Here is a 55,305-nt window from a genome sequence, read left to right on the forward strand (position 1 = left end):
ATTCCAAACTGGCATTCAAACAGGCAAAGGTGACAATTCCAAAAATGCAGCATAAAGTATATGAACTTGTGGATGGAATTAATTCAACCATAGAGATCGCAAATATACTGGGAGTTCCGATTCACACGATTTCGGGGAGATTCTCAGAGCTAAAAGCAAAGCAAAAGATATTTCAATCATCATCAAAAAAGATCGGCAGTAAATCATATGCCGTGTATACCAAAACAATTAATTAAAATGGAAAAACAATCTAAAACGCACTTCAGAAAAGTGTACAAGTCTGATCACCTTGGAGTGGCAGATCTTGAAGACTATCTGGAAGAGGGTAGGAGGCTTGTTTTCAAAATACGAGAAGTTAAACAGGAGTTAGGAGTAAGTGTAGCAGGGAAAAATGGAAACTTCAATATCGCATATTTTGAAGAAAAAATTAAGCCACTGGTATTGAATGCAACAAACGCTGCAGTATTGAAAGGGTTTTCTGGTTCGTCTTTCGTAGAAGACTGGAAAGGATTATTAATCGAATTATTTATTGATTCAACAGTAAAGATGAAAGGTGATGTTGTAGGAGGCGTTAGAATCGTAAAGAAACAGCCAATAATTGATAGTGATTTGACAAACGAAATTAACGCATGCAAAGAAGTTTCTGAGCTTGGTAAGTTATTCGGAAAAATGTCAAAAGAGCAACAACAGAGATACAAAGTATTAGTAACTGAACGTAAAAAAGAATTAGAGAATGTTAAGAGTGCATGATTTTTCAAATTACAAATTCCGTCCTCATGCTATTGGTAAAATAATGAAAGGACTTCCAAAGCCTTTGACTCAAAATCAACAGGAAACCCTAGCTGGATTGTTAGAAAAAAGAAGGCTGGGCACGATTACCGATAAGCAAACGGTAACGCTCGGAGATCTAATAAAAAAAAGAGATGCTAAGCCGGTTCTGTCTGATGGTGCAAAAACATACCTTACAACTATTTTCAAAGAGCATGTTTTTAACAGAACAAAAGAAATTCAGAGCAAATATTTATCAAAGGGAATTTCGGTTGAAGATGAAAACATCAATCAATACAACGAGGTTAAAGGAACTTTTTTTATCAAAAATGAAGTCAGATATGAAAATGATTGGTTCTCCGGAGAAATGGACATAGAAGAGGATGACGAAATAATTGATTTCAAAAGCTCATGGGACTACTCTACTTTTCCACTTTTTGAAGATGAAGTTCCAAACGAAGATTATGAAGATCAGCTTCAGTCCTATATGGATCTAAGGCCTCATATAAAAAAAGCCAAATTAGTTTATGGGCTTGTTGATACCCCTAATGATTTAATCATTGACGAAAAAAGAAGGATTGCCTGGAAACTCGGATTTCTTGACGGACTACCTGAAGAGCTCGATCAAGAGATAACAAAAAACATGACCTACGCTGATATTCCAAAAGAAGCGAGAATCAAAGAGTTTATTATTTACCGAGACGAAAAACGGATTCAACAAATTAAAGACATGATAATCCTGGCAAGGGAATACTTAAACTCACTTAACACAACATTAGCAACACACTTACAATTAATTTAAAAACAAATAAAAATGAGCAAAATAATCAATGTACGTCTTGAACTAGACAAAATCGACAAAACAAAAATCGTAGTAGGCGAAAAAGGTAAATATCTAAATATTATCGTAGCTGAAAGAAAAGAAACAGATCAATACGGAAATACTCACACTGTATATATCCAACAGACAAAAGAAGAAAGAGAAACCAGAGAAGAAAAGGTTTACATGGGTTCAGGAAAGGAGTTTGAGTTTGAAAACGATGTTAAAAACTTGGTTCCGGGTTCGGATGATGACGATTTACCATTCTAGCCATGAAAGAAAAAGCCGGATACTGGACTGGCCGTGACAGCAACGGCCTCTTCAAATGGAATGAAAAACGCTTAATCAGATTAGACAACGACAAAAAGAAAACCAATGAAGATAACAAAAAAAATAACAATAACAAACGAAGATAATATGGAGCTTATGGCTCGTTATCCTGACGGATATTTTGATCTTGCTATTGTTGATCCACCGTATGGTATTGGAATAGATGGGCAAAAAAAGTATGTAAGTAAAAACCCAAAACACAACAGAAAAAATCATGATAAAAAGAACTGGGATTCTTGTATTCCTTCAATAAATTACTTTAAAGAATTATTTAGGGTTTCTAGAAATCAGATCGTTTGGGGAGGTAATTACTTTACAGAATTTTTAAATCCTACTAAAGCATGGATATTTTGGTACAAAGGACAAAATGATTTGACTATGTCTGACGGAGAGATGGCATGGACATCATTTGATAAAGTTACACGACAGATTAACATAAATAGAGCAGAACTTATTAAACAAAAGACTTTCCATCCTACTGAAAAGCCAATAAAGTTATATAAGTGGCTATTAGATAAATATGCTAAACCAGGAGATAAAATTCTTGATACTCATCTAGGCTCTGGAAGCATTGCAATAGCATGTTACGATTATGGTTTTGAATTAACTGCATGCGAACTTGATACGGATTATTACAGAGCGTCAATTGAAAGGATTACTAGACATATAGCATTTAATCAAAGTTTATTTTCACCAGAACAGCTTAACCAACAAAATACTTTATTCCAATGAAAAACCCAAAAACAAACCCCGAAATTGAGGCAATTAAATCAAGCCTTTGTAAGGAATTAGGCTATCTGCCAGGAGATAAAATTCCAAATAGTAATGTTTCGATAGTATTAGGTAAAATTGATGCCACAGCAACATTAATATACGCTAAAAGCCAAAATCGTAAAGCCAGATTTGCAAGGCCCGGAGAATGCCAATACACTATTGAACTTGAAAAAGGAAGAGCTCCAAAAGTATCAAAACCTGAAGACGCTTTAATTTCAACAGCAGAAGCAGCCAAAATTCTTGAAGTTCATGCAAGCAACTTAAATGCAATCAGAGTCGCTGGTAAAATAGAAGCTGAAAAGATAGGAGGAAGATATTTCTTCAAGCCGGAAGAAGTTGAAAGATATAGAATACAAAGAGCTATTGATAAGCTTTAAATAAAACAACCATGCATTAGTGATGTTTTAGCATGGTTAAAACCGAATTGAATTAACGAAAATATTAATGAACGATATGTAAAATAATGAGTAAAGAAGCATATTATTTCAGCCATGATAGTAACGCAAGACAAGATGAAAAAATAGTAGCATTACGCATGAGACATGGATGGGAAGGATATGGCATTTATTGGGCAATTGTTGAGAAATTAAGAGAAAGCAGCGGTTTTATGAGTATCTGTGATTATAATATTATAGCCTATGATCTTCGTACTGATGCTGCAGTAATAAAATCCATTATTGAGAATTTCAGGTTATTCTCCTTTACCGAAGTTGAGAGCGTAGGTAAGTGTTTCTACTCTGAAAGTTTGAAAAATAGAATGGAAAAGAAAAGCTCAAAAGCCCGTGAAAACGCTAATAAACGATGGGAGAAGGCTAAATCTATGCAACCGCAATGCGACCGCAATGCAACCGCAATGCAAAAAGATGCTAATAAAGTAAAGTATAATAATAGTAATAATACTACTAACAGTATTAATAATCTATATAATTATTCTTTTGTGAAAATCGATGATTTCCCCGCACTCTATAAAAAATTTGAATTTGAGAAAAAGTATTTATTTCTGGCTTACAAATTTTGGGAGATGTGGAACAAGGAAAATCCAAATCAAAAAACTTTGACAGATGCCAAAATCTCAAAATGGTACGAAGCTATTAGGTTGATTGTAGAAGTCGATAAGCAAAAGCCAGATAAGCTAATAGGCATTTACTGCTACTTTCAGAAATGCGCAATTAAAGAATCAGGATTTGATGATTTCTGGTTCAAGACCGTAAAGTCGGTTTCAGCATTCCGAAAGAAGGACAAAGACGAAGTTTACTACCTGGATAAAATAATCAGCCATGTAAACAACAAAATCGGTAAAGATCAAGATTTTTCAAGACTCGTACAGGACACAATTAAAAAATTCAACAAATGAAAGCTATTAGACACCTTAAAAATCGATTTGAATACGCTTTGAATGGTTCAGGTTCAATTAAGGTAAATCAGAACGATATAGACGCATTAAATGCGTTGATAAAAGAAGAGAATACAAAATGCAGAAATACTGAACTAGAAGACTCGTTGATTTTATTCTACCTTTTGTCTGCTTACAAGGTACAAAATATTAAAAATAAAGCTTTTCTGGAAGAAAAAAAGGAAGATGAAATAAGATTTCCGTTAGGTATGCCGGAGGCAAGTGTAATACTAAACAACCTATCCAGCAGAATAAATCCAAAACAGCAGATAATTCAGATGATTGCTGATGAGCTTTGGATTTATCAGGAGTACGAAAGAATACCGAAAGATAGGGATTTGTACATGAAAGAAATGTATTCAGAACAGGAGTGGGAGCAAAAAGATCATCTGTCTACTCTGAAAGTAACTAAGCAGGAAATGATCCCAATCAAAAAAGAAGATCATATCACTTTTGAGCAGGTAGAAGATTTGATCAATAAGGCCATTGATTATGCAAAAGATAATTTTCCAATGTTTAAAAAGCTTGATCAAGGATTCTCAAAATTTATGAAAATTGAACCGTTAAGTAGCAGGTTATGATAGAGGAATTAAAACCGATTGGCCAGATTGAAAAGTCAGCGGAAATTATCAATTTGAATGATTACATGGTAAGTCCTGATGAAGATATTCCGGAACCAACACCGATACTGTCAATTAAAGAATTCGGTCGAAATATACCAATATTCACGGAAGATAATGTGTCAATGATATTTGGACCTGCTAAATCTAGAAAATCAGCATTGATCAGATCTATTTGTCAAACGGTTTTATCCGGAGAAAATGATAAAATGTTTTCAAATTATTACAGCAACAATATAGCTGTTTTTGATACCGAGCAATCAAGATTCCATTGCCTTAGATCTACAAGAATAATCTGGAATATGACACAACAAGCTATTAATTATTTCTGCATTTCGACTTTGAATAAAGAACAAAAAAAGAAAATTGTTGAAGACTTTTTGATTCAGAACCATGATTGCGGATTGGTAATACTTGACAACATCGTTCACTTCGTTGGAGATTTTAACAGTGCCCAGGAAAGTTCAGAAGTTACCGAATGGGTGTTGAATATGAAAAGTAAATACAAAACCCATATTCTGGTTGTTCTCCATGAAAACGCGTCATCAGGATTTATAAAACCAAGAGGCCATTTAGGAACTAACCTGATGAATCTTTGCGAAACAGCGATAAGAATACAGAAAGATCCGAATAATAAATTTCAAAGTATCGTTTCTGCAGCATTAACAAGGGGTAGGAGTTTTGAAGATTTTGCATTAACAATGGATGATCAAATGATTCCTTACTTAAGTGATTTAAGTCCGTATGAAAAAGAAAATTTCAAATTATGAGTGATATTGAAAATTTTAAAAAGAACTACCAGCGTCAAATTGAAAGCTTATCAAAGTCAAAAACAGAATGGATAAAGGATTTTATTGAATCCCAAAAGCCAAAGAAGCCTGTTAAGACTGTGGGTGAAATGTATAAGGAGATAAAGCGAGACGAATTTTTTATTTCAAACAAAAAATCAAAAATATTATGAGTTTACCTGATACTACAGAATATTGGTGGGGCGTTAAAAGTCGTCAGCCGTACTGCGGGGAAATATATATTCATATAGGCAAAATATGCAATCATTATAAGCCTGAAAGCGGTAATACTCTAACTTCAACATGGCTGAATGATATTAACTGTCACGCATGCAAAAAGCTAATTAAAAATAATGGTAACATATATGGTTTAAAAGAAGGTATTTCACCAACTCAACAATCAGAAATTGATAAAGAACGCAATAAGTTCAAGCACGGAAAATGTTCAAAATGTGGTCAACCTATGAAAATTCGCAAAAATAAATCTCAAAATAAAGATTTTAAAGGTTGTTCGTCATATCCTAAATGCAAACACACAGAAACGTTATGAAAAACAGTAAATACATTAAAGTATCCGTATTGGAGCGGCTACCGGAGAAAAAAGATTATTATCACACAGACAAGGGCCAATTAACTTTTCTACCCTTTGCCGGGTGGTATAGAGGGTGTATGAAAGTGTCAGATCCTTATTACTGGCTTCAGGAAGTCCCCGACTATGAGGATGAGGTGAAGCAGATGCTGGAAGACAATATTGAAAAAGCTAAACAAAACATAATTTTCTGCACGGAAAAGAATATGATGAGTACAGTTCATTCATGGGAAGGTAGATTGATGGCTTACAGAGAATGTTTAGAATTACTAACCAAAATAAAAGAATCATGAGATATTTAAAAACACATTATGATCCTTTCGCAAATCCATCAGATGAAGAAAGCTGGAGCGAAACCGGAATTTGTGGTACTTATCTTAACGATGGAAATTCCACCAACGATAAAGATTTAGTTTCCTGCAAAAAATGCATAAAAAGGTTTGATAAAGCTGATGCGGAAGTTTTAACTGCAAGACTACAGGAGCTTAAGGATATGCAGGGTTTCGTTGACTTTATGAACGAAACTAAAAATAAATAAACGGTCCTCCTTCTGTATTCTAAAGGGGAAAACAACAACAATTTAAAGTAAAGTCAAAGTTCGCAAAACATAGCGAACGCACTCGACCTATGTCAAATTTTAAAAAATAACGATGAAATATAAAATAATTTATGCTGATCCACCATGGATTCAAAAAGCTGGAAGAAAGCTAAAGTCCTACAAAGTTGTAGATGGAAAGCAGATCTGGAATAGCGACGAAGTTAAGACTACAGACTTGCCATATCAGACCATGACAGTAGACGAAATTGCAAATATTCCGGTGAAAAGTATAGTTGATAAAGATGCTTTTCTCTTTATCTGGGTTACAAATAAATATTTACTGCAGGTTGAAAAAGTCATAAAAGCGTGGGGATTTGAGTTCGTTGCTTGTATTACCTGGAAAAAGAAAAGAATGGGTGGCGGTTTAGGTGGTGTTGTGAGAATTTCCAGTGAGTATTTGATGTTCTGCCGTCGAGGGAATTTAAAAGCAATCGGAACTATTCCGGAGTCCGTTATAGAAGCAAAGCGACCATATGTTAACGGCTATCCTTGTCATTCTAAAAAACCGGAACTATTCGCAGAAATAATTGAATCTGTTTCACCACCTGGAAAACGATTAGAAATGTTTGCTAGAAATTCCCGTACTGGATGGGATGTTTTCGGAAACGAGGTTGAAAATTCAATTGAAATTAACCATCAAGAATAAAATTATGAGCCACTTAGAAAAAATAGAAATATTCAATGAATATGCAAAGAGTCAAGGATATGCAGACTGGGAGGCGATTATTTTTGAATATGAGATTCATTTAGCTAGTACGGACGAATTAAATCTTCACATTTTCGCTGCCTGTGATCTCGTACAGGAGGAACAGCAGAAGAGAATAGCGGATAATGCTTGCATTGAGCCAAAAGGTATGATGGCCAGAGTAGATAAATCATCAATAACCAACCCCGAAAACAAAATCAATTAATTATGAAACTACAGTCAATGACAGACTTCGTTCTGCAGCAGAATAAAGAATTCCCCAAAGGTAAACCACTATATGAGACCAATTGGGAGAATGAAGTTGAAAATTTCAGCAAACTAATGATAAGATATGCTGAATTCATCCGCCAACCTTTAACACTGGGAATGTTTGTTCCTATAGATGAGAATGGAGAATTATTAAATCCTCCAATTGAAAGACTTCAATATGGTGGTGGGTATTCAATGAGAGAAAACGAAGTTGAAGCCTATGAAAAAGCCAAAGAAAAAGTTCTGTTTGAAGGGTTTGAATTTAGCCACGACAATAATTATAACACTGTTTTAAAGTATAAAACAGAAAGTTCTATCAAAGTTGAATTACAGTTTAGGAAGACTGAAAATGACGTGAGATTAATTATCAATAGTGATTATATACATGAATGTAATGATATTGAAAGACTCACGGGATTGAAAACTAAACCTGAATTAACCCCCTCCGCATTAAAACAGATAGGATTATGACTATAGAATTATATAATCAGTTTGCTGAAGCGGCAATGTTAAACAGTTATAATTCTGAACAAAGTAGAAAAAATGAATTACATTTTGTTGAATGTGAAATAATTGATTGCCAAAGATCCGATTGGTGGTATGCTCCTTTTATTGGGGTTAGATTCATGGGAACGGTGATTTATGATTTGTATTTAATGCGGCTTTATAACGATGGTATTATTCGCATAAAAGAAGTAATTCCTATTGAAGTAACAAATAAGTCAAGTATAAAAACAGGTAGGTGGATACCTGCAAAAGATTTGCTATTACTATGAAAGCACTAGAAGAACTAACAGCCGATATACGGGAGAAGCTTCCGAGGCTTAAAGAATCAAATAAATATCAACGTTTAGGAGGATTAGACATTATAACTGTCAATAGTATTATGCTTAACGACGTCCTGGAATGGATGCGTGAAGAGACTGAGGATATGGCTAATATTAATAGTGAAGGTGTGATTTACTTTACCAACTATTGGAATAACGCATCTGATAAAGCTGAAACATGGAACTTGTCCAAGCCCTATTTAAAAGACCAATCCCCGGAACTAATTAACTTCCTTCACGGATTGATAAAAAAGTAACGTCTTCCCGATAGTAGGAAAACGATAATAAAATCCATTTCCCCCCGAATTCAGGGGAATTAACCAAGAAAAAACAAAACAATGCAGTACTTCAAATTAACATTTATTCCAGTTGAATATGGAGAAAAAGCATTAACAGTAATAGTGCCTTTTTCCTCAGAAATAGAAATGAAAAAGTTTTATAAAAGTGATTCAAATCAGATAATTGATTATGCCAGTAGTTCTGAAAAAGAATACAGTGAATGGTCAAAAACTGAGGCAAAAAAGAAAAAATATCAAAAATTAACAAAGCAACTTTAACCAATAAATAATAAAGCAATGGAAATAAAAATATTAGTACCAGAAAATAGACAGGAAGATTTGGAAAGATTCATTAATGTATGTAAAGAATATGGCTTTGAATTAGTTAATCAAGGAGGCGGAAGGATGCCATCATTCAGTGGGTATTATGCTACGCTTAAAGGTGATTCATGGGGTAATAGTCCTTATAAAGCCAAAGCAGATAAATGGGATAAATTAGACGAAAAAATAGCAACATTTTATCCTGATGGATATACTGATGATACTGAGGATAATGAATATGATGATGGCTTGATTGGAATTGGTGAAGCTGCAGCATCAGCATTTGGATATTTATAACCCCGTGCCATCTTAGGGTGGCACTTTAAAAGAAAGTTATGGAAGAAACAGAAATAAATGATATTCAGGAAAGAATAATGGTTCAAACCTCCCTTATTAATTACCTGGCAAACAGAATGGATAATCTGGCAAATTCACTTGATATGATGGTGCATAGAGGTAATGGGAACTTTGTTATGGAAGAGCAGGTTAAAGCCACAAGAGATTGGTTGAATGCTGTAGACATGCAGTTAACAAAGGTATGTAATGAAATGGTTGAATTTGCTGATGCATGGGATCAAATAGATGAAGATGAAAAATTTATTGAACCTCAAATTCAATTTATCAATTCTAAAAAGCACGAAGAGTTATGATAGCACCACAAGAACTCCGCTTAGGAAATTTGATTGGATATGATGGTAAAATATTCAAGGTAAAAGAGATTAGAAACTATATAATCGTTTGTGACCGAGGAAAAGGAAATGTAGATTTTACTTCCAAAGAAATTGAGCCCATAGAGCTAACAGAAGAGTGGTTATTAAAGTTTGGGTTTGAGAAAAAAGCTGAGCATAATTTAAAATTAGACGTATTAACAAGGAGCATAATTCATGCTTATACTCATGGGAAAGTAGAAATAGAACTAGGAAATAGGAGTGGTTATTCTTTCGGCTATCCGGAAGTACAATTCGTTCACCAACTCCAAAACTTATATTTCGCCCTTACTGGGGAAGAACTAACAATAAAAGAACAGCCATGAAAATAACTTTAACAATAGAACAGCTTCAAGATCTATTAAACCAACAAAAATCACAATGTAGGTTTGAGTTTGAAGGACTGTGGAAGAATTCCGAAATAAGAAAAGAATTAATGCAACTAGATCCTGAAGAGAAAATTCTTAATAAGATGCATGAAGTGCGAGATAAAATTGCGTTAGCTTCATTTCCGGAAGAATTTAGGGTATTACTGAAATACAATGTTCACGATTAAATGAAACAAACATGAAGCAGTTAGAGATAACAACAAATAAAAGACTCCTTATTGTGGAGTTTGAGGATGAAAGAGAAGCTGAAATAGACCTTCAAACCCATATAGCATTTCCTGAATCAGACAAGACGGCAATTTGTTTAGGTTCTGACTTTGATGAAGAAATAGCTAAAGAATATATCATAAACATTTTAGCTGAGCATAAGTTAGAAATGTATGAAATACATAATGCAACGGATGAAGATTTTAAAAATGACCATTGGGCAGGCGTTACCAGTAACGCATTGGAATCTTTCATCTCTTTCATAGAATCAAAAGGTTGGCATTGGGGTAGTAATCCAATAGAGAAACCACATAGTGTTTCTTATTATTATAGAGAAAACTATGGTAATAATGAATTTGAATTAAAATGGGATTACTTAAAATTCGAGAAAGATCAAAATGAATGGAAGGAGTCCGAATCCAGGACCTTCAACCCCTCAAAATGTATAATATTTGAAATACTTTAGTTATGAGTTTATTCGATAAAGATAAAATTAAACTTCAAGCTTTAAATTATGCTGAAAAAAATAAGATTGTAAATCAAAAAAGCATAGATGCTTATATAGCTGGTTTTTACATGAGGGATAATTCTGAATCTGAAATAAATCTAAAATCCGTTGAAGATATTTTTCAGAGAAATTACAATGATTGGGAAACCGATTGTGGGTATTCTGACTTAAGAAATCAAGACTATCAACAACGCAAATCGGAAGGTTATGAAGCATTGGAAATAGCAAAAGATATACGAAATATAATAGAAAAGATTAAGAAGTTCAATTCTAAAAATCAAAGAAAATACTGATTACGGAAACCCACAACACAAAATCAAACAACAAAACTAAATTAGTAACATGAAAGAATTTATTAAAGAATGTTTGCTTTTCCAGCATAAGGACATGCAGATTAAAGCAGCCGGAGCCACAATATGGCTGAGCATATTTGGACTGATATATTTATTTTACAGGATCTTCAATATGTAGTATCTTTACTCCATGGAAAACATGGAAGAAATAGAAGCAAAAATATTAGAAATTGTAAGGGCTCAGCATAAAAAAGACGGAGGAACAAACGGGGTTACTATGGACGCCTTTGATAACTTTTTAAATATGTCACTTGACAAGCGAAATGAGTTATTATATCGGATGGCTAAAGAGAAAAAGATCCACATTTTCCAGAGTCTGAATTCAAAACGTATTACCCTGCCAAAATAAAGCCCCTGCATTAACAGGGGTATTTTTTTTACATGAATTTTTCAGAATGGTTTTCTCTCAGCCATATGTTAAGTTTATTTTTTAACTTTATTAGAAAATACCGATCATCTTTAGGGTAGTAAATGTCTGTAAACTCCATTGAGTCAATACCGCTTTCTTTACAGGTTTGTTTATTGTACACCACGGCAATAATTACTTCTTCCTCTATTGCTCTTGCAGCTAATATAGATTCGTTATTCTCTATAATTTCAAAAATTGGTTCTATCGTTTGTTCTTTCATATTAAAATGTATTAAAGTTAATTTCCGCAAATAAACGGAAAACTTTCTTTGATACCGGAATTCAGCAATATGGATTCATGTTAGATTACTGAATTAAAAATGTTAGTAAAAACTTTAAAAAAAGTTAGATAACTATTGTTTCGTGTTATTTCTTTGAGTAAATTTACTGTAAAGCAGTTGGGAATGAAGGAGATAAAGCTTAAGGAGTGCGTAGTATGTGGGGAGGATTTTATGCCGTTTAAGACAACTGAAAAAGTTTGTTCTTTGACCTGCGCACTAGCTTATGCTAAATCAGATGTCGACAAAAAAAACGCTAAAGCTTGGCAGAAAGAGAAGAAGATCAGGAAGGAGAAGCTAAAGACTCATAAAGACTGGTTGCAAGACCTGCAAAAAGACTTCAATACATTTATTCGATTAAGAGATAGGGATGAGCCTTGTATAAGTTGTGGCACTATTAGAACGGATATTAAATATGACGCAGGGCATTTTTGGACTACAGGGGGATTTCCTAATGTGAGATTTGATGAAGATAATGTCCATAAGCAATGCAGTAACAATTGCAACTTTAAAAAGTCTGGAAATATTAATGAGTATCGTCCGAGGCTGATTAAAAAAATAGGTATAGAGAGATTTGAGGCTTTAGAGTTCAGAGCGAGAAATGTAGTTTTGAAGCTGTCCATACCTGAGATAAAAGAAAAGATTGAGTATTACCTCGGAAAGATTAAAGAAATGAAAAATGAAATTATTTATGATTAAAAGTGATACGGTTATTGGAGATATTATTGTTCTTGATCTAATAACAATTTGATTGATGTTGTTGAATTACCAAGCACAGATGATGAGTGCAGAAGGGGTGGATCGTTGGTTGATGAAGGAGGGTGCTTGGTGTTTTTTTAAAAAATGAAAAATATTAAATGAAGACAAACCAAATTTTAACTAGGCCTATGGGAGGCTTTAATGTAAGTCAAAGGACTGTTGATGGAATGTTTAATGCAACTGAACTATTGAAGCAATGGAATGATCACTCGTGTCAGAAAAGAGAAATTAAAAAGTTTTTTGAAAACGATTCTACAAAACAATTCTTAAATGCTTTAATAAAAGAGGAGAATTTAAAGGGGGAGAATTCTGCCTATTTAAAATCTAGAGGAAAATACTCTGGCGGAACATGGATGCATCCTTTGCTTTTTATTGACTTTGCAATGTGGTTAAATCCGGCATTTAAAGTTAAGGTTTTGAAGTTTGTATATGATCAACTTATTAAATACAGAAATGAAGCTGGAGATACTTACAAGGATTTATCTAATGCTGTTGCTAAATTAGTTCCAAAGGAGAAGATAGCGGTTTCAATGAAAGAAGTAGCGACGGGAATTAATTTCTGTGTGTTTGGAAGTCATGAAAGAAATATTCGCAATAAAAAAGCAGAGGAATCATTAATGATTGAATTAGTGGAAACTCAAAAGAAACTTACTATGCTTATTAATGAAGAATTTTTGAATAGTTACGAAGAAGTAATAAATTATCTGAGGAAAAGCCGGAAAAATAAAGCAAAAAGGCTTGTTCTTCAGAATTAATAAAAGTGTTGCCAGTATATATGATATACGACCTTAGCAATAGTTAAGAGTTACTGAGCGAAACAGGGGGCAACAGCAAAAGTTCTTTAGAATTGTGACTTTGTACTCGACTTGACAGCCTGGAAAGACAGGCAAACGGAAATCCGATAGAAGCGTAGTTTAAATTTAAGAGCGAGGTATGGTGTAGCCGTCTACGTTGAAGGTGCAAGTCCTTCGATTTCCACAATGAGGCATCTGTTATGCTGGCTGATAGGAAAGACTATCATTTTAGATTGATTTAATGCAGTAGGAATTTTTCATATTAATATTTTGTGATTTGGTGTCCCGCTGCTGTAATAGGTAGCGGGGTTTTTAATTATTAACGAAACGAATGGATAAAGTTTCAAGAAACCGAGGAAGACAATTAACTCTAGTTAGACAAATTAGAGTGTTGAGTAAAACTGAATTGAGTAAAAAAGTATCCGGATTAAAATCTAGTGATTTAACTCAGTTTGAAAATGGCTTTAAATATATTCCGGAAGAAAAGCAAAAAGAAATAATGAAAGTTCTTGACTGGCCTTTTGAGTTTTTAGATAAAAGACACTCAGTTGAGTTTTTAATTTAGGGAGTATGGAGAATAATTTATAATACATAATAATGATATTAACAATCTTATTAACAGCATGGATAACCTGCGGGATTATTTATTGCTCGAAAGAAATGGCTAGACCTTTCTATGGTGATTTTATAATATTGGATTTTATATTTTCTCCGTACTTAATCGCATCTGACATTATTCAATATTGGAAAGAATGCAAAGAGATAAGAGACAAGTATAAATACTAAACTAATTTTCTATGGCAGAGGGAGTGACAGGGAGTGCGGTGAATGAATAAAGAAAAAGAAATGGCAAAGAAGAAGAGTGAAGAGAATGAAGGAAGAAAGCCGGACGGAAAGTTTGCGGAGGGGAATACTATTTCTGTAGGTAACAATGGCGGTCGTCCTGCTTTGTTTACAAATCCTGAAGACTTCGAGCAAAAAACTTTGGAATACTTCGATTTTATAAAAGGAGAATATGAAATAAAGGAGGGATCAAGAACATTCGAAAGCGGACGAGGTGATGATTACAAAAAAACTACTGAAACGTATGAGTATAAGTTTTGGATCAGAGAACCTGAAACTCCAAGCGTTACAGGACTTGCTATCTACCTAGGTTTTGAAAGCCGACAGTCAATGTATGACTACTTAGCAAAACCGGAGTATTCTTACTTTATAAAAAAAGCTTTGTTACACGTTGAAAATACATATGAAAGGGGCTTATGGAATGATAAAGTTGTCGGACCTATTTTCGGACTAAAAAATATGGGTTGGACTGATAAATCAGAAACTAAACTTACTGGTGATCCGGATAACCCAATCGAAGTAAAAGAACAAACAAAAATCATTTTCACACGTGGTTTTGGAGATTCCAAATAAGTTTGAGCCATTGTTTGAATGGTTGCAATATAAAAGAGGTGGTAAAGATGAATCTAAACCGCCTTTTTCCGTAGCTATACTTACAGGTGGACGTAACTCATTTAAATCATTTACCGCATCTGTAATGCTTGCGGAAGCGGTGTCTTCATTTAGTCATAGAATCCTATATACTAGATACACTATGACATCAACCGAAGACTCTGTAATTCCAGAATTTAAAGAAAAGCTTGATCTTCTTAATTATGGTGATCGATTTAATATTAATAAAGACAGGATAATTTACAAAGAAGAAAAAGAAGAATCTGAGACTACTCCAAAGGTTGTTTTCAAAGGGATTAAGACATCAGCGGGGAATCAGACCGCAAACCTTAAATCTCTAAAAGGATTTTCAATTTTCGTACTGGAAGAAGCTGAGGAAATGCCATCATTTTCAGAATGGGATAAGATCCGTAAATCCATCAGAGCAAAAGACGTTTTTAATCTTTGTATTCTGATTCTAAACCCAACCACAAAAGAGCATTGGGTGCATAAAGAATTCTTTGAGGAACGAGGAATTCCGGATGGGTGGAATGGTATAAAAGATGGTGTTTGCTACATCCATACTACCTATAAAGATGGGCAAAGAGATTGGACAGCCGACCATATTATGGAGGATTTTGAGAAAACAGAAGAGGCCTATCATCAATACTTATCGACTCCAACCAAAGAAAGAGATTCTTTGCCAGAAAAAATAAAGAAATGGCATAATTACTTTGCGCACTCAGTACTTGGTGGTTGGCTTGACAAAGCAGAAGGTGTTGTTTTCACTGATTGGGTGATAGGTCCATATCAGGAAATAAATTCAACCCTCCATGGTCAGGATTTCGGCTTTTCCGTCGACCCTACTACGTTGGTTAGTGCTTCCATTGATAAGGCCTGTAAAAAGATTCACTTGAGGGAGGAATTATATAAAACACACCTTACAACAACGGATATTTACGAAGCAAACAAAAGAGTCGCTGGTACCCGGAAGGTTTACGCCGATTCTGAAGAACCAAGATTGATTGAAGAGCTTAGAAAACGAGGGAATAATATCGAAGCAGTTGAGAAAGGGCCGGGAAGCGTTTCCGCTGGTATTGCTTTAATGCAGGATTATCAGCTCGTGATTGATCCGGGAAGTATAAACCTTATCAAAGAACTGAATAATTACGTTTGGAGTGATAAGAAATCAGGTGTGCCGGTAGATGCTTATAACCACCTTATTGACGCTTGTAGGTATGCATGTTACAAAGAATTAAAAACAAGCAGAAATGTCGATCTGAAAAAGATCGGAAGAATGTTAGGATAACAAAAAATACTATATATGGATTTGAAAGGATTAGATGCAGAGGAAATAGTAAAGAAGTTTGATAAATTAAGACCGAACACGGATTATTTATCAAAAGCTGTTCTGCAGTATAACGTGGAAACCCACGAGATTTTCACTAATAAAACGAAATACCCGGATAAGCTGGTAGAAACCGAAGAGGGAACGACCTCTCAGCCTATCAACAGGATTGGTTTTGCGTTTCAACAGTTAATAGTTGATAAAATTGTAGCATTTGGCTTTGGCAAACCTGTTACATACATTCCGACTAATGACAGTTTCTCATTAGTCCAGGATGTTTTAAAACAAAACAAGATCATTTCTTTAACACGTGATGCAGCAAGGGAAGTTTACGGAACTACAAAAGTAGCAGAGGTCTGGTATTTGACACCCGAAGCTGATAGATTGCGTGTTAAATTATTGCAACCAACAGAAGGTGACGTTTTCTATCCTGTTTTTGAGAATGGAGACATGACTGCCTTTGTTCGTGAAATCACTTTAAAGGATGAAAACGATAAAGAAGTTGAATATCGCGAGATATACACCGCTGAAGAAAAGATTGTTCTAAAAAAGGAATCTCAATGGATTGAAGAAAGTAGAGAGCGAAATTTAATTGGGAAAATTCCGGTTGTTTATGGGTCACAAAAGAGAACCGAATGGGATATTGTGCAGGTTTTAATTGAAAGGATGGAAGAACTAGCTTCTGGACATGCTGAAACTAATGACTATCATGCGGATCCAAAAGTTAAGGCGAAAGGTGAGCTAACTGGTTTTGCTAGAAAGGGACAGAAAGGCGCTATTTTCCAAATGGAAAAAGATTCAGAGTTAGACTATCTTACATGGGATAATAATACAGAATCTCAAAAACTGGAATTTGACAATCTCAAAGAATTTGTATATAAACTCACCCAAACCCCCGATATTTCATTTGAAAAACTCAAATCAATGGGAGCTATTTCTGGTGTTGCTGCGCAATATTATTTCATGGATATCCACTTGAAAGTTGAAATGAAGCGGGAAATATGGGATGACTATTTGGCAAGACGTATTAACGTTATCAAAGCATTCCTAGCGAACGTATTAAGCACAAAAGATGCTAAAAAGCTGGAAGAATTGGAAGTTGATATTGTTTACAATCCATATATGATCAACGACATGAAAGAAAAGATTACTTATCTCATGGATGCAACAGGCGGACAGGCTATCATGTCAGTTGAAACAGCTATGCGTAATCTAGGCATTGATGATCCGGTGGAAGAAATGCAAAGGATTCGTGATGAAAACCAATATTCAACAGAAACCGAAAACTCTCAAACGTTTGGAGTATGAAAAGGAAGGTAGTTAAAATACCAATATACTTTGGCGACTTTATTATCATCTTGGATAACGAGCAATGGAAGAACGTAAACGGCATTTATCAACATCGTCTTCAATGGGATAGACCAGCCGATGAAAGAGACGTTGCGTTTGTTTTTGATGATTGTCACATGGGCTATTCGAGGTATGTTGTATGCTTTAAAGACCGGCCTAAAAACAGTGTAATAGCTCATGAGTGTGTTCACCTTGTTAATAAGCTATTCAAAGATCGTGGTCAAAGGTTAGATATTGAAAACGATGAAGCACAAGCTTACATGACTAGTTGGTTTTTTGAACAAATAGAAAAATTTTTCGATGGACTTCGATAAACAACATAGAAAAAGAGTAGAGCAGTACTTAAGACGGGTCGAAAAGCTTTTCAATGATCTTGTAGAAAGTATTGTTTTTTCATCCCTTCCAGCAACATTAAAGGAAGGACTTTTTCAGTTTAGGAAATATCCAAAGATTACAAAATATATTGAAGATGTTTTTAATCAGTTTAACTCGGATTTACGAGAACTAATCACGGTTTCCACGGCTTATTCGTGGAATGTTGGAGATTTAAAAAATGATGCTTTAAAACTTGCTACACTAAACAGCATTTCCGGTAAAATACCGGTAGACATACTAAATAAACTCAAAGAAGCACCCATGCCTCGGAATGCCGAAGCGTTAAAAGCGTTTCAAGAGCGTAAGATAGGCAAATTCACTATTTCAGATCGCGTATGGTCAATTACGCAGAATACAAGAAAAGAGCTTGAATTTGCGCTTGATTTGGGGTTGTCTGAAGGTAAAAGTGCTCAGCAATTAGCCAGGGAAATAAAAAAGTACCTGAGAGAACCGGACAGGCTATACAGAAGAGTACGAGATAAGCACGGAAACCTGACTTTGAGCAAGAATGCTAAAGCATATAAGCCAGGACAGGGTGTATATCGTAGTAGTATGGCTAATGCTGTTCGACTAACCAAAGAAGAAAATAATTTGGCTTACCGGGAATCTGATCAGTTACGCATAATGCAGAATAATGATATAGTAGGTTATCAAATTCAGCTTAGCAATGCTCATAAAATCGTTGACATCTGTGATGATCTCAAAGGCTTCTATCCTAAAAACTTTATTTGGAAGGGATGGCATATAGGATGCATGTGTCAACGGTTCACAGTTCGTAAAACTGATCAGGAAATTATTGATGAGATTAACAAAGGGCTTAATTTGCCACCGGAAAGATCTGAGAATTTTATTTCTGATGTTCCGGAACAGTTTAAAACGTACATGGAAGAAAACAAGGCAAAAATGGACGGATGGAAGACTCAGTCATCTTTTATAGTAGATAATAGGAAATATCTAAAATAAATGCTAAATTTGTAGTACCGTTGTGAATAGTTTCCTATTTGCTACAGTAAAAAATGAATTAAGTGATCGCATTAAGTTGTGATCACTTTTTTTTACTGTTTGATTTCCGTAAATTTACTGGATGATCTCGCGCCAAGAACAAAAACTATATGATAACTTAACGGAAGGCTGTAATTTTATGCCACTTCCGGACAAGCTTTTAACAATGGTTGAAAACTGCAACCTTACCGGAGAAATTCACCCGGAATTCCCATTTATATGCTATCATTTTCATTCTTACTCGTACACGAAAAGACAGTATGAAAGCCTATGTAATTTTCATGTAAAATTGTTGGAGCAAGTTCAGCAGCATAAAATGCTATCGGATAACGTAGCTAATACTCTTATTGTTCTTCGTGAGCCGTTAGCACATTCAGGACATCCGGAATACGAAGCTAAAAACATTGCTTACTGGAAAGAGATTGTAGAAAACACTCCCGAAATAAGATTCAGGAGTGAGTTTATAAAGTATACAAAATAAAACCTATTACCATGAGCCAAAAAAACATAGATAAGTTCAATAAATTAAAACTGAAATATTTAAAAAAAATATCAGACTTAGGGATTAATAAAGTAAAATTAGACAAAGATTTTATTGAATCTAAATTGAATAATGATGATGTAAATGGATTGAAAAACTTTATATGGAGAAAGCTGAATTCATTAGTTAAAATAAATGATAAAAACTTTAGTAAATTACAACTCATTTATTTTGAGATGGAACAATTTATTAAATCAGAGCAGAAAAGTAAAGATAGTACCTATGTGAGAACTTTATATTTTGAATCACTAATTAAATCATCAGAAGAATTATCAAAAGGAGTTTTGTTAGAAGTATTGATAATAGTACAAAATAGTCCGCATATATGTGATGCATGTAAAAAAGACAAAGGTAAAACATATAATTTCAACTACGCTTTAAACAATCATATTTTACCGCATAAGGATTGCACTTGTAAAAGTGGCTGTATATGTAATATGGGAGTTTCAGGTAAAAGAGATTCAAACGGTAGGCTTATTTATATAGATTAGATTTTTCATATTATTATAAAATAAAGCCTTCTCTTTGAGAGGGCTTTTTGTTATATTTGCGTCATAACTTATAATTATGGAGGACAAATTAGAATTGTTAAAGGCATCTGTCCCAATTGCAACAGTTATTGGAGTTGTTGTAGGAGCATTTTTAAATTCAAATTTAGCAAGGAAGGAAAAAATAAGAGATCACCTATTTAGTTACAAAGTAAAATCATACTCCACTATAGCAGAATCAATTATAGTAATAAAAAGAGATTTGTTAGCAATAAGGAATGATTTGTTATTAGAAAAAGTAATATCTGGTAAAAAACCTATAGAAATATGGGATTCATTTAATAAGGTAAGAGCAGAGCAGGCTTTGTTTATGAGCGATAAAACCAAGCATAATTTCTTTTTACTTGAAGGAAAAATATTTGAAATTGTCAAAGAAGATTTTTTTTGGGAATCAGATCCTTCAAAAGAATCCATTGATAAAATGATAATTATCTATGAAAATCTAGGAATGGAATGCGATAAATTCATAGAAAGAATCCAAAGGGAATTAGGAATTACTAAATTATGAAAACAGCCCCTTAGTTTGGGGCTTTGTTTTAATTTAGTATTTCGAACTGTTCAGAAGTAAACATGCCTTCCTTAAGCTCTTCACCTACGAACCAAGAACAAACCCAATAAACGCCTGCTAAACCCTTTACCGTCATTTTAGGGCCTCCTGATTTTAATTTTACGACATCTCCTTTTTTAATCATGTTTTTCGATTTATGGTTAATAAAAATTCCTCCAAATTTAAATCATTATCCTTATGGATGTTTACGGTTATCCGTAATGTAATGTTCTCCTTTTTCTGTAACCAAATATTTCAAAATTCCAGATTGATTGGGAAATTTTATTGTCCCTTTAAATTGTATCAGCCCTTTATCTTGTAAAACAGATAATAGAGAACCAACTTCAACAGGATCTTTCTCTTTAAAATCACTTTCTTTTGCGATATATTCGCATGCTGAATCGTAAAGATTTGTTTCATTACAATTGGCTGATTCGACGTCAATCTTTTTAAAGAATATTTCTGCGTGTTTTTCGTAGTCAATGTTTGTCATATATTAGTTTTTAATTAATTATTTATTTCAATTCAAATTTATAACATAATACAGGATAGTTAATTTGTCCAGTAGTTTAGTATTCTGGACTATAAAATAGTTTCCACATTTAATCGGCTGCATTGTTGTCTAATTCAATTGCTGTATTTATTTCTCTGAGTTTCTTTAAGATAAAACTACTATTAGATTCATATAGATTTTCATAGGTTATTTTAACTAAAAAATTGTAATAAAGGTCAGATTGTTGCTTGTCAACAAGTTTTTCAAGTTTCATCCTTTCCACCTCAATAGCCCACTCATTCCTAAATTCTACTGCAGAAAGTTTTTCAATACAATTTGACGATCCCACCTTATGCATATTCCAATTCAATATTAATTTTTACTAGTTCATAGTAGATATAGTACCCATTGTCTCCCAACTGAGCGTATGCTTCATTCTTTATTTTATCAAAAATTTCAGCAGCTATTTCTTCACCAGCTAACTTTATTAACTTTTGTTTTTGAACATCAATTCTATCAGCTTTTTTAATTTGCTCCAATAATCCTGGGCAATAACCCATAATTGGAGTCAAAGCAATCGATTTGCTAATTACGTTTCTCACCTTCTCATCCATTCCAAAACCTTTTGTGTGTCAAACAATAACTTCTTTTTACGTTTCCTACCTTCATAGCCTCCTATGATCAATTCATCAGGATAATATTGACATCGTAGAAGCGAATATACTTCTTTCTGTCCCTTTCCTGTTACCTCGCAAAACTCCGATAAATCCATTGTGATTTTTTGAACCATGGATAGTCTGTTAAATGCTACCAAAAGTTCGTTAAGTGTCATATCCGACGTTCTCATACTTCCCAAATCTCCCCTCATAAAAATAATACCGTGGTTATAATAGTAAAATTACGAAAATGAAAGTGTAAAAGCAACAAATGCTATTGAAAATAAACGTTTTACGCACGAAATTTACGGTAATTAATAATAAACCTTTTAATATGACAAGAGAAACTATAATTGAAAAGCTGAGAAACAAGTATGCAAACTTGGGTCTTGGTGACGATGTTTTAGGGTCTATAGCAGATTTAATTTTAACCGGAAACCCAACTGATGAAACTATTGATGGAGTAGTAGATGGTGTAGGGGGATCATTAAAATCTATTCAATCAAGCTTGGATAAGGCAAGACAAAAGCCTACTGACGAGAAGAAAAAGCCTGAAGAGAAAAAAGAAACCGAAGAAAAAAAGGATTCTACTCTTGAAGAAAAATTCGAAAAACTTCTTGGAACCGTACAGCAATTAGTAACCAAAACAGCTATCGACGACAAAAAGGGAAATCTTGTAAAAGCACTTTCTGCGAAAAACATTCCTGAAAAGTACTACAACAAGTTTCTGACAACTGTAGACTATGGGGAAGGTTATTCCGAAGATGATACAGTAAAACATATGGAGACTGAATTTGAGGATTTCAAACAAGCTTTTGCAACTGAAGGAGCTAAAGGGGGAAACCCGCCTATTGGAACCGGTGGGACTGAGCAAAAAGGACAAGCGTTGAAAGACATTGAAAGGTTAGCGTAAAAACAAAACAGACAAAAATGAGCAAATTAGGATTTAAGAGAACGGAAGTAGCAGGGGATAAGACAATCTATGCTCACGTTTTGGAAACGGCTTTAGGCGGTTTCGTATTAGATACTACCGGACTAACAAAAGGTGAAAAAATTGTAGCCGGTACAGCGTTTACTTTTGATGAAGCTACAAGATTGGCAAAGCCAGATCAAACAGCCCCAAAAGGATTACTGTATGAAGATGTTGTTATTGACGATAATACTTCTGTTGATATTGTTCTGAGAGGAACTGTGTATGCTAGAAGGATTCCGGCTATTACGGATGAACTTAAAGCAAAAATGCCTCAAATCATTTTCTCACAATCTAAATAATTAATGAAGTATGAGTAATGTAGCATCTATATTCGGTGAATACGCAACAAGCGAAGGCTTACAGCTTATTATCGACAAGAGAATGGATAAATTCAAAACAAGAGAATTTTCCAAATATTTATCCTGGGATACACCTCAGGTCGATTTGTCTTTCAAAGATGTAATCGGAAAAACACAACTTGATACAATTGCATCTGTAGTTGGGGAAGATTCAGTTTCTCCCGTAAGAAGCAGAAGAGGGCTAGCTTCATTTGAAGGATCAATTCCAACTATTTCACACAAATATCTCATGAAACAATCTGATGTAAGAGCTTACTACTCTTTACAGAACATGGGTAATATTGATGATGACACAAAGAAGAAGCAAATCATTGATTTAATTTTTAATGATGTCAAATTATCGGCTGATGGATGTACCGGTAGACTTGATGTTATGTTCTTACAAGGACTTTCTACAGGCATGATTGATCTTTCAGCAACAGGTAACCCGGATGGCGTTGCGTATGGTGAAATTCCAGTAGGACTTCCGACGGACAATGTTATTGAAGCTTCCAAGAAGTGGGATGATGCCGATGCGACACCGCTTCAAGACATTGAGAATGTAATTGACGCTGCGCAAGGAAAAGGCAATGACGGTTTTGAAAAAATGATCATGACCAGAGCTACTTTCAACAAGTTAAAAAACAGCGTTGAAATCCAAAAGATTTTCAAAGGAGTAGTTGGAAAAGCTCCGGCATTAGTAACACCTGACAACCTTAACGAATATCTGGTTTCTAACGGACTTCCGCCAATCGAATTGCAAACTTCATTATTTAACATTGAGGAGGACGGAGCTACAAGATCATTCAGAGCTTTTGCAGACGATGTGATTGTATTTGTTCCACAAGGAGAACTAGGAAAAGTTAAAAATGCACTAGTTACCGAAGGGGATTTAAAACAGGTTATGGGGCATTCATATGCGAATGTAGATAAAGTAAAGATTGCTAAATGGTCGATGAACGAGCCTTTCAACGAGTTCACAAGAGGGCAGTTATTGGCTATTCCTGCATTAACAGCAATTGACGCGATTTATCATTTAAAACTAAAACTCGCATAATAAATGAAAGTTAGGGATTATTTGTCAGCAAATCTTGAGTTATGGTCGGTTGAAGTGTCCGATGCGCTTATTGATGCAGAATTGATTAATGTAGGATTGAATGGCGACTCTGAATACGAACCCGAATTAGAAGTAAAATCTAATACGCTGTTTTACAATTTAATCCCTAAGCTTTTATTATCTCCGAAAAGAGTTTCAGAAGGACAGTTTACCATCGAATATGATAAAGATGCAATGCTTGCATATTACCGTATGATAGCTGACCAGTTAGGGCTTCCAAACAACATGGAAAGAAACAAAATTCGTGATCGTTCAAATCTTTGGTAAATGGCAGTTCAATATCCATATAAGTTAGAAGTATTTGTAAAAACAGATGCTGTAATGGACGAAAACGGAAACTGGATTCCCGGAACATCAGAATGGCAGGACTTCGGTATGTGTCGTGATGAAGATAGCCTTTCAAGTACCAAAACTATTTCTAATGATCAGATTAAGTATGAGTATACCTGGTTGATTCAATGCCCTAAAAAGCTTAAACCTATTGATGTAGGTTCAGGTATAAGGGTTATAGGATCAAAAGGCGAAACAAGGCTTGAAGGAGAGGTTTTAAGAGTAAAATACGATCAATTTCACAGCAGAATATGGGTGTAAGAGCGAATTTCAACATGCCGGGTCTAAACCAGTATATCAATGATGCTTTGGATGCAAAAATCCAGAATATCATTCGAGTTATGCGAGTGGTTGGTGAAGATGCTATAAACGAAGCCAGGTCCTATGCGAAAGATAAAGATTGGCAGGACGTCACTGGAAACCTTAGATCATCTATCGGATATGTTATCACTTTAAACGGTAACATAGTTAGTCAAGACTTTGAAAAAGTTCAGGGTCCGCAACCAACAACGAAGGATGGTAAAAAAATAGGTTATGATTTAGCGATTGATATTGCTAAAGCTCTTCCGGAGATAGCATTGGTAATTGTTGCTGGAATGAAATACGCGTCAACTGTTGAAAGTAGAGGGCGTAATGTACTAACCAGTGCGGAACTCAAAGCTAAATTAAAACTCAATCAATTTCTAAATAGTATACGGTGAGAAATTCAGTAATAGAAGCCAAACAGTGGATTTATAATGAGTTGAAAAATGGAGGTGTTGGTTCTATTATCACGGGTGATCTGTATAAAGACTTTAGACCAGCCGGCAGCACTAAAGAAGATGTTGTTGTAAATGCTATCACTATTAATAGTACTTTCTTTCAAACCGGTGCATTCAATGTCAATTGCTATGTGCCTTACTTGAAAGTAAAGATAAACGCTATAGATCAAAACGTTCCAAACGAAATACGATTAAAAGCTGTTTCCGACAAAGTAAAACCAATTCTGGAAAGAAAATTCACTGACAAATACAATGTTGATATAGAGTTTGAGCAAACCATTATGGATGGCAACGATTGCTATATCAATTTCAGACTAAAATTAAACGCATTTAATAATAATTAAAATTCAATAAAATGGCAGGACAGATTAACAATGGTGTAGCGAAAATTGAATTAGCACCAGTTGCATCAGACGGGGGAATGGGCACCGTCTTTAAAAAACTAGGGGAAACCATGCTTGGGACATTAAAAATCAATATGGAAGATGGTACGACTACCGATTTCAATGTTGAAGAATATGATGATCCCATTTTTACAAGGACTACTAAAGGAGCAATGTCTTTTGATTTTGATGTTGCCAATCCCGATGCCGACACCTTGGTTGAGGTTGGAGCTGGAACAAAAGATGCCGATGGAAACTACATTCCGCCTATCGGAAATGTTACAGTAGAAAGATCTTTAAAAATTACACCAGAAATCGGGTTTGGGTTTGATGTGGTAAGAACACTTATTACTTACAAATTCACCACTGATATGGGTAAAGACAACTTGCTGGGTGTTTCAGTAAATGCAAAGGTTCTCAGACCTACTAAAGAAAATACACCTTCGTTTGAATTGGTGAAATATCCGATTCCGACACCTTAATATTTTTCTTTTCAGCGCACTTGCCTAGGTGGGTGCGCTTTTTTTAACTACAAAATTTACAATTATGGAAGAAGAGAGAATATTAAGCGAGGAGGAAAAAATAATTGCAGAAGAAAAGGAGCTGAAGGTTTTAAACAGTGTTGGATTTACTGTTAAAACATCATTATGGGGAAAAGAGATCGATTGGAAAGTAAACAAAATACCTTTAAAAGTAATGTTTGCCCAAAGCTACCGGTTTTTTAAACTTAAAGTCAGCCAGGAGAAACAGGAAAATGATGATTTCCAAGAAATATTAAACTCGCAGTTTAATTCGGTTGCAGATAACGCGAAACTATGCGCTGAAATTATTGCTATTACAATTCTTGGAACTAAATGGAACAACTGGCTTTTTAGAAAGCTTTTAACTGAGCATTTGTTCAATAATATCAATTCAAGAGAACTTCTTGATTTCACACAGAATGTTCTTTCGCTGAACGATTACCAGTCTTTTACGATCTCTACCACATTACTAAGCGCAGTAAGAGTGACAAATCCGATGAAGGTAGAGAAAACGGCCTAAAAACAATTTATGGCCTATGTGGTCAACTATGTCACCACTTTGGATGGACACTCGATTATTTACTTGAAGAGGTGGATTACGCTTTCTTACAAAGAATGCTTATTGATGCACCTTCATATGATTACGACAAAGATGAAGATGTGAAAAAAGACACCAAAAAAGGAAAATCATTCGATTATTCTGAATTATCGCAGGAAAGTTTTTTATCACAATTGGAGCAATATAAATAATGAAGAATGAATAATGTAGGAGGAGCTTTAAATTTCAATGCAACGTTGAATTTGAACGAATGGAGGAGGAATGTTGATCAAATCCGCAGGGATATTCTAGGATTAAACAGGCAGACTCAGCAACAAACATCACAAATGGACACCGCTTTCCGGAATCTATCAATAGGGGTTGCAAGTTACTTTTCGGCTGGCTTACTTAAGGATTTTACCATGCAGCTGATTAATGTGCGTGGTGAATTCCAAAAAACAGAGGTAGCTTTTGCTACTATGCTAGGGGATGGTGATAAGGCCAAAGACTTAATGCAAGAAATGGTTGAACTGGCAGCAAGGACTCCATTTTCTTTACAGGATGTTTCGCAAGGCGCAAAGCAATTGCTTGCGTTCCAGGTTCCGGCAAATGAGGTACTGGACACCCTAACAAGGATGGGGAATATCGCATCCGGATTATCAGTTCCAATTTCTAGAATAAACCTTGTATTTGGACAAGTTAGGGCTAAAGGCAGACTTATGGGGGATGATCTTCGCCAATTTACTGAAGCGGGTATCCCTATGGTTGCTGAGCTGGCTAAAAAATTCAATAAAACTACTGCTGAAATATCCGATATGGTTACCGAAGGTAAAATTGGATTCAAAGACGTTAAGGACGTTCTATTCTCTTTGACGGATGAAGGAGGTATGTTCTTCAATTTGATGGAAAAGCAGTCAGCTACACTGTCAGGTAGAATTTCAAATTTAGGTGATGAGTTTAGCCAGATGCTTAATAAAATTGGGCAAAATCAGGAAGGTTTATTGTCTTCTGGAATTGATGGTGTAACGAACTTAATTGAGCATTATCAGGATATTTCAAATGTACTTATAGTATTAATTTCAACATATGGAGCTTATAGAGCTGCATTAATTGCAACTGTTGCAATACAGAGAGCTTCAATAATTGCGGGAAATGTACAGGCCTTTTTACAGCTTGCTTCGTCTATAAGAAGCGCGAGGGATGCTCAAATTTTATTCAATACAGTAACAAAAGCAAACCCTTATGTTATTGCCGCCACAGCAATAGCCGCTTTATCTGCAGCACTTTATGTTTATTACAATAGAGTTTCGGAAGCAGAAAGGGCTCAGCAAGAACTTAATGCGGAAATTTCCAAACAGCAAGCGCCAATAGCAGCTACTAAAACTAAAATTGATTCGCTTGTTTCTGCCATAAAGCAAGAGAATGTTTCAAATTCTCAACGTGCTGAATGGCTGAGACAGATCAAGGTTTTATCAAACGGACGACTAAATCAATTAACTGTTGAAGAGATTCGCACAAATAAAGCATCAAATGCTATCAATGCCTATATAAAGCAGTTACAGAAAGAAGCGGAAGCAAAGGCTTATCTAACAAGGATTACAGATTATACAGAGAAAAGAGAGCAATTACGAGCCAAACTAAAAACTAAACTTACCGCTGGGGATTTACTGGATGACCTTACTGATTTCAATACAGTTACCCATGATAAAACAGGTAAACTTCTAACAACGCTTGAAAGAAGAAATATCCGAACCATAAATGAGATAAATGCCCAAAGCGGAGAAATTCAAAAGGCGAAAGATAAGGTTGAGAGATTAACAAAAGAGTATACAAACACTTCTGGCGTTGATCCGGTAGCTGATACTACTAAAATAGAAGAAAGTGCAAAAAAAACTACCAGAGAGCTTGCAGAGATTTATTCATTAAATTCTATTGCAGATCTCGAACAGCGAATTGATTTGTGGAATGAAGCCTTGAAAAAAGCTTCAGGCGACACCGTTAATGTTTTGGATAAAAACAAATTTGGTGACGTTGTAAAAACCGGTAAAACAGTAAGTGTTTCAGAAGCAGTTGCCGAAGTTACAAAACTAGAAGAAGCAAGAGCAAAAAGAGAAAAAGAAATCCAAGTACAAAGCTTTCAGGAAAGAATCAGTGAAGCTGAAAGACAATGGAATAATTATTATAAAATGGCAGAATTCTATGGTAAAGAAACTGCCGATGCTCAATATAGTGCATTGTTCAACGGAGCTAAAAACTACCTTGATTACCTTGAAAAACAAGAGAAAGCGCTAGTAAAGCTATCTGATAAGAGTCTGTTGAGCAACCAACAGAAACAGGATCTAGTATTTATCCGTGAAAAAATCAATGGGCTTAAAGGTTTAGATACACCACTAGAAAACATAAAAAAAGGTATTGAGAATACCCTTAAATCTATTCCTTCTCTGGTTGATCAACTTGAATTCATTGAGAAATTAAAATCAGTTAATAAAATTGGAAAGGATAATAATCCAGAACAGTTCTTCGAAAAAGACAGATACTACAAGGGGCTATCTGATGGATTGTTGCAGCAACAACAGGACCTATATATCCAATTCCAAAGGGAACATGAAACATTTGAACAAAAAAAGACTGAAATCACTCAAAGATATGATGACATTAGGAAGAGAATTCAAGAATCTAATGCCTCCGACTTAGAAAAAACAAGGCAAACTGAAGAAGCTAATAAAGCGCAGGCAAAGGACATTTCATCAATGTCATTTGAACTTTTTCAAAAAACAGATGCTTACGTTAAAGCGTTCGGAGACCTTGAAAAAGTAGGACCTAGAACTCTTAAAAAACTTCGTGATCAATTTAAAGCTTTTATTGATTCAGATGGTGGAAGGGCTCTTGGTATTCAAGATACAAAGGCTTTATTGGAGGTCTATGAAAAATTAGATAATGCTGTAAAGAATAAAAACCCTTTTGATGCTATCGGTATTGCTATTGAGAAATATAAAAAGAAACGAGAAGAATTAAATAAAATTGAAAAAGAATCAGGAAAGGATAGCGAAGCATATCAACTAAAATTAGATGATACAAAAAGTTCATTTGAGGAAATAGTTGATGTATCTTATGATGCTACCAAAAAAATGATCGGATATTTTTCAGGTATTACCGAAGCAGTAGGGGGTATGTCGGATGAGCTGCGGTCTACAATCAACGATGTAGAACAATTAGTGGAAGGGGTCTATAATGTATTCAAGGGCTTTTATGGAAATAAGGGTCAAATGATAACAGGATTGATTCAGGTAGTAGGTGCATTATCAAAAATAATGAATGGCGACAATAAGAAAGAAGCGGAAATAAAAGGGTGGCAAAGAGACATAGAAAATCTTAAGTTTTTATACGAGCAACTTAACAAAGAAATAGAAAAAACAGCAGGAGAGGCGAGTTTAAAAAAATACCAAGAGTTAATTGCCAATTTAAAAAAGCAACAAGCGCTTCTTAACGATATGCGTACTAAAGAATCTGAGAAAAAGAATCCTGATGTTGACAAGGTAAATAGTTATGGAGATCAGATCCGGCAGATCAGTGTACAAATACAAGAACTGGTTGATACCTTTAAGAAGACAATAACAACTGTTGAATTTAAAGACCTATCAGATAAGTTAGCTGATGCTCTAACAAATGCTTTTGCAGAGGGTGAAGATGCTGCGCAATCATTTGAAAAGGTAGTTGATGAAGTTATGCGAAATGCAGTACAGAATGCACTAAAGATGAAGTTTCTTGATGATGCGGCTCAAAAGATGGTAGATCAATTATATTCATCAATGGGCTTTGGAAATTCCAGTACATCTGCTGTTCAAAATGAGATTTCAAAAGTTGAAGGTAACTTAAAAGAAATAGAAGAAAAGTTAAAAACAGTAGGACTTCAGGAAAAAATATTTCTTGAAAATGTTCAGAAAGAACAGTTAGAGAAATTGAAATTACTACAACAACAACTGTCTGAGATTTATGCAAATGGAAGTTTTGATGGATTAAGTGCAGAAGAAAGAGATAAAATAAAAGCAATGGGAGAGGAGGCCATGAAAAAATACATGGATGCTCTTAAGCAATATCAGGATCTTTTTGGCCAATCTGCAGATAACGCCCAAGGTTTAAAAGGAGACATCAAAGGAATTACCGAAAAGACTGCCGGAGCTTTGGAAGGCCAGATTAACGCCATGCGAATAATGCAAGCTGAAGCCTTAAAACGCTCAAAGGATAACCTTGAAGTGATGCGTAGTCAGTTGCTTGTTCAAAGTCAAATTGAAATGAATACGAGGCCTCTTAAGGGTATATATGATGAGATAAAGTCGATGAATTCTAAAATCAAAAACAGTTTAGCCGGAATACCATAATGAAAACAGATTATATTATTAAAGAAATGAAAGCTTTTAGCCCTTGTAAAGAGGGCTTTGAAAAAGCTTATAAAGATACTTCACTAAAGAGCCTTTGCGAGTTGTTTTTTGCAAATTCAGATTGGGCATTGAAGCAAAATTTCCCGTCAAAAGAAGTACTTGGAAAATACCGTGGTTATTATGAAAAATACGGGGTTTACTATAGGCAAAACACTATAAGTAAGGCTGTTAATTTGGCTATCTTTGATAGTGAATCTGAAATAGAATTCACTGGATTTGATGTTTCAGAGATTTTCATTCGCGGAAAGTCTAAAATTACAATAAAAGCTTCAGGATATTCTAAAATATTTGTAACGGTTTTAGACGATTCAGAGCTGAATATCGAAAGGATTGGAAATGCTGAGGTATTTATTTACCAATATGGAGGAGTAGTTAATGGAGATTGTGTGGTAAAGCAAAAAAGATGGGATTAAAGTGGTCAATTAATGGTAGATATTTTTCAGAATTCGGAATCAATGTTCAGGATTCTAAAGGTGTTCTTGATAAACTAAAACCACGAGAAAGAAATTCCTATTCATGGGCTGAGTACCACGGTAAGCAATTCGATTTATCTAAACCATTCTATGAAGCACGCGAAATTGAGCTACAGTGTTGGTTAAGGGCGTCTGATTCTAACAGGCTAACAGAAAATTTCAATTCTTTTATAAACTTATTCGATACAAGGTCTACAAAACGTTTTACTATTGAGCCATTCGGAAATAAGGAATACGCTTATGAAGTATTACTGAATGGGCCTGCAGAACTTACAAAAGAATTCAGAGACGGAATAATGTATGGTTCTTTTACACTAAAATTAATTGAACCCAATCCTATCAAAAAGATTCTAAAAACAGATCTTGATACCTTAAATCTATCCTACGAAATAGATTCTGAGACGGAAATATTCTTCGGAGATGGCACCAAGCAGACCGGCCGCGGAAACGTAAGTCTTACAAAAGACTATTCAGCACCTTCATATGAAAATTCCGGTTTGTCAATTGTGAGCGGTAGCGGTCTAAACTCTGCTTATTTTGAAGTTTACGCAATTCCGGATAAACCTAATGCTTATCAATTCTCTGTTGAGGTGACTTTACAATCTCCCAAGAATATAAAACTGTATGTAATCGGTAGAAAGCTGGATAACACATATGAAGCAGTAGCCGTGAGTACAATATATGAGGGCTTAATTGGTAAAAACACAATAGCCGTAATTGATGAGGTAAACATGCCGGACTATGGGAAATTTATATATAAAGTTTTGGACTCTGATGGCAATGAGATTCCGGGAATAGTTTACAGTAATCCACGTATTGAAACCGCTGAGGTTATTGGAGAGTGGCAAAACATGTTAGGAAAAGAAAAGATAATAATTATTGCGGGAAATATTGAGGATTTGAAAAACCTTCAAACTCCTGCAGAAACAATTTGGGAAAAAATATAATAAACAATGGAAGATCAAGTAAATGTTGTAGTCACAGATATGATACCACCGGAGAACGTAGCCACTATTGATAAAAATAGCTTAGTGGGCAATGCTATATCCAAAGAACAGTTCGCTCAAGGTCAAGAAGAGCAAGACGATGCATTCAATAAAAAAATAGCTGAGATAAAGCAGCAGGTAGATTCAGATTTCAAAGGCATTATTTCACCAACAGATCCGACACCAACAGAAGACGGAAGCTACAAGCCTGCAATTTCTTCAGCAGATCCAGGCACGAATTATCCTAATGCTGGAAATCTAAAGGCTATTAAAGGTTTTTCCACCATGTTTTACAAAAAGGGCACTGTGTGGACTAAATCACAGGAGGAAATGGCCCAAGCATCACAAAACATTACTGCGTTTGAGTCTTTACAGTTTCCTGCCGTTGCTGGCACGCAAACCGTATATAATAACAGTATGTGGTCCGTTAAAACAGGACAGCAAGCAACAGTAACGGATATTCCTTCGATAACTTCAACAATATGGCAGCCTATCGTAGGGAGTTATATCGTAGAGACAATCTATGATGAAAAATACAATTCAACTACAGCTCTTACAGGATATTATAACGCATCAGGTGTTTTCACTTCACATGTAGACTTTAGATGTACACCAAAGATGCCGGCAACAGGCGGAGACGTATGGAGATACCGAGGAAAGTCTTACTCTTCATTAAGCATTAGGGGAGTTTATGGATTTAGAGCAAACGGAACCGTTGTTATTCTAGTTGATGTTGTCAATGCAACAAACTTTGTTGAGTTTACGATACCTGCGGATGTTGTGGAAGTTGCGGCAAATTTCTACAATGTGAATGCTGTCAATATGAATATTCAAAAGAAGACAGTTACATATACTGCAGCTTCTATCATTAAGGATGCATTGGGTAACGTTTCATCAATTAATAATGGTGATTTAACAAAGATTTTCACAAATCTTAAAATAGGTTCAGCAGGAGATAGTATTACTGCAAATGGCGTTGGAGGTTCGTTAAAAGGCTATCAGCTTTACATACAAGATAAAATTGGTTTTGCTACTTACACAACGTACGGATACTCTGGAAGACCTTTATCAACTTTTGTAACACCTGATGGAACAAGTATAATAGAGCAATTTATAAACAATGCTGCATCACATGATATTTTCACTCTTTTAGCAGGAACGAATGACTTCAAGTTAAATATGCGTAGTGGTGATATTGGGACTCTAAACGATTATAAAAACCTAACGTCATACGGAAGTGTAGGAGCCGTTGTTTCAATGAATTTTTACCAGGCTTTAAAAGCGTTTGTACTTCGCTGCTACGAACTGAATCCTAAGGCTAAAATTATTTTCTGTACACCACTTCAAAGAGACAATGGCGGATATACATCATGGAGCACCAATAGTGTAGGTCGTACTCTTTCAGATTTTGTTAATGCAATTAGAGAAGTGGCTGCCTATGAAAGTATTCCTGTTGTAGACTTTTTCAAAGAAGGAGTAATAAACATGAGAAATCTAACGCAATATACATCTGACGGTCTTCACCCTGTAAATGAAGGTTATAAAGTAATGTCAACTCAGATGATTCCAGTGATCAAAAGATTCATATAAATGAACAATATAACATTATACAGAAACGGATCACCCTTGTTCAATTTAATTGAGCGGGGGAAGCGTTCTGTAGAATCAGCAACACTTAACCGCGTTATGCTTTCGGATGATTCGGTTTCGATCAAACTGAATTCCCGGGAAAAGTTGGATATTCTGATCAATGATTATTTTGTGTTGTTTGACTCTGTATATCGTATTAATACTCTTCCTTCATTAGTAAAGAATAGCAATGCTTCATACGAGTATAATATTACCGCTCAGGGTTTAATGTTCGACATGCAACGTTGCAAGTATTTCAACGCTGATGCAACTGGATTCGGTCCTGATCTGGAATTTCCTTTGATCGGCACCATTGAAGTTTTCTTGCTGGCTTTAAAAAACAATATGAAACGTTTTGCTGGAAATTGGGAGCTGGGGAATTTTACCAACGGAGAAACGAAAACAATCACTTTCGGAGATGATACATGTCTTTCAGCAATGCAAAAGATCTGTAACGAATTTAAAACAGACTTCTGGATTAAATACGAAAACGGGAAATATGTTATTCATACCGGAGACTATGGAAAGAAAGTTCCAATTAAATTCGATTATGGAAAAGGTAAAGGGCTTTATTCTCTTTCTCGAAATAACGTTGATGATAACGATATAGTAAACCGCCTTTATGTATTTGGGGGAACAAATAACATTCCGAATGAATACAGGAATTTCAGCAAAAGATTAAAGTTACCAGGTGCCGACTATTTGGAGGATCAAAGCTCTATTGCTGGTTTTGGATTAAAAGAGGGTTCAATAACATTTGATGATATTTATCCACATCGAACTGGAAAGATTACTTCTTTAGGCGATACGAAATTTAAGTTCTCAGATTCCGCGATGGATTTTGATCTCAACGAGAAAGAAGCCGACGGAGTGACGACAAAATATCTTGTTGCAGGAACATCTGCCAAAGTACATTTCAATACCGGCAACCTGGCAGGATATGAGTTTGAGATCAAAAAAGGCGGCTATAACCATTCGACAAAAACATTTGAAATTATTCCTTTCAAAAACGATCAGGGACAAAGCTTTCCGGATGAAAATTCTACTGCTTTTCAATTTGCTGTCGGTGATGAATACGTGATTTTGGATATAGTTATGCCGAAAACATATATCGACAATGCAGAGAATGAATTGCTACAGAAAGGACTGGAGCAGTTTGAGCTAAACAAAAACGCTAAGGTTTCATACGATCTGAATGTTGATCCGGCTTACATGGAAAAAATTGGAGTGGGGAAATTTGATATTGGCGATTACATACAGGTATATGATCCGGTTTTGGGAATCGATAAGGTTCTTCGTGTAAATCAGACTACAATTGATTTCATCCAAAGTGGAGACTATAATCCTTACCGTACTAAAATAGTAATAGCAGATTCCTACGAGATAAACTATGCATCACAGATTGTGTTAGATATAAAGCAGATCAAAAATGTAATGTCTATTACGAATCTGGGACAGATCAATTATTCAAAGCTGGGGCTTAAGACCACCGAAGAATTAAAGAATCTTGTTTTTGATACTGATGATTACTTTGATCCGGAGAACATTCGTCCGAACTCGATTGAAACAAACATGATTTCAGTCGGTGCCAGATCTCAACAGATTAGCTGCAGCGTTGTTTTTTACGTAATGTTTGAGAACGATAAGAATAAAGTAAAGGTAAATCCTGGAATCATCTATTCCCAGACTTTTGACAAAGAATGGAATATTCCAGAGAATACAGAAACTATCCCTGATGATCAATTTAGATACGTTTATGGCAAATGTTCTAAGACCGACCAGACCGGTGCAATTGTTTTTAGTCAGGAGCAATACAAATTCGATGCAGATGCTAATGATTATTACTTTTTAATAGGCATTCTTCATTCAGTAGTAGAAGGAGTGAGGGTATTATCCATTACTGTTGGGACAACTACCATAAACGGGGGGCTGATCAGAACCGGTATTATTTCTTCACTGGACGGGCAGATGACAATCAACCTGGACACGCAGGAAATCATAGGGAAAATTAAGTTTACTGATGGCTCAGACGGGTTTACGTCCATTGATAACGGACTGCTTATGACACAGGTTATAGAAGTCGGAAATGAAACCGAAAGAAATGCTTTTATATCGTCTGTCACAGATGCCGGTGGTGATAGTATCAGATTTGGAGCCGGCGCTGATTACGCTCATAAAAATGATGCAGTATTTCAGGTTTTACAGAATGGGAAAATGATCTCAAAAAATGCAGAAATAAAAGGGAATATTGATGCGAATACCGGAACAATAGGCGGGGTTAATGGATGGTATATTACGACTTCAACTCTTACAAGTACGACAGGAAAGATACTTTTCGGAACCGTAAATACAAATGGAGACCTCACAGATGGATTGATGATTTCAAATGATGTTCATCCGAATAGCCAGTATATTGGAAACTTCATGATAAATTCTTCTAAAGATGCAGGCAATGTTATCAACACCGGAGCTTCAATAACCGCTACCGGCAACAATCTGGGAAATACAGCCTTGGAACTTTCGGCATCTGGTCCACAAGGCAATAACAATGCTATAACCGTTAATGATGGATTTATCTTTTTAAATAACATTGGAGGTAATGGATTCAAAGGGTTTAAAGTATATGTGCCTGCTTTAGGTGGTACGTTAGCAGAAGGTTATACGGGGCAAGTGACAATTGGAGGTACAATATGTTATTTCCAGAATGGACTTTTCATAGGGTAAATAAACAAAAACAATCATTATAACTATGATATTAGAATTTTTAAAAGAGGATTACAGCGCAATTATCATGAAATTAATTGTTGTTGGTATTTTGTGGAGTGCTGTTTTAATAGCCATGATAATTGACTTTTATTTTGGCATTAGAAAAGCTAAACAGATAGGTGAAATGCGAACTTCTGAAGGATATAAAAGAAGTGTTGCAAAATTTAACCATTATTTCGGGATGCTACTTTATGCATTCATTTTTGATGCGATAGTTCCAATAACTTATTTTTTTGAGTTTCCAATATCTGCTGTTCCAATTGTGTCTCTTCTCGCAGCCGTTGTGCTTGTTTTTACTGAAGCAAAATCGGTTCAGGAAAAAGCTGAAAATAAACTAAGGAGAAAAACCAATGCTTCAATGGTTCAAGTTCTTGAACTTCTTGAAAAGAGAGAAGATGTACTTCATGATTTATTATCGAATTACAAAAAACAAAACGAAAATGAGAACAGCAATACTGATAACAATATTAATAATTCTGACGGGGTGTAGGACAAAAAAAGTAATCACATCAAAAAGCGCAGAAATTGAGCAAATTCAACAAACATCATCGGCAAAAGTAGAAAGTAAAGTTGAAAAAGCAGAGGATAAGCAACAATCAAAACAGTCTGAGATCCTGGAACAAAAAAAAGATAATGTAACTGATTTTGAGGTTAAAGGAAAAGCTGAGACAGGAAAGCCGATTGAAATCTACAATATTGAAAACGGTGATACCTTGCAAGCCATTAGAGTTAATGGTAATGCAGATGTTCACATAAGGACAAAATCATCTCAACTGGACCATGTAAAAAAAGAATATAATTCAGAATCCTTCATAGGAAGATTCAAAGAATTCTCTGAAAATATTGTTGAAGAAAATAATATTAAAAAAAGAGTTCAGGAAGTAAAACAGAAAACCAAGGAAATAAAAGCTACAGGCTTTCAGGCTGGATTTTGGGTTATTATGGCAATATTGGGAGTAGTGGCAATAGTAATATTTGGAATCTATAAATATTTTAAGAAATGAAAAACATTCAACTATATAACGAAGATAACCTGGAATTAATGAAAAGACTTCCAGATGAAAGTATAGATGTGATTTGTATTGATCCTCCGTACTTGTATTTGAAAAATCAGAAGCTTGAGCGCCCGTTCGATGAACATAAGTTTTTCTCAGAGTGTGCAAGGTTATTAACTAAAAATGGATTCATTGTTATGTTTGGCCGTGGAGAAAGTTTTTACCGATGGAATACTTTACTTGAGAATATTAGAAAGTATAAAAACGAATATGTTATTGTTGATAAAAAAATTACGGCTGTCAATAATGCATATATTGATATAGTTTTAAGCTACAATGGTATTGATGTTACGAATGATAAATCATTCAAAAAGGTTTTTAATTTCAAAGAAGAAATTGTTTGGGATAAAAGTCAAAACTCGATACCAGCCGCTCCAATTTTGAGAATACATGAATTGGTCAATATTTATACGAAAGGATCTGGCAAATTAAATAATGTTAAAATCCCATATCTAGAAGCAAAAAAACATAATATTGACGGGGTAATTCAAGACGTTAAAAGGATTAAATCAGCTATAAATTCAAAAGAATTTGAAGATATAGAACATTTCCTTAACACTGGCGAGATTATATATACTGAGAAAAAATCTAAAAATCATATGAAAAATGCTTTTCATGATAGAAGTAGAGGACTTGCCACATTAAGGACAATTCAAAACGGAATGAAGGAAAAAACAATAATTAGAGAATTACGAGACCATTATAACACAATACATCCTACACAAAAACCAGTAAGTCTTTTAGTGCGTCTTTTAGCCCTTGTTATTCCAGAATCAAAGCCACATAATGAAATTGTAATTGCTGACTTTTTCGGAGGTTCCATGAGTTGTATGGAAGCTGTACACAATATGGGAATGAAAGGAATCGCTTGTGAGATTGATCAGGAGTATTTTGAATTAGGAAAAGCGAGAATTGAAAATTTGATTCCGGTTCAAGAAGAGTTGTTTAAAAGAGAGGTTGTTTAATTTAAAATAGAATAAAATGAAAACATCACAAAAAGGAATTAATCTGATTGTATCATTTGAAGGCTTCAGTGCTAAGCCTTATCTGGATTCTGCCGGAATTCCGACAATAGGATATGGCAGCACTTACTATCCGGGAGGAAAGAAAGTAACCATGAAAGATCCTGCAATCACAAAAGAAAAAGGAATTGAGCTGTTCGCTGTAGTTCTGCCAACTTATGAAAAGATTGTCAATTCAAAAGTAAAAGTTCCACTTACCCAGAATCAGTTTGATGCCCTCGTTTCGCACACTTACAATACCGGAGGTTCCGATGGATTATTTTCTTTGATTAATAAAAAAGCTGCAGATTCGGAAATACGAAAATGGTTCACTACGAAATATATTACAGCCGGAGGAAAAACTTTAAACGGTTTGATCCGTAGAAGAAAAGCGGAAGCAGATTTGTTCTTTGCGAAATAAGCAGAAGTATTACAAGACCGTTTTTAAATAAGGGTATTAATAAATTACTATATTTACGTTATGACATTATCACAGGACCAAATTAATATGTTACGAACTTTCGGTTTTAAATCTAGAGGGAATAAATCATTTTCTTTCACTAGCTTTTATCTCCAAACTATTAGTATTAATGTTTTGGAAGATTCTTTGCAGCTAGTTATTGATGGAAATAGGATATATGGTACTGATTTGTCATTTGATGATGTATTAAAAATAGTAACCATATTATACCCAGATGAAAGCAGGAAAAGAATACGAGCTTTTAATAGCGAATATGTATCAAAGTCTAGAGCCCAATGCATTAGTGACACATGATGATCATATTTTTGATGATCGAGGAAAAATAATGAGACAAATAGATGTTTCTATAAAATATAAATTTGCTGGTGCTGATCACCTTATAATTGTTCAAGCGAAAGATCACAAGCATAAAGCAGATATTGCTATTGTAGACCAATTTAGGCAAGTCATAACAGATACAAAAGCAAATAAAGGTATACTAGTATGTTCTAACGGCTTTACGAAAGCAGCTATTACGAAAGCAGAAAGTTATGGTATTGAATGTTTAACTGTCCATTCAGCAATAAATAAGAAATGGGAAACATTGTTAAAAATTCCTGTTCGTAAGGTTATTAATGAGTTTGGATTAAATATGAATTTTACTTTGGCAATTCCGGTCAATAAAATGGAAGGTTTTAATATGCCTGCAGATACATTTTCGTACGATAAAAAGAATGTTGTTGTAATCTGCGATATTATTAATGATCATATATTTGGAAAGCTGGGATGGGAATATATAAAGAAACAAAAAAATATCAGAATAGATCTAAGTAAAATTGAACTATATCATTACGCTAACTCCGAAATGGTTCCAGTTACAGGAGGATTTATTGAAATAAATTATATAAAAAGCTCAACTAAACAATTTTATATAACACCCAAAAATTACATTTATTCTAAAGATCATATTAAAGATAAAGGAACGCTGCATAACATGACAATTACGCAAGATATTTTAGATAATATCGTAACGGGCGACAATGAAAATGACAAAGATGTTAAAGAAGACCCTATAATTACTTTAACAACTTTTGGGTTCAATAATATGGAAACTTTTTTCAGTAACTTTTCTTTCAATGTAAAGGGGGAAATAGAAGGAGATTTTTTCACGAAAGAAAATATCTTAATGAAGAATGACGAAAGAGGAAGGGAAGTTGTTCAAATAGAACGCATTTTAAAGAGAGGTAAATAAGAAATCCCCACTGTTAGGTGGGGATTGTTTTTATTTGATCACAACGTATCCTGAAAATTTGCCTGATGAATGCACTGTGACTATATGTGTAATAATTGTGGGATAGGCATTTAATACCGCAACATCTGTATCCATATATTGATAAACTTGAACTATAGGCTTATCTTGTTTGTCTTCTAAGTTAATTTCAAATTCTAACTTATAGCCTCCTTTAATTTCTTCCCAATCTTCTGAGGTAAATTCGTGTGTCATAATTATTCATTTTTCGTTAAGCAGCCAATATACAAACAATTCAAACTAATGCGTTACGGTTTCCCGTAGAGTTATACCTACATACTATCCGTATATTTACGGAGTTTTTTTAAGAGACAAGAACAAGTCAGTTTTTTTAAGTGTCCTTCCTTCGGGAAGGATTTTTTTTGTAGAAATAAAAACTCTCCTTATTAGGGGAGAGCCGATTGTACTGTAAGATTGTACAACATTTATTATTAGAAAGTAAATGTATGCGTGAATGAATTTTATTTATATGCTTGCGATCATACGTTTCTATTTTTTATTGTCGTATATGTATAATAAATAAAATATACCACAAAAATAAAGATTTCATTAATAGGTGATTAATTTGGCATATTGGTTGATGTGATTATGAAAGCTTATTTAACACCAAATCTTATCTCATAATTCATTTTACACTTTTGACCTCCTAATGCCTGGGAGGTTTTTGATTTAAAATATTATATTTGATTTCTCATTTTCTATGAAATGAGTTAGTAATTAATATATCCTCGATTTAGGTCGGGGATTTTTGTTTTAGTAACTTTAGGTAAAAATATTACCATGGAAATAGAAGGGATTGTTGTAAAAGTAAAGAAGCGATACACTAGAATCCGCCTCGATGATGGTTCCACTTTAGACCTTATGTATCGTAAGAGTGACAACTACATAGTTTCTGACTTAAAAAAAGGAGATTGGCTGAAAGCAACTGTAACAGTTAAGAAATATAGACTGTGGCGAATGAGGGTTGTAGGGTATTATCTGGATAAAGTGAAAGTATGATTATTTCTGCAAAAATTAAGATTGTTACTAAATGTAACATTAATTATTTTGTAATTGTTACATATTGTAGCAATTTTGAAACATGGAAATTCGTGGCACAATTAAATCTAAACACATTAATCATGTGCGACTTATCACTTCAGATAAGAAGCAGGAAATTGACGTTTTCTACACGGAAAGCAAGAAGTTTGATATTGAAGAGCTTGTTGAGAATGAGGTTGTTGTTTTCGATGTCACGTCTGAGTCAGTAGATTATTACGGTCTTAAATTGGCAAAGTTCTGGCTTTTAAGTATCATTTCTCCTAAAAATAAATTTGTCTATCAGGGAAAGAAGAGAAAAGGCGATAGCGAGAACAATGATCAAGGCTGGGCATATAGGCATCTGAAATAATTGCATAATATTTGTATTTTAGGTTAAAAATATTAATCATGTGCAACCGAGTAGATAATGCTGGACTTTCAATTGAGGAAGTTTCAGCAAACCTGGCAGCGGAAATCGTTGAGGGTAATTACATTCTTAAGCCGGAGGTTAATGCCTTCGATGTCCCGGCAATGCCAATAGTTTTAGATCACCACGGCCGGAAGATCACCCACGGAACCTGGCGACTTTATAAAGAAGCCGATAAATCAAAGCCTGGGAAAGGTATAAATTTGACCGCGGAAAAAACTCACACATTTTACAGAAAGTTTGAGCACAACAGGGCGGTGGTTCCGGTTACCGGCTTCTATGATTGGATGCATGTTCAGAATCCAGGTAGAAAAACTCCAATCACAGTAAAGCACCGTGTTAACTGGAAGGATCAGGATCATTTTTATATTGCTGCATTTTATGACGTCTGGGATAATGGAGAAATAGGTTTTGGACTCGTTACTACCGTTGCAAATGAATTAATGAGCGTAGTTCATAATTCAAAACTTCGAATGCCGATTTGTATGGATGTTGGAACGGCAAATAGATTTCTAAATGATGATCCAATTGAAAGCTTCGAGTTCCCAGCCTATGATCCTGCGCTCGTTGCTGTCAACCTGGAACCGCAAAAAATGCCCAAACAAGATCCACCAACCCAAACCTCACTTTTTGGATAATGGAAGATCATAAACACATATTTCAGCTTCTGGCAAACTATATAGAAGAAGACCCAAATGATATGGTAAACTTTTACGATGATGCTATGAACTTAATCCGTGGAGCCGCAGCGGATAAAAATATAGAATTTGATGGTTACTTTCGGGAACGCTGGGAAATCTCAGCAGATACAATTTTCGAGTTTGACGAAGATTATTTTGAGGACGAAGACCGCCGGGATCTTTACGTTTTTCTATCGGCTTTAGTTGATGAAGATATTTTCAATTATCTCCATTACGTATGGCACCATGTGTTTCACCAAGAACTTACCGAGGATATTTTAGAAAGACGAATTCTTGAACTAAAAGAAAAAGGCGTAACTTTTTAGTTTCGCCTTTTATTTGTTATTCAAATTTTGGCATCAGACTTCTTGCTTTTTCAAATTCTTTTTCCTGATGTTTTGTTGCGTAAATTTCTGTTATTTTTTCAGATGAATGCCCGAAAACTTCCTTTATGGTTTTTAGGTTCATGCCATTTTCTTCCTTGTCATTTGCTCCCTTGTGTTTAAACCAATACATTTTTTTATTAATTTTAAGTATGTCGTGAGCGTTTTGTGTCCACATTCTTTGCATTGAACTTTTAGAAATTGGATATGGTGCTGGAATGAATTTTTTATCTATGTTTTTACTATGAGGAGCAGCAACCCCAAAAAGGTAATTTTCAGGAATGCTCAAATCAAATTGCATTAATTCATGCTTTAAATCGTTAGAAATAGGAACTCTACGGCCTTTTGTTTTACTCGCTTCTCTGGGAAGAGTAATAATTTTTTTATCAAGATTAATCATTGAACATTGTACTCTTCTTATCTCGGCAGGTCTAATTCCCGACTCATAAATCATTCGTAGAAATACATTGAAATTTGGGCATACTTTATTATAATGCTCAATAATCAATTTTTGTTCTTCGTCAGTAATAAGATCGATCTCTCTAGACTCTTCATTTTCTAAATACGATATGCCTCTTGCGGGGTTTAATTTTACAATGAACTCTTTTTTCAATACTGTAAAAATAGAGCGTAAAACATTGGAAACCTTATTATATCTTAAGTTTGACCATTCGTATTTATCAACTGCTGCATCTAGTAAGAGTTTTATGTGATATGAATCAAACTCTTTTATATCGTGGTCATTCCAGTCAAGCTTCTGTATAACGGGTTTAAGGAGTCTGTAAACTAATTCGTAATCCTGGTATGTGACTTTTGCCAGCTTACCCTTAAGGATGGTAAATGCATAATCAAAAGCTTCAATGATATTGTAATTATGATCCTCGGGCTGAGGAAGTGTTTTCTTTTTAATCGGAACCCATCCTCTTTTTAATCGATCCTCAACCACTGAAGCTAAGGCCAAACCATAAACTTCCCTTTCTTTTACATCTTCTATTTTGTTAATATCTTCCCTCACCTTTGTCGGGTGACCTCCGTTAAATCTAAACCAAACATACCAATCTTTACCCGATGATTTTAGCTTTGGTTTTGTCCATGTGTTTTTCATAAGTTACTATTTTAATTTGTGCCGTTTTGTGCCAAACGCGTATAGTAAATTTACGAAAATACTTCTATAAAAGGGCTGTAGATTAAAAGAATCTGCCCTTTAGGGGCAGATTCAGTAGATAAATACATCTCATTTTTTTAATTAGACAACAATAAAAAGCACAGCCGACAATGCTGTGCTTAAATTTTTATTTCAAATTTAATTGCAATTTCAATAGTAGTAAGAAAAGCAAATAAAGTTTCCACTTCGATTTTTATTACATAGTAAATGTAGTAATAATTTTAATACGAAATATGAATTTAATGTTAAAATTCACAAGTTATCCACAATTTGTTGTGGATAAGTCTAGACTAGGGGTAAAATCCTCTTTTTTATTTAACAGAATAAAAGAATGACCTTAGTTCATCTGCAAACATATGAGGTAATTCCAGTGCGGCAAAATGACCGCCTTCATTCATCTTTTTAAAGCTGGTTACATTCACGAAACGTTCTGCCCACTGTTTAGGAAACTGAGCTTCACGGGGAAATACAAGCACTCCGGCCGGAACATTGCTTTTTTGATGAATGTGTGTTCCGCTCCATAGAGATGCTGCGTCTTCTTTGTACATTCTGGCAGAAGAACCTATTGTTTGAGTCACCCAGTAAATCATAATATTGGTGAGTATCTCATCTCTTCCTCCGAAGGCAGTTTCTATTAATTCCGGTGGCGATCCGGCATTTATAAAACTTATGATCCAGCCTGCAAGTCCTATAGGAGAGTCGTTTAGTCCGTAAGCAAGAGACTGGGGTTTGGTAGACTGTACCATTGCATAAGCTCCTTCGCTATACCACCAGTGCTGGACAAACTGTGCGAATTGTTTTTCATCTTCACTCATTGTTGTCGGATTTTCCTGACCGGTTGGGTATCCTACGTCTGTAAGATGAACCGCTTCCATTACATCAGGGTATTTTGAAGTCAGTGCTTTTACTACTCCCATTCCTATATCTCCTCCGGCAGCACAGAATTTTTCATATCCAAGGACTTCAGTCATTAGTTTTTTCCAAAGATCTGCGACTTTCTCACTGTTGACTGTTGTTTTATCAGAAAAGCCAAATCCCGGAATAGAAGGGATAACCAGATCAAAACTCTGTTCGCCTTCGGTAAGCAAGGGGATAATTTTATGAAAACGGTAATAACTGTCTGGCCAGCCATGAGTAAGAATCAAAGGTTTGGGGTTGGGACCTTTACCTCTGATGTATTGAAAATGAATCAGAATTCCGTCTATGCGGGTTGTGTACTGCGGATGTTGATTTAACTGCTGTTCATGCATTTTCCAGTTGTAATCATTTACCCAGTAGTTGGTAAGCTCTTTCAGATAAGTTTCGTTCGTACCATAGTTCCAGCCGGAGCCTTCGGGTTCTTCGGGCCATCTGGTGTTTTGGATACGGTTTTTAAGGTCGGTTATCACCGATTCGGGGATGTTAACAGTAAATGGTTCCATATTTATATATTATATTGGTGTAAAATGGCGGTTTTGAAAAGTGTTGATAATAAGAATGTTATCAAAGTTATAAACTTTCTCTTTTAATAAGTGTTGTCAAAATCATAATTTTTTTGATTTTTTAATGGTGAAAAAAATGTAACTTTAATTCATTAAAATCTCGTAATACATATTACTGATTCAGGGATCATTCTGAAACCTGAAAATCTTAGGTTCAATTTCTGAACCCAATATCTTTATTATATCAAAACTAAAGCAAAGACAAAACGTCATTTGTACTGTCAATGGTCAATAGCATTTAAAAAGTTGTTGATTATTGATGTTTAACATAGAAGTTGTTTAAACTTTACAAAACCACAAAAGTCACAAAAGCTTTCATTTTAAAACACTTTAGCTCACTTAAGCAAGTTGAATATAATTCTACAAAAAAGCTCACATAAGATGAAAGTCAAAGATTTTCACAAAACTTAAGTGTACTTACTATGCATAAAGTTTAACTCTAAAAAGACTTAAGTGTTCAAAACTTTTGTGCCTTTTGTGGTTAAAAATCATCAATATAAATGTTTAAACAACTTCATTAAAAAAAATCAATATGAATACATATAAAATTGCCATAATCGGCGGAACAGGAAAATCCGGAAAATATCTGGTACAAAACCTTCTTGAGAAAGGGCATTTCCTTAAACTTTTAGTAAGACATCCTGAAAATTTTACTATTCAAAATCCATTAATTGAAGTGGTAAAAGGAGATGCAAGAGAGGAAGCAGCTGTCCGTTCATTGATTGAAGGGACGGATATTGTAATGAGTACTTTAGGGCAACCAAAAGGAGAGAAGTCTATATTCAGTGATGCGGCGAAAAATATCATCAGAGCGATGAATCATCATGGCATCAGCCGGTATATTGTGACCACAGGTTTGAGTGTGAATACATTATCTGATCAAAAAAATGAAAAGGTAAAAATGGCTACAGACTGGATGTATAAGAACTATCCTGAGACAACTGCTGATAAACAAAAGGAGTACGAACTTCTTATGGAGAGTAATCTGGATTGGACTTTGGTAAGACTGCCCTTGATTCACCTTACAGAAGAAAATTTCGTAACTGAAACAAATCTTATCGACTGTCGGGGGGAAAATATCAGTGCATCAGATCTGGCAGCATTTTTAGTTTCTCAAATTGATACTCCTGAATATATAAGGAAGAGTCCGTTTTTGTATAATCTAAAAGAGTAACTATTTTATTAATAAAAAGAAGTAGTTGTCAAATAGTTTGAGCTTTGTCATTCTGACGAAGGAAGAATCTCATTGATAACCAATATATGAGATTCTTCACTACATTTCATTTCGTTCAGAATGACATTTCTGAGACAACTGATTCTGTTTAAATATCTCTATTTCTTACGACCATACATCAAAATACGCTTAAATGCATAGATGGCTGGATATTTTGTAAATCTTTGTGCTATTCGTGATTTAAATTCGGTAATGAAATTTTCTTTCTGATCATCTTCCAGACGTTCCAGATAAGGTAATAAAGCTGTTCCTGAAATAAATTCATATAAAGCCTCATGATCATCTGCAATGATAGGATACACTTTCTGGAAAATTTCTATATCCTGAATTCTGTTATCAAACAGAATCTGAGCATAATCATCCATTGAAAGCACCGGTGAATCACGGTTGAAATGATTTAGTTGTGATGCATAAGGTTCTTCATCTGCCATTTCTGTCAGAATCTGATTGAGAATATTTTCTTTCTGAACAGGCATCTGTATGGCCAACTGGCCTGAAGGAGATAACAGTTCAATGATTTTTGGAAATAAAGTTTCATGATCATCTGCCCATTGCAGAGCCGCATTACTGAAAACAAGATCCCACTTTTGATCAGACTGTGCCGTTTCTTCAATGCTCTGAAGTTTAAAATGTAAGTTTTCATTTTCAAATTTTTTCGATTTTTCAAGCATTTCTGCCGATGAATCGATTCCTAAAAATGTAGAACCTGTCAGTTTTTCAGTTAAAATGGAAGTCTGTTCTCCGGTACCACAGCCTAAGTCAATGGCTTTTATATTGTTTTCAGGCTTGATCAATGCTGCTAAATCATAAAAAGGCTTGTAGCGTACATCCTTGTACTGATCGTATAATTCGGGATTCCAGGGCATAAAAATAATTTTGAATTGATATTATAAAGGTAAAGAATCTATCTTAAAACAGGGTTCAAAATGCTACAGTTATTATTTTAAATTGACATAAAAAAGCGACTGTTTCTAAAACAGTCGCTTTTTATTTTATTGTTCAAGCTTTTCCTTGATGTATTTTGCGGTATAAGACTTTTTATTTTTTGTCAGGTCTTCAGGAGTTCCGGTAAAAACAACTTCGCCACCATGTTTTCCTGCTTCTGGACCAATGTCAATAATATAATCTGCGCATTTGATGATATCAGGCTGATGCTCAATAACAATTACCGAATGTCCAAGGTCAATAAGTGCCTGCAGGGATTTCAATAATTTCTGAATATCATGGAAATGTAGTCCTGTGGAAGGTTCATCAAAGATAAATAATGTCTTATCGGTTGTTACTCCTTTTACAAGGAATGAAGCCAGTTTCACACGCTGTGCCTCACCACCGGAAAGAGTAGAAGAACTTTGTCCAAGCTGCAGATACCCTAAACCAACTTCCTGAAGAGGTTTCAGCTTTGTTACAATTTTCTCTTCATTATTATCTTTAAAGAATGCCAACGCTTCGTCTACGGTCATGTGAAGGATATCCGAGATGTTTTTTTCATCAAATTTCACTTCAAGAATCTCGTTTTTGAATCGTGTTCCTTTACAAACCTCACATTCAAGCTCGATGTCTGCCATAAACTGCATAGAAACATTGATAACGCCTTCTCCTTTACATTCATCACATCTTCCTCCATCTACGTTAAAAGAGAAGTGTTTAGGTTTGTAACCCATCATTTTGGCTACTTTCTGCTTGGCAAAAAGATCACGGATGTCATCATATGCTTTCAGATAGGTCACCGGGTTTGAACGGGATGATTTTCCAATAGGGTTCTGATCAATAAGCTCAATGTTTTTGATCAGCTTTTTCGGGAATTCTACCGAATCATAGTCACCTTTTTTACCACCCATTCCAAGCTGAATCTGAATGTCATTCGTAAGAATTTCTTTCATCAAAGTAGATTTTCCACTTCCTGAAACTCCGGAAATTACAACGAGGCTTTCCAGTGGAACATCTACATCTATATTCTTAAGGTTGTTCTGACGGGCTCCTTTAATGTGAATCCATTCTTTTCCTTTTCTTCTTTTCTTCGGAACTTCAATTTCCAGTCTTCCGGTAAGGTATTCCGAGGTAAGAGTGTTTGCTTTTTTCAGATCTTTATAATCTCCTGCAAATACCAGTTCACCACCAAGATAACCTGCTTCCGGACCAATATCAATAATATAATCTGCGGCTCTCATTACATCTTCATCGTGTTCTACCACAATAACGGTGTTTCCAAGGTCACGAAGATTTTTCAATACTTCAATCAGGTTTTCTGTGTCTTTAGAATGAAGCCCGATAGAAGGCTCATCCAGGATATAAATAGAACCTACCAAAGAACTTCCTAAGCTTGTTGCTAAGTTGATTCTCTGACTTTCTCCTCCTGATAACGTATTGGAAGTTCTGTTTAATGTTAAATATCCTAATCCTACCTTTAGTAAAAATTCCAGACGGGTTGTGATTTCATAGATCAGTCTTTTGGCTACTTCTTTGTCATGATCTGAAAGCTTTAGCCCATTGATTAACGGGGCCAGCTCATCCAAAGGAAGTTCTATCATCGACTGGATATTATGTCCATCTACTTTTACCCAGCTTGTTTCTTCACGCAGTCTCAATCCTTCACACGTAGGACAAAGGGTTTTTCCTCTGTAGCGTGAAAGCATTACTCTGTACTGGATTTTATATAAGTTTTCTTCAAGCATTTTGAAGAAATTATTGATGGATGGGAAACTGCTTTTTCCGTCACCTTTCCAAAGGAAGTTTTTCTGTTCTTTTGTTAATTGGTGATAAGGTTTATGAATAGGGAAGTCACCTGCTTTTTTGATGAAGTCTTTTTTCCATTCACTCATGGTTTCACCTCTCCAGCTGACAACGGCATCTTCGTAGATGGATAATGTTTTATTGGGAACTACAAGATCTTCGTCTATTCCAATTACTTTTCCGTATCCTTCACATGCAGGACATGCTCCGTATGGATTATTAAAGCTGAAAAAATGAACATTCGGTTCAAGAAATTCCATTCCGTCCAGCTCGAACTTATTGGAGAATTCTTTTACTTTTTCAGTATCTGTATTTTTTAATGAACAATAGCCGCGTCCTTCATAAAATGCCATCTGAATAGAATCCGCAAGTCTTTGCAAAAAGCTTTCGTCTTCTTCATAAGAAAAACGGTCAATAACAAGATTGATCGTCATTCCTTTTTCAGGCGCAAATCCAAAGCTTTCCAGATCTTCGATTCCTGCTAAGTTTCCGTTAATTTCAAGTCTTGTGAAACCTGCCAGCTTTAAAATATTCAGTGTTTCTTTGAAATTGTCAGCATCATATTCCAAAGGAGCTGTCAATAAGAAAGAAGTGTCTTTCTTGGATGCTTTGATAAAATCTATCACATCAGAAACCGAATCTTTTTTCACTTCTTCTCCCGAAACAGGTGAAAAAGTTTTCCCGATTCTTGCAAAAAGAAGCTTCATATAATCGTAGATCTCCGTAGACGTTCCTACAGTAGAACGCGGATTGGAAGAAATTACTTTCTGTTGGATTGCAATAGACGGTGCAAGTCCCTTGATGTCATCTACTTTTGGTTTTTCTAATTTCCCTAAAAACTGACGTGCATAAGAACTTAAACTTTCAACATATCTTCTCTGCCCTTCGGCATAAATGGTATCAAAGGCCAAAGATGACTTACCGCTTCCTGAAACTCCTGTAATAACAATCAGTTTATTTTTCGGGATCAGGACATCTATATGTTTCAGATTGTTAAGATGTGCATTCTTAACAAAAATCTGTTTTTTTATGTCTATTTCTGTTGTATTAGCCATATTTTGTTTATTCATAAAAGTGACTGTACAGTATTAAGGCTGCCAGTATAATGGTGTTTTGCCACAGAATATTCCAAGGCCTGTCATCAATTGAACTTTATTCTATTCCTGAATCAACAATGACCTTTGTAACACCAATTTTTTAAAATCCCATTAAAAAAATACAGTTGAAAAGGAATAGTTTCATCGTAAAATTAAGACCCACAAAATTACGAATTTTTAGTGAAAATTTTATGTATATCTTATTGTTAAAAATTATTATTATAAATGGTAAATCAGGGGAATAAAATTGAATTATAATTATCAGAAAACGGTAAAATGAAGCAGGTTTTGTGATTTATTTTTGTTTTACTGTTTATTTAATGGTATTTTATATGGTTTTAGAAATTATGTTGTATTTTTTTTGTTAAACTATTGTTTTGTGTTTAAAAATTATTTAAAATTGTACCCTTAAATATGTAATATAGAATGAGAAAATTATTCAGAGATCTGGTTACACATTTAATGAAGAAAAGATAGAATTACTCCCTCACACAGATGCAGCATTCCGCTGCATCTTTTTTTATGACAACTATCATTTGCTTGTCTTGGTGAACTCCCTTACTTTTGGGATCTGTTATATAAGAAAAACTACGGAAACGATTATGATCAAAAAGATAGGAAGTGCTTTTTTTCTGGGATCTTTACTTTGGGTAAATGCGCAGGAGAAGACAACAGATATTGAAAGCATTGAATTTCAGGGAAAATTTATCTCTACACCTTATAAAAGTGCCAACCAGAATATCAGCGTTATCAGCAGAGAAGATATTGTAAATTCTCCGGCTAAAAGTATAGATGAAATTCTTCAGCAGGTACCAGGAATGGATATCAGAAGGAGAGGAGCCAATGGGGTGCAGAGTGATATCGGTTTTCGGGGAAGTTCTTTTGAGCAGGTTCTTCTGCTTTTGAACGGGATCAGAATGAATGATTCCCAAACCGGACATAACAATATGAATATTCCGGTTGATCTGGATGACGTAGAAAGAATAGAAATCATCAAAGGACCGGCTGCCAGACGTTTTGGACAGAATGCTTATGCCGGTGTTATTAATATTATCACTAAAACTGTTCCCGGAAAAAAAGTGAAGATCAGTGCGGATGGAGGAGACTTCAGTACTTACGGACTTGGATTCAATGCGCAGATAGGAAATGAAAAGTTTACGAACTCCCTTCAGGCTAATTCTGCTTCTTCAGAAGGGTATATGTTTAATACTGATTATGAGATAAGAAATGTATTTTATCAGGGGAAATTGAATATCAAGAACGGAGATGTAAGAGTACAGGCTGGCTTTTCGGAAAAGAAATTCGGGGCTAACGGTTTTTATGCTTCCAGCGCTGCAACAAAACAATATGAAGAAACACAGGCTTCTATTGTAAGTGTTGCCCATCAGCAGACTTTTGGGAAACTGAAACTGAATTCCAATGTATACTGGAGAAGGGGACAGGATATGTATCTTTATGACAGATGGAATCCTGATTTTTACAGAAATATGCATATTGGAAATAATGTAGGTGGTGAAGTGAATTCCAGCTACCAATGGGGATTGGGAACAACCGGAATTGGAGTAGAGCTTAGAAAGGAATTTTTGGTGAGCAGTAATCTGGGTGACAGAAACCGTTTTGTATCTCAGGTTTTCTTTGAACACCATTTTTCATTACTGGATAAAAAACTGAATATCAGTCCGGGAATTTCATGGGCTAATTATTCTAAAGAAGGAAATTTCTTTTATCCTGGTCTGGATGTCGGCTATAACTTTAATCCCAATAGTAAAATTTACGGAAATATTGCAAAAGTACATCGTATACCAACCTTTACCGAACTTTTTTATGTCAGCGGAACGGAAAAAGGAAATCCGAATTTACAGCCTGAAAATGCGCTTTCATCCGAGGTAGGATATCAATATCAGAATAACAAAATTTTAGCTAAAATAAGTGGGTTTTTAAGGAACTCCAGCAATTCTATCGACTGGGTTAAAAATGACCTTAAAGACAAAGTATGGTTCGCCGAAAATGTAGGAGATATCAAAACTAAAGGAATTGAAGCAGAGTGGAGCCATAGACCGCTAGACTGGCTGAAGTACACAATTGGGTATACGTATATTGACAGCAAATATGAAGAGAAAAACGGATTGGTTTCAAGATATATTCTGGACAATCTGAAACACCAGCTGGTTTCCAAATTAGAGGTGAAATTCCTGAAAAACTTTACCAACGAGCTTGTTTACCGTTATAATGAAAGAGTGAATCTGGGAACTTATAATCTTGTTGATGAAAAGCTGAGTTTTGCTAAAAAAGACTACTCAGTCTATGTATTGATTAACAATATTACCAATACAAATTACACGGAAGCATTTGGAGTGGCAATGCCGCAAAGGTGGTTCCACATTGGGTTTTCTTACACAATTAATATTAAGTAGGTGTTAATGTAATATTAATGAAAGTTAATATTAACAAATTGTTAAAAAATATACATTTGCAAAAATTTTTTATGAAACGTCTTATAGGCCTAGGTTTACTACTTGGAATTTCTTTTTTTAAAGCACAGGAACATATTTCCAGCTTCAATGCAGTGACTCTGACCTATAAGTTTCATCCGAAATTTTTCCTTTATGCAGAAGGGCAGATGCGTGGTAATGAAGATTATACCTACCCTGATTATTATGAGATAAAAGGGGGATTAGGGTATAATCTTACTAAAAACCACAAACCTTTCGTAGGATTGGGAAGATATGTCAACTATAAAGATCACAGTTTAAGCAGAGAGGAGTTCAGAGTATGGCTTCAGGATGTCATTGATCTTAAAAAAGGTATCGTAAAGTTTGAAAACCGTTTTCGTGTTGAAAAAAGCTGGTTCTATGAGCCTAAAACAGATCTTACTTCCCAGAGAATGCGTTACAGATACCGTCTGAACGTAAGTGTTCCTTTGAATGCCAAGACCATCAAGAAAGGAACTGTTTTCGCCAATGCATATGACGAAGTTTTCTTTGTATCACCAATGAAGCCTACTTTTGCCAGAAACAGAGTCTATGGCGGTTTCGGCTATCAGATTGATGATTACTTTGGAATTGTGAGCGGATATCTTTGGCAGCGTGAATTTGAAGCAAAGGGTAACAAAAATTTACATTTTATTTACCTTGCGTTAAACATCAATATCGATGGGACGGATCATCACACGAAGACTTACGATTTCCCGGGTGCAGATTAATTTTTACTTAAACCTGACTGAAAATTTAATAAATCCAGCTTAGAATTAAGGTAATGATCATTGAGTAATGCCCGGTATTTTTCAATCAGCAAAGATACAGCGCTTATCTCATGCTCAAGATATTTGTCCTTGTTGAAGTAGATATATTCAGAATCTACAAATTCCTGTAAAAGATTTTTATCTTCATCAGTTAAGGCTTCCTTATAAGCTGAATGTTCAAGAAGTTCTCTGGTTTTTTGTTTAAATGGTTCTTCTGCTTTTAACAACGTGGCTCTGTGTTTACGGATTTCTTCAAAAGGTAAAGTAACCGCCATAAACTGCAGGTATACCGTAAACTCATTAAGACTTTTCTGGAAATCGTTAAATTCTCTATCTATGACTGCCAGTTTTTTATACTTGGTAAGCAGGTCTTTTTTCAGATCCTCATTAGAAATATGATAATAATGCTGAAAAATAGCTTTGTCATTTTCAAGAAGTTCTTCCTGTACTTTTTTCAGCTCATTTTCAAGATCAGGGATAAGTCTTCCGGCATCTTTTGCTTTGTACAGGCTGTTATTAAATCTAAAGGTTTTTATTTCTTTCGGATAGGAAACCAGGTATTGCAGTGTCTGTATATCACTCTCTATTGCGAATTTTTCGTAGATTAAAGATACTTTTTTGTCACTGAAAAGATCGGAAGCATGATGAGGTAATGAATCTGAAATTACGGATTCAATATTTTCTACAATAGGATTGTGTCTTTCGTAATATCCGTTAAAATCTGAACTGAAAGTCTGGTAAGTACTGTTTTCCAGATAGAGTTTTATAAAACTTTCATCATCTATCACTTCTCCTACATTTTTTACACTGCGTAAAGTAAGGAATTTTGCGGTCATGATTTCACAGATATTGTCAAAACCACTGATGATCTCTCTTGCATATCTGTGGTCTGCAGCTATATTTCTGGTTTCGTTTATTTTGATCCTTTCAATTCTTTTCAGGATATCCGGGTGTGAAGTCCATTGGTCTTCAATTTCTATTCTGGATTTATTATATCGGGTAAGGTCTTC

At 34.9% G+C, this 55,305-nt stretch carries 77 protein-coding genes (2 of these 77 cut by a window edge); 65 read left to right on the forward strand and 12 right to left on the reverse strand.

What is annotated here, in order from left to right; all coding sequences use genetic code 11:
• The 27 genes from FW780_RS02015 to FW780_RS02140 form a co-directional block, all read left to right on the forward strand.
• Positions 1-236, forward strand: the 3' portion of a protein-coding gene (locus tag FW780_RS02015; protein ID WP_149831964.1) for a hypothetical protein. 40 nt of this gene lie to the left of the window's left edge; 236 of the gene's 276 nt are visible here — the last part of the coding sequence; its start codon lies beyond the left edge, outside the window; it ends in the stop codon at positions 234-236.
• Position 237: 1 nt separating this feature from the next.
• Positions 238-750: a hypothetical protein gene (locus FW780_RS02020; protein ID WP_149831965.1), complete on the forward strand. Its 513-nt coding sequence runs from the start codon at positions 238-240 to the stop codon at positions 748-750.
• Between the two features lie 43 nt (positions 751-793).
• A complete protein-coding gene (locus FW780_RS02025) occupies positions 794-1,570 on the forward strand; it encodes a hypothetical protein (RefSeq protein ID WP_149831966.1) in 777 nt (258 codons plus the stop codon).
• Positions 1,571-1,582: 12 nt separating this feature from the next.
• A complete protein-coding gene (locus FW780_RS02030; RefSeq protein ID WP_149831967.1) occupies positions 1,583-1,858 on the forward strand; it encodes a hypothetical protein in 276 nt (91 codons plus the stop codon).
• 2 nt (positions 1,859-1,860) lie between these two features.
• Positions 1,861-2,004, forward strand: coding sequence for a hypothetical protein (locus FW780_RS22295; RefSeq protein ID WP_167510636.1), 144 nt, complete (start codon positions 1,861-1,863; stop codon positions 2,002-2,004).
• Entirely contained in the window at positions 1,964-2,650 is a 687-nt protein-coding gene (locus FW780_RS02035) for a DNA methyltransferase (protein WP_149831968.1), read from the forward strand. Before FW780_RS22295 ends, FW780_RS02035 begins: the two co-directional genes overlap by 41 nt.
• Positions 2,647-3,069 (forward strand): helix-turn-helix domain-containing protein, encoded by a 423-nt coding sequence (locus FW780_RS02040; protein ID WP_149831969.1) that lies wholly within the window; start codon positions 2,647-2,649, stop codon positions 3,067-3,069. The genes FW780_RS02035 and FW780_RS02040 overlap by 4 nt, the downstream gene beginning before the upstream one ends.
• Before the next feature lie 86 nt (positions 3,070-3,155).
• Complete coding sequence (locus FW780_RS02045) at positions 3,156-4,046, forward strand: Lin1244/Lin1753 domain-containing protein (RefSeq protein ID WP_149831970.1); 891 nt, start codon at positions 3,156-3,158, stop codon at positions 4,044-4,046.
• Complete coding sequence (locus FW780_RS02050; protein WP_149831971.1) at positions 4,043-4,666, forward strand: hypothetical protein; 624 nt, start codon at positions 4,043-4,045, stop codon at positions 4,664-4,666. Before FW780_RS02045 ends, FW780_RS02050 begins: the two co-directional genes overlap by 4 nt.
• Positions 4,663-5,475, forward strand: a complete 813-nt coding sequence (locus FW780_RS02055) for a P-loop NTPase family protein (RefSeq protein WP_149831972.1) — start codon at positions 4,663-4,665, stop codon at positions 5,473-5,475. Before FW780_RS02050 ends, FW780_RS02055 begins: the two co-directional genes overlap by 4 nt.
• A complete protein-coding gene (locus FW780_RS02060) occupies positions 5,472-5,666 on the forward strand; it encodes a hypothetical protein (RefSeq protein ID WP_149831973.1) in 195 nt (64 codons plus the stop codon). The genes FW780_RS02055 and FW780_RS02060 overlap by 4 nt, the downstream gene beginning before the upstream one ends.
• The gene (locus FW780_RS02065; RefSeq protein WP_149831974.1) at positions 5,663-6,043 is read left to right on the forward strand and encodes a topoisomerase DNA-binding C4 zinc finger domain-containing protein; all 381 of its coding nucleotides are present in this window, start codon (positions 5,663-5,665) and stop codon (positions 6,041-6,043) included. The genes FW780_RS02060 and FW780_RS02065 overlap by 4 nt, the downstream gene beginning before the upstream one ends.
• Positions 6,040-6,375 (forward strand): hypothetical protein, encoded by a 336-nt coding sequence (locus FW780_RS02070; RefSeq protein WP_149831975.1) that lies wholly within the window; start codon positions 6,040-6,042, stop codon positions 6,373-6,375. Before FW780_RS02065 ends, FW780_RS02070 begins: the two co-directional genes overlap by 4 nt.
• Entirely contained in the window at positions 6,372-6,620 is a 249-nt protein-coding gene (locus FW780_RS02075; protein ID WP_149831976.1) for a hypothetical protein, read from the forward strand. The genes FW780_RS02070 and FW780_RS02075 overlap by 4 nt, the downstream gene beginning before the upstream one ends.
• A 112-nt stretch (positions 6,621-6,732) precedes the next feature.
• Positions 6,733-7,326, forward strand: a complete 594-nt coding sequence (locus FW780_RS02080) for an MT-A70 family methyltransferase (protein WP_149831977.1) — start codon at positions 6,733-6,735, stop codon at positions 7,324-7,326.
• A 4-nt stretch (positions 7,327-7,330) separates the two neighbouring features.
• On the forward strand, positions 7,331-7,591 hold the full coding sequence (locus tag FW780_RS02085) for a hypothetical protein (protein ID WP_149831978.1): 261 nt from the start codon (positions 7,331-7,333) through the stop codon (positions 7,589-7,591).
• Positions 7,592-7,593: 2 nt separating this feature from the next.
• Positions 7,594-8,106, forward strand: a complete 513-nt coding sequence (locus tag FW780_RS02090) for a hypothetical protein (RefSeq protein WP_149831979.1) — start codon at positions 7,594-7,596, stop codon at positions 8,104-8,106.
• Positions 8,103-8,411, forward strand: coding sequence for a hypothetical protein (locus FW780_RS02095; RefSeq protein WP_149831980.1), 309 nt, complete (start codon positions 8,103-8,105; stop codon positions 8,409-8,411). Before FW780_RS02090 ends, FW780_RS02095 begins: the two co-directional genes overlap by 4 nt.
• Entirely contained in the window at positions 8,408-8,719 is a 312-nt protein-coding gene (locus FW780_RS02100) for a hypothetical protein (protein ID WP_149831981.1), read from the forward strand. The genes FW780_RS02095 and FW780_RS02100 overlap by 4 nt, the downstream gene beginning before the upstream one ends.
• An 81-nt stretch (positions 8,720-8,800) precedes the next feature.
• A complete protein-coding gene (locus tag FW780_RS02105) occupies positions 8,801-9,019 on the forward strand; it encodes a hypothetical protein (RefSeq protein ID WP_149831982.1) in 219 nt (72 codons plus the stop codon).
• Positions 9,020-9,037: 18 nt separating this feature from the next.
• Complete coding sequence (locus FW780_RS02110) at positions 9,038-9,358, forward strand: hypothetical protein (RefSeq protein WP_149831983.1); 321 nt, start codon at positions 9,038-9,040, stop codon at positions 9,356-9,358.
• Positions 9,359-9,396: 38 nt separating this feature from the next.
• Positions 9,397-9,711 carry a hypothetical protein gene (locus tag FW780_RS02115; protein WP_149831984.1) on the forward strand — a complete coding sequence of 105 codons (315 nt, stop codon included), beginning with the start codon at positions 9,397-9,399 and terminating at the stop codon, positions 9,709-9,711.
• Positions 9,708-10,094 (forward strand): hypothetical protein, encoded by a 387-nt coding sequence (locus tag FW780_RS02120; RefSeq protein ID WP_149831985.1) that lies wholly within the window; start codon positions 9,708-9,710, stop codon positions 10,092-10,094. Before FW780_RS02115 ends, FW780_RS02120 begins: the two co-directional genes overlap by 4 nt.
• The gene (locus tag FW780_RS02125) at positions 10,091-10,324 is read left to right on the forward strand and encodes a hypothetical protein (protein ID WP_149831986.1); all 234 of its coding nucleotides are present in this window, start codon (positions 10,091-10,093) and stop codon (positions 10,322-10,324) included. The genes FW780_RS02120 and FW780_RS02125 overlap by 4 nt, the downstream gene beginning before the upstream one ends.
• Positions 10,325-10,335: 11 nt before the next feature.
• Positions 10,336-10,830 carry a hypothetical protein gene (locus FW780_RS02130; RefSeq protein ID WP_149831987.1) on the forward strand — a complete coding sequence of 165 codons (495 nt, stop codon included), beginning with the start codon at positions 10,336-10,338 and terminating at the stop codon, positions 10,828-10,830.
• A gap of 2 nt (positions 10,831-10,832) precedes the next feature.
• The gene (locus tag FW780_RS02135; protein WP_149831988.1) at positions 10,833-11,165 is read left to right on the forward strand and encodes a hypothetical protein; all 333 of its coding nucleotides are present in this window, start codon (positions 10,833-10,835) and stop codon (positions 11,163-11,165) included.
• Between the two features lie 199 nt (positions 11,166-11,364).
• Positions 11,365-11,574 carry a hypothetical protein gene (locus tag FW780_RS02140; RefSeq protein ID WP_149831989.1) on the forward strand — a complete coding sequence of 70 codons (210 nt, stop codon included), beginning with the start codon at positions 11,365-11,367 and terminating at the stop codon, positions 11,572-11,574.
• Between the two features lie 28 nt (positions 11,575-11,602).
• Here FW780_RS02140 and FW780_RS02145 read toward each other — a convergent pair whose 3' ends face one another.
• Positions 11,603-11,854, reverse strand: coding sequence for a hypothetical protein (locus FW780_RS02145; RefSeq protein WP_149831990.1), 252 nt, complete (start codon positions 11,852-11,854; stop codon positions 11,603-11,605).
• 183 nt (positions 11,855-12,037) lie between these two features.
• On the opposite strand from FW780_RS02145, the gene FW780_RS02150 reads away from it, so the two are divergent.
• The 11 genes from FW780_RS02150 (at position 12,038) to FW780_RS02200 (ending at position 20,570) form a co-directional block, all read left to right on the forward strand.
• Complete coding sequence (locus FW780_RS02150; protein WP_149831991.1) at positions 12,038-12,610, forward strand: recombination protein NinG; 573 nt, start codon at positions 12,038-12,040, stop codon at positions 12,608-12,610.
• Positions 12,611-12,768: 158 nt separating this feature from the next.
• The gene (locus FW780_RS02155; protein WP_149831992.1) at positions 12,769-13,425 is read left to right on the forward strand and encodes a KilA-N domain-containing protein; all 657 of its coding nucleotides are present in this window, start codon (positions 12,769-12,771) and stop codon (positions 13,423-13,425) included.
• A 370-nt stretch (positions 13,426-13,795) separates the two neighbouring features.
• Positions 13,796-14,029 (forward strand): helix-turn-helix domain-containing protein, encoded by a 234-nt coding sequence (locus FW780_RS02160; RefSeq protein ID WP_149831993.1) that lies wholly within the window; start codon positions 13,796-13,798, stop codon positions 14,027-14,029.
• Positions 14,030-14,310: 281 nt separating this feature from the next.
• Positions 14,311-14,880, forward strand: a complete 570-nt coding sequence (locus tag FW780_RS02165) for a terminase small subunit (protein WP_167510637.1) — start codon at positions 14,311-14,313, stop codon at positions 14,878-14,880.
• Positions 14,858-16,207: a PBSX family phage terminase large subunit gene (locus FW780_RS02170; protein WP_149831995.1), complete on the forward strand. Its 1,350-nt coding sequence runs from the start codon at positions 14,858-14,860 to the stop codon at positions 16,205-16,207. The genes FW780_RS02165 and FW780_RS02170 overlap by 23 nt, the downstream gene beginning before the upstream one ends.
• Positions 16,208-16,222: 15 nt before the next feature.
• Positions 16,223-17,554, forward strand: a complete 1,332-nt coding sequence (locus tag FW780_RS02175) for a phage portal protein (protein WP_149831996.1) — start codon at positions 16,223-16,225, stop codon at positions 17,552-17,554.
• Positions 17,551-17,910 (forward strand): hypothetical protein, encoded by a 360-nt coding sequence (locus FW780_RS02180; RefSeq protein ID WP_149831997.1) that lies wholly within the window; start codon positions 17,551-17,553, stop codon positions 17,908-17,910. The genes FW780_RS02175 and FW780_RS02180 overlap by 4 nt, the downstream gene beginning before the upstream one ends.
• A complete protein-coding gene (locus FW780_RS02185; protein ID WP_149831998.1) occupies positions 17,897-18,934 on the forward strand; it encodes a hypothetical protein in 1,038 nt (345 codons plus the stop codon). The genes FW780_RS02180 and FW780_RS02185 overlap by 14 nt, the downstream gene beginning before the upstream one ends.
• A gap of 121 nt (positions 18,935-19,055) precedes the next feature.
• Positions 19,056-19,454 carry a hypothetical protein gene (locus tag FW780_RS02190; RefSeq protein WP_149831999.1) on the forward strand — a complete coding sequence of 133 codons (399 nt, stop codon included), beginning with the start codon at positions 19,056-19,058 and terminating at the stop codon, positions 19,452-19,454.
• Between the two features lie 11 nt (positions 19,455-19,465).
• Positions 19,466-20,005, forward strand: coding sequence for a hypothetical protein (locus tag FW780_RS02195; RefSeq protein ID WP_149832000.1), 540 nt, complete (start codon positions 19,466-19,468; stop codon positions 20,003-20,005).
• A 76-nt stretch (positions 20,006-20,081) separates the two neighbouring features.
• The gene (locus FW780_RS02200; RefSeq protein ID WP_149832001.1) at positions 20,082-20,570 is read left to right on the forward strand and encodes a hypothetical protein; all 489 of its coding nucleotides are present in this window, start codon (positions 20,082-20,084) and stop codon (positions 20,568-20,570) included.
• 28 nt (positions 20,571-20,598) lie between these two features.
• On the opposite strand, the gene FW780_RS02205 is transcribed toward FW780_RS02200, so the two are convergent.
• The 5 genes from FW780_RS02205 to FW780_RS02225 form a co-directional block, all read right to left on the reverse strand.
• Positions 20,599-20,754: a DUF2158 domain-containing protein gene (locus FW780_RS02205; RefSeq protein WP_149832002.1), complete on the reverse strand. Its 156-nt coding sequence runs from the start codon at positions 20,752-20,754 to the stop codon at positions 20,599-20,601.
• A gap of 51 nt (positions 20,755-20,805) precedes the next feature.
• Positions 20,806-21,102 carry a hypothetical protein gene (locus FW780_RS02210; protein WP_149832003.1) on the reverse strand — a complete coding sequence of 99 codons (297 nt, stop codon included), beginning with the start codon at positions 21,100-21,102 and terminating at the stop codon, positions 20,806-20,808.
• Positions 21,103-21,211: 109 nt separating this feature from the next.
• Entirely contained in the window at positions 21,212-21,472 is a 261-nt protein-coding gene (locus tag FW780_RS02215; protein WP_149832004.1) for a hypothetical protein, read from the reverse strand.
• Positions 21,453-21,716, reverse strand: a complete 264-nt coding sequence (locus FW780_RS02220; RefSeq protein WP_149832005.1) for a hypothetical protein — start codon at positions 21,714-21,716, stop codon at positions 21,453-21,455. Before FW780_RS02220 ends, FW780_RS02215 begins: the two co-directional genes overlap by 20 nt.
• Positions 21,701-21,949 (reverse strand): hypothetical protein, encoded by a 249-nt coding sequence (locus tag FW780_RS02225; RefSeq protein WP_149832006.1) that lies wholly within the window; start codon positions 21,947-21,949, stop codon positions 21,701-21,703. The genes FW780_RS02220 and FW780_RS02225 overlap by 16 nt, the downstream gene beginning before the upstream one ends.
• Positions 21,950-22,029: 80 nt before the next feature.
• Here FW780_RS02225 and FW780_RS02230 point away from each other — a divergent pair, with 80 nt between their 5' ends.
• The 20 genes from FW780_RS02230 (at position 22,030) to FW780_RS02325 (ending at position 40,780) form a co-directional block, all read left to right on the forward strand.
• Entirely contained in the window at positions 22,030-22,671 is a 642-nt protein-coding gene (locus FW780_RS02230; protein ID WP_167510639.1) for a hypothetical protein, read from the forward strand.
• A 17-nt stretch (positions 22,672-22,688) separates the two neighbouring features.
• Positions 22,689-23,030 (forward strand): hypothetical protein, encoded by a 342-nt coding sequence (locus FW780_RS02235; protein WP_149832008.1) that lies wholly within the window; start codon positions 22,689-22,691, stop codon positions 23,028-23,030.
• Between the two features lie 10 nt (positions 23,031-23,040).
• Complete coding sequence (locus FW780_RS02240; protein ID WP_149832009.1) at positions 23,041-24,126, forward strand: major capsid protein; 1,086 nt, start codon at positions 23,041-23,043, stop codon at positions 24,124-24,126.
• 3 nt (positions 24,127-24,129) lie between these two features.
• Positions 24,130-24,453, forward strand: a complete 324-nt coding sequence (locus FW780_RS02245) for a DUF6706 family protein (RefSeq protein ID WP_149832010.1) — start codon at positions 24,130-24,132, stop codon at positions 24,451-24,453.
• A complete protein-coding gene (locus FW780_RS02250) occupies positions 24,454-24,777 on the forward strand; it encodes a hypothetical protein (RefSeq protein ID WP_149832011.1) in 324 nt (107 codons plus the stop codon).
• Complete coding sequence (locus FW780_RS02255; RefSeq protein ID WP_149832012.1) at positions 24,768-25,217, forward strand: hypothetical protein; 450 nt, start codon at positions 24,768-24,770, stop codon at positions 25,215-25,217. Before FW780_RS02250 ends, FW780_RS02255 begins: the two co-directional genes overlap by 10 nt.
• Entirely contained in the window at positions 25,214-25,621 is a 408-nt protein-coding gene (locus tag FW780_RS02260; RefSeq protein WP_149832013.1) for a hypothetical protein, read from the forward strand. The genes FW780_RS02255 and FW780_RS02260 overlap by 4 nt, the downstream gene beginning before the upstream one ends.
• 11 nt (positions 25,622-25,632) lie before the next feature.
• A complete protein-coding gene (locus tag FW780_RS02265; RefSeq protein ID WP_079242592.1) occupies positions 25,633-26,142 on the forward strand; it encodes a hypothetical protein in 510 nt (169 codons plus the stop codon).
• A gap of 64 nt (positions 26,143-26,206) precedes the next feature.
• Positions 26,207-26,701 (forward strand): hypothetical protein, encoded by a 495-nt coding sequence (locus tag FW780_RS02270; RefSeq protein ID WP_149832014.1) that lies wholly within the window; start codon positions 26,207-26,209, stop codon positions 26,699-26,701.
• A 5-nt stretch (positions 26,702-26,706) separates the two neighbouring features.
• Positions 26,707-26,931: a hypothetical protein gene (locus tag FW780_RS22730; protein WP_149832015.1), complete on the forward strand. Its 225-nt coding sequence runs from the start codon at positions 26,707-26,709 to the stop codon at positions 26,929-26,931.
• Positions 26,932-26,937: 6 nt separating this feature from the next.
• Positions 26,938-31,098 (forward strand): tape measure protein, encoded by a 4,161-nt coding sequence (locus FW780_RS02280; protein WP_149832016.1) that lies wholly within the window; start codon positions 26,938-26,940, stop codon positions 31,096-31,098.
• A complete protein-coding gene (locus FW780_RS02285; protein WP_149832017.1) occupies positions 31,098-31,571 on the forward strand; it encodes a hypothetical protein in 474 nt (157 codons plus the stop codon). Before FW780_RS02280 ends, FW780_RS02285 begins: the two co-directional genes overlap by 1 nt.
• Entirely contained in the window at positions 31,562-32,578 is a 1,017-nt protein-coding gene (locus FW780_RS02290) for a phage tail family protein (protein ID WP_149832018.1), read from the forward strand. Before FW780_RS02285 ends, FW780_RS02290 begins: the two co-directional genes overlap by 10 nt.
• A gap of 6 nt (positions 32,579-32,584) precedes the next feature.
• On the forward strand, positions 32,585-34,207 hold the full coding sequence (locus FW780_RS02295) for an SGNH/GDSL hydrolase family protein (RefSeq protein ID WP_149832019.1): 1,623 nt from the start codon (positions 32,585-32,587) through the stop codon (positions 34,205-34,207).
• A complete protein-coding gene (locus FW780_RS02300; RefSeq protein WP_149832020.1) occupies positions 34,208-36,970 on the forward strand; it encodes a phage tail protein in 2,763 nt (920 codons plus the stop codon).
• Positions 36,971-36,995: 25 nt separating this feature from the next.
• Positions 36,996-37,502, forward strand: a complete 507-nt coding sequence (locus FW780_RS02305) for a phage holin family protein (protein WP_149832021.1) — start codon at positions 36,996-36,998, stop codon at positions 37,500-37,502.
• Positions 37,453-38,016: a hypothetical protein gene (locus FW780_RS02310; RefSeq protein WP_149832022.1), complete on the forward strand. Its 564-nt coding sequence runs from the start codon at positions 37,453-37,455 to the stop codon at positions 38,014-38,016. Before FW780_RS02305 ends, FW780_RS02310 begins: the two co-directional genes overlap by 50 nt.
• Positions 38,013-39,032, forward strand: coding sequence for a DNA-methyltransferase (locus FW780_RS02315; protein WP_149832023.1), 1,020 nt, complete (start codon positions 38,013-38,015; stop codon positions 39,030-39,032). Before FW780_RS02310 ends, FW780_RS02315 begins: the two co-directional genes overlap by 4 nt.
• Before the next feature lie 16 nt (positions 39,033-39,048).
• Positions 39,049-39,489, forward strand: coding sequence for a lysozyme (locus FW780_RS02320; protein WP_149832024.1), 441 nt, complete (start codon positions 39,049-39,051; stop codon positions 39,487-39,489).
• A 274-nt stretch (positions 39,490-39,763) separates the two neighbouring features.
• A complete protein-coding gene (locus FW780_RS02325) occupies positions 39,764-40,780 on the forward strand; it encodes a restriction endonuclease (RefSeq protein WP_149832025.1) in 1,017 nt (338 codons plus the stop codon).
• 30 nt (positions 40,781-40,810) lie between these two features.
• On the opposite strand, the gene FW780_RS02330 is transcribed toward FW780_RS02325, so the two are convergent.
• Entirely contained in the window at positions 40,811-41,032 is a 222-nt protein-coding gene (locus FW780_RS02330) for a hypothetical protein (protein ID WP_149832026.1), read from the reverse strand.
• 585 nt (positions 41,033-41,617) lie between these two features.
• Here FW780_RS02330 and FW780_RS02335 point away from each other — a divergent pair.
• From FW780_RS02335 to FW780_RS02350, 4 genes are all read left to right on the forward strand, one after another.
• Positions 41,618-41,836: a hypothetical protein gene (locus FW780_RS02335; protein WP_149832027.1), complete on the forward strand. Its 219-nt coding sequence runs from the start codon at positions 41,618-41,620 to the stop codon at positions 41,834-41,836.
• Positions 41,837-41,960: 124 nt separating this feature from the next.
• Positions 41,961-42,227, forward strand: a complete 267-nt coding sequence (locus FW780_RS02340) for a hypothetical protein (RefSeq protein WP_149832028.1) — start codon at positions 41,961-41,963, stop codon at positions 42,225-42,227.
• Between the two features lie 38 nt (positions 42,228-42,265).
• Positions 42,266-42,922, forward strand: a complete 657-nt coding sequence (locus tag FW780_RS02345) for an SOS response-associated peptidase family protein (RefSeq protein ID WP_149832029.1) — start codon at positions 42,266-42,268, stop codon at positions 42,920-42,922.
• Complete coding sequence (locus tag FW780_RS02350; RefSeq protein WP_149832030.1) at positions 42,922-43,290, forward strand: hypothetical protein; 369 nt, start codon at positions 42,922-42,924, stop codon at positions 43,288-43,290. Before FW780_RS02345 ends, FW780_RS02350 begins: the two co-directional genes overlap by 1 nt.
• Positions 43,291-43,306: 16 nt before the next feature.
• On the opposite strand, the gene FW780_RS02355 is transcribed toward FW780_RS02350, so the two are convergent.
• Both FW780_RS02355 and FW780_RS02360 read right to left on the reverse strand, forming a co-directional pair.
• Positions 43,307-44,452: a tyrosine-type recombinase/integrase gene (locus tag FW780_RS02355; RefSeq protein ID WP_149832031.1), complete on the reverse strand. Its 1,146-nt coding sequence runs from the start codon at positions 44,450-44,452 to the stop codon at positions 43,307-43,309.
• 371 nt (positions 44,453-44,823) lie between these two features.
• A complete protein-coding gene (locus FW780_RS02360) occupies positions 44,824-45,933 on the reverse strand; it encodes an epoxide hydrolase family protein (RefSeq protein ID WP_149832032.1) in 1,110 nt (369 codons plus the stop codon).
• Positions 45,934-46,525: 592 nt separating this feature from the next.
• Here FW780_RS02360 and FW780_RS02365 point away from each other — a divergent pair.
• Complete coding sequence (locus tag FW780_RS02365; RefSeq protein ID WP_149832033.1) at positions 46,526-47,167, forward strand: NAD(P)-dependent oxidoreductase; 642 nt, start codon at positions 46,526-46,528, stop codon at positions 47,165-47,167.
• 158 nt (positions 47,168-47,325) lie between these two features.
• On the opposite strand, the gene FW780_RS02370 is transcribed toward FW780_RS02365, so the two are convergent.
• Both FW780_RS02370 and uvrA read right to left on the reverse strand, forming a co-directional pair.
• Complete coding sequence (locus tag FW780_RS02370; RefSeq protein ID WP_149832034.1) at positions 47,326-48,093, reverse strand: methyltransferase domain-containing protein; 768 nt, start codon at positions 48,091-48,093, stop codon at positions 47,326-47,328.
• 126 nt (positions 48,094-48,219) lie between these two features.
• On the reverse strand, positions 48,220-51,012 hold the full coding sequence (gene uvrA, locus FW780_RS02375) for an excinuclease ABC subunit UvrA (RefSeq protein ID WP_149832035.1): 2,793 nt from the start codon (positions 51,010-51,012) through the stop codon (positions 48,220-48,222).
• 644 nt (positions 51,013-51,656) lie between these two features.
• On the opposite strand from uvrA, the gene FW780_RS02380 reads away from it, so the two are divergent.
• Positions 51,657-53,468 carry a TonB-dependent receptor plug domain-containing protein gene (locus FW780_RS02380; protein WP_149832036.1) on the forward strand — a complete coding sequence of 604 codons (1,812 nt, stop codon included), beginning with the start codon at positions 51,657-51,659 and terminating at the stop codon, positions 53,466-53,468.
• Positions 53,469-53,539: 71 nt separating this feature from the next.
• Entirely contained in the window at positions 53,540-54,256 is a 717-nt protein-coding gene (locus FW780_RS02385) for a DUF2490 domain-containing protein (RefSeq protein WP_149832037.1), read from the forward strand.
• Here FW780_RS02385 and FW780_RS02390 read toward each other — a convergent pair.
• A protein-coding gene (locus FW780_RS02390; RefSeq protein ID WP_149832038.1) for a M48 family metallopeptidase crosses the window boundary here: on the reverse strand, positions 54,253-55,305 show its 3' portion. The gene runs 996 nt beyond the window's last position; only the last 1,053 of its 2,049 coding nucleotides appear in the window; its start codon lies beyond the right edge, outside the window — the gene reads right to left on this strand; the stop codon is at positions 54,253-54,255. The two genes, FW780_RS02385 and FW780_RS02390, sit on opposite strands and share 4 nt — an antisense overlap.

It is taken from the genome of Chryseobacterium sediminis, assembly GCF_008386505.1.
Taxonomy (GTDB): Bacteria; Bacteroidota; Bacteroidia; order Flavobacteriales; family Weeksellaceae; genus Chryseobacterium; species Chryseobacterium sediminis.

Bases quoted from the DNA above. Each gene is read 5' to 3' on its own strand.
- FW780_RS02285 (WP_149832017.1), top strand. From the start codon at position 31,098: ATGAAAACAGATTATATTATTAAAGAAATGAAAGCTTTTAGCCCTTGT.
- FW780_RS02360 (WP_149832032.1), bottom strand. From the start codon at position 45,933: ATGGAACCATTTACTGTTAACATCCCCGAATCGGTGATAACCGACCTT.
- FW780_RS02250 (WP_149832011.1), top strand. From the start codon at position 24,454: ATGGCAGTTCAATATCCATATAAGTTAGAAGTATTTGTAAAAACAGAT.
- FW780_RS02220 (WP_149832005.1), bottom strand. From the start codon at position 21,716: ATGGATGAGAAGGTGAGAAACGTAATTAGCAAATCGATTGCTTTGACT.
- FW780_RS02245 (WP_149832010.1), top strand. From the start codon at position 24,130: ATGAAAGTTAGGGATTATTTGTCAGCAAATCTTGAGTTATGGTCGGTT.
- FW780_RS02385 (WP_149832037.1), top strand. From the start codon at position 53,540: ATGAAACGTCTTATAGGCCTAGGTTTACTACTTGGAATTTCTTTTTTT.
- FW780_RS02195 (WP_149832000.1), top strand. From the start codon at position 19,466: ATGAGCCAAAAAAACATAGATAAGTTCAATAAATTAAAACTGAAATAT.
- FW780_RS02065 (WP_149831974.1), top strand. From the start codon at position 5,663: ATGAGTTTACCTGATACTACAGAATATTGGTGGGGCGTTAAAAGTCGT.
- FW780_RS02320 (WP_149832024.1), top strand. From the start codon at position 39,049: ATGAAAACATCACAAAAAGGAATTAATCTGATTGTATCATTTGAAGGC.
- FW780_RS02240 (WP_149832009.1), top strand. From the start codon at position 23,041: ATGAGTAATGTAGCATCTATATTCGGTGAATACGCAACAAGCGAAGGC.
- FW780_RS02210 (WP_149832003.1), bottom strand. From the start codon at position 21,102: ATGACAAACATTGACTACGAAAAACACGCAGAAATATTCTTTAAAAAG.
- FW780_RS02180 (WP_149831997.1), top strand. From the start codon at position 17,551: ATGAAAAGGAAGGTAGTTAAAATACCAATATACTTTGGCGACTTTATT.
- FW780_RS02150 (WP_149831991.1), top strand. From the start codon at position 12,038: ATGAAGGAGATAAAGCTTAAGGAGTGCGTAGTATGTGGGGAGGATTTT.
- FW780_RS02315 (WP_149832023.1), top strand. From the start codon at position 38,013: ATGAAAAACATTCAACTATATAACGAAGATAACCTGGAATTAATGAAA.
- FW780_RS02205 (WP_149832002.1), bottom strand. From the start codon at position 20,754: ATGATTAAAAAAGGAGATGTCGTAAAATTAAAATCAGGAGGCCCTAAA.
- FW780_RS02060 (WP_149831973.1), top strand. From the start codon at position 5,472: ATGAGTGATATTGAAAATTTTAAAAAGAACTACCAGCGTCAAATTGAA.
- FW780_RS02125 (WP_149831986.1), top strand. From the start codon at position 10,091: ATGAAAATAACTTTAACAATAGAACAGCTTCAAGATCTATTAAACCAA.
- FW780_RS02305 (WP_149832021.1), top strand. From the start codon at position 36,996: ATGATATTAGAATTTTTAAAAGAGGATTACAGCGCAATTATCATGAAA.
- FW780_RS02270 (WP_149832014.1), top strand. From the start codon at position 26,207: ATGGAAGAAGAGAGAATATTAAGCGAGGAGGAAAAAATAATTGCAGAA.
- FW780_RS02370 (WP_149832034.1), bottom strand. From the start codon at position 48,093: ATGCCCTGGAATCCCGAATTATACGATCAGTACAAGGATGTACGCTAC.
- FW780_RS02380 (WP_149832036.1), top strand. From the start codon at position 51,657: ATGATCAAAAAGATAGGAAGTGCTTTTTTTCTGGGATCTTTACTTTGG.
- FW780_RS02115 (WP_149831984.1), top strand. From the start codon at position 9,397: ATGGAAGAAACAGAAATAAATGATATTCAGGAAAGAATAATGGTTCAA.
- FW780_RS02165 (WP_167510637.1), top strand. From the start codon at position 14,311: ATGGCAAAGAAGAAGAGTGAAGAGAATGAAGGAAGAAAGCCGGACGGA.
- FW780_RS02040 (WP_149831969.1), top strand. From the start codon at position 2,647: ATGAAAAACCCAAAAACAAACCCCGAAATTGAGGCAATTAAATCAAGC.
- FW780_RS02330 (WP_149832026.1), bottom strand. From the start codon at position 41,032: ATGACACACGAATTTACCTCAGAAGATTGGGAAGAAATTAAAGGAGGC.
- FW780_RS02135 (WP_149831988.1), top strand. From the start codon at position 10,833: ATGAGTTTATTCGATAAAGATAAAATTAAACTTCAAGCTTTAAATTAT.
- FW780_RS02045 (WP_149831970.1), top strand. From the start codon at position 3,156: ATGAGTAAAGAAGCATATTATTTCAGCCATGATAGTAACGCAAGACAA.
- FW780_RS02255 (WP_149832012.1), top strand. From the start codon at position 24,768: ATGGGTGTAAGAGCGAATTTCAACATGCCGGGTCTAAACCAGTATATC.
- uvrA (WP_149832035.1), bottom strand. From the start codon at position 51,012: ATGGCTAATACAACAGAAATAGACATAAAAAAACAGATTTTTGTTAAG.
- FW780_RS02310 (WP_149832022.1), top strand. From the start codon at position 37,453: ATGAGAACAGCAATACTGATAACAATATTAATAATTCTGACGGGGTGT.
- FW780_RS02110 (WP_149831983.1), top strand. From the start codon at position 9,038: ATGGAAATAAAAATATTAGTACCAGAAAATAGACAGGAAGATTTGGAA.
- FW780_RS02100 (WP_149831981.1), top strand. From the start codon at position 8,408: ATGAAAGCACTAGAAGAACTAACAGCCGATATACGGGAGAAGCTTCCG.
- FW780_RS02235 (WP_149832008.1), top strand. From the start codon at position 22,689: ATGAGCAAATTAGGATTTAAGAGAACGGAAGTAGCAGGGGATAAGACA.
- FW780_RS02090 (WP_149831979.1), top strand. From the start codon at position 7,594: ATGAAACTACAGTCAATGACAGACTTCGTTCTGCAGCAGAATAAAGAA.
- FW780_RS02185 (WP_149831998.1), top strand. From the start codon at position 17,897: ATGGACTTCGATAAACAACATAGAAAAAGAGTAGAGCAGTACTTAAGA.
- FW780_RS02075 (WP_149831976.1), top strand. From the start codon at position 6,372: ATGAGATATTTAAAAACACATTATGATCCTTTCGCAAATCCATCAGAT.
- FW780_RS02335 (WP_149832027.1), top strand. From the start codon at position 41,618: ATGGAAATAGAAGGGATTGTTGTAAAAGTAAAGAAGCGATACACTAGA.
- FW780_RS02080 (WP_149831977.1), top strand. From the start codon at position 6,733: ATGAAATATAAAATAATTTATGCTGATCCACCATGGATTCAAAAAGCT.
- FW780_RS02290 (WP_149832018.1), top strand. From the start codon at position 31,562: ATGGGATTAAAGTGGTCAATTAATGGTAGATATTTTTCAGAATTCGGA.
- FW780_RS02175 (WP_149831996.1), top strand. From the start codon at position 16,223: ATGGATTTGAAAGGATTAGATGCAGAGGAAATAGTAAAGAAGTTTGAT.
- FW780_RS02035 (WP_149831968.1), top strand. From the start codon at position 1,964: ATGAAGATAACAAAAAAAATAACAATAACAAACGAAGATAATATGGAG.
- FW780_RS02070 (WP_149831975.1), top strand. From the start codon at position 6,040: ATGAAAAACAGTAAATACATTAAAGTATCCGTATTGGAGCGGCTACCG.
- FW780_RS02345 (WP_149832029.1), top strand. From the start codon at position 42,266: ATGTGCAACCGAGTAGATAATGCTGGACTTTCAATTGAGGAAGTTTCA.
- FW780_RS02085 (WP_149831978.1), top strand. From the start codon at position 7,331: ATGAGCCACTTAGAAAAAATAGAAATATTCAATGAATATGCAAAGAGT.
- FW780_RS02230 (WP_167510639.1), top strand. From the start codon at position 22,030: ATGCTATTGAAAATAAACGTTTTACGCACGAAATTTACGGTAATTAAT.
- FW780_RS02145 (WP_149831990.1), bottom strand. From the start codon at position 11,854: ATGAAAGAACAAACGATAGAACCAATTTTTGAAATTATAGAGAATAAC.
- FW780_RS22295 (WP_167510636.1), top strand. From the start codon at position 1,861: ATGAAAGAAAAAGCCGGATACTGGACTGGCCGTGACAGCAACGGCCTC.
- FW780_RS02350 (WP_149832030.1), top strand. From the start codon at position 42,922: ATGGAAGATCATAAACACATATTTCAGCTTCTGGCAAACTATATAGAA.
- FW780_RS02225 (WP_149832006.1), bottom strand. From the start codon at position 21,949: ATGAGAACGTCGGATATGACACTTAACGAACTTTTGGTAGCATTTAAC.
- FW780_RS02020 (WP_149831965.1), top strand. From the start codon at position 238: ATGGAAAAACAATCTAAAACGCACTTCAGAAAAGTGTACAAGTCTGAT.
- FW780_RS02155 (WP_149831992.1), top strand. From the start codon at position 12,769: ATGAAGACAAACCAAATTTTAACTAGGCCTATGGGAGGCTTTAATGTA.
- FW780_RS02295 (WP_149832019.1), top strand. From the start codon at position 32,585: ATGGAAGATCAAGTAAATGTTGTAGTCACAGATATGATACCACCGGAG.
- FW780_RS02025 (WP_149831966.1), top strand. From the start codon at position 794: ATGAAAGGACTTCCAAAGCCTTTGACTCAAAATCAACAGGAAACCCTA.
- FW780_RS02050 (WP_149831971.1), top strand. From the start codon at position 4,043: ATGAAAGCTATTAGACACCTTAAAAATCGATTTGAATACGCTTTGAAT.
- FW780_RS02200 (WP_149832001.1), top strand. From the start codon at position 20,082: ATGGAGGACAAATTAGAATTGTTAAAGGCATCTGTCCCAATTGCAACA.
- FW780_RS02265 (WP_079242592.1), top strand. From the start codon at position 25,633: ATGGCAGGACAGATTAACAATGGTGTAGCGAAAATTGAATTAGCACCA.
- FW780_RS02130 (WP_149831987.1), top strand. From the start codon at position 10,336: ATGAAGCAGTTAGAGATAACAACAAATAAAAGACTCCTTATTGTGGAG.
- FW780_RS02160 (WP_149831993.1), top strand. From the start codon at position 13,796: ATGGATAAAGTTTCAAGAAACCGAGGAAGACAATTAACTCTAGTTAGA.
- FW780_RS02095 (WP_149831980.1), top strand. From the start codon at position 8,103: ATGACTATAGAATTATATAATCAGTTTGCTGAAGCGGCAATGTTAAAC.
- FW780_RS02120 (WP_149831985.1), top strand. From the start codon at position 9,708: ATGATAGCACCACAAGAACTCCGCTTAGGAAATTTGATTGGATATGAT.
- FW780_RS02190 (WP_149831999.1), top strand. From the start codon at position 19,056: ATGATCTCGCGCCAAGAACAAAAACTATATGATAACTTAACGGAAGGC.
- FW780_RS02030 (WP_149831967.1), top strand. From the start codon at position 1,583: ATGAGCAAAATAATCAATGTACGTCTTGAACTAGACAAAATCGACAAA.
- FW780_RS02325 (WP_149832025.1), top strand. From the start codon at position 39,764: ATGAAAGCAGGAAAAGAATACGAGCTTTTAATAGCGAATATGTATCAA.
- FW780_RS02140 (WP_149831989.1), top strand. From the start codon at position 11,365: ATGGAAGAAATAGAAGCAAAAATATTAGAAATTGTAAGGGCTCAGCAT.
- FW780_RS02300 (WP_149832020.1), top strand. From the start codon at position 34,208: ATGAACAATATAACATTATACAGAAACGGATCACCCTTGTTCAATTTA.
- FW780_RS02355 (WP_149832031.1), bottom strand. From the start codon at position 44,452: ATGAAAAACACATGGACAAAACCAAAGCTAAAATCATCGGGTAAAGAT.
- FW780_RS02280 (WP_149832016.1), top strand. From the start codon at position 26,938: ATGAATAATGTAGGAGGAGCTTTAAATTTCAATGCAACGTTGAATTTG.
- FW780_RS02365 (WP_149832033.1), top strand. From the start codon at position 46,526: ATGAATACATATAAAATTGCCATAATCGGCGGAACAGGAAAATCCGGA.
- FW780_RS02055 (WP_149831972.1), top strand. From the start codon at position 4,663: ATGATAGAGGAATTAAAACCGATTGGCCAGATTGAAAAGTCAGCGGAA.
- FW780_RS02105 (WP_149831982.1), top strand. From the start codon at position 8,801: ATGCAGTACTTCAAATTAACATTTATTCCAGTTGAATATGGAGAAAAA.